The 57,671-nt window shown below is 34.6% G+C and carries 47 protein-coding genes and 1 tRNA gene (2 of these 48 cut by a window edge); 7 read left to right on the top strand and 41 right to left on the bottom strand.

The window, feature by feature from the left end; genetic code table 11:
- Positions 1–374: the final stretch of an MFS transporter gene (locus EKH84_RS06220; protein WP_127065607.1), read on the top strand. It extends 835 nt beyond the left edge of the window; the window shows 374 of its 1,209 coding nt (coding positions 836–1,209); the start codon falls outside the window, past its left edge; the stop codon is at positions 372–374.
- 75 nt (positions 375–449) lie between these two features.
- Here the strand turns inward: EKH84_RS06220 and EKH84_RS06215 are convergent, their stop codons facing one another.
- The 21 genes from EKH84_RS06215 to EKH84_RS06115 form a co-directional block, all read right to left on the bottom strand.
- The gene (locus tag EKH84_RS06215; RefSeq protein WP_127065606.1) at positions 450–1,040 is read right to left on the bottom strand and encodes an NAD(P)H-dependent oxidoreductase; all 591 of its coding nucleotides are present in this window, start codon (positions 1,038–1,040) and stop codon (positions 450–452) included.
- A gap of 117 nt (positions 1,041–1,157) precedes the next feature.
- Positions 1,158–3,212, bottom strand: coding sequence for an SPFH domain-containing protein (locus tag EKH84_RS06210; protein ID WP_127065605.1), 2,055 nt, complete (start codon positions 3,210–3,212; stop codon positions 1,158–1,160).
- Positions 3,213–3,427: 215 nt separating this feature from the next.
- Positions 3,428–4,414 carry a nucleotidyltransferase domain-containing protein gene (locus EKH84_RS06205; protein ID WP_127065604.1) on the bottom strand — a complete coding sequence of 329 codons (987 nt, stop codon included), beginning with the start codon at positions 4,412–4,414 and terminating at the stop codon, positions 3,428–3,430.
- A gap of 8 nt (positions 4,415–4,422) precedes the next feature.
- Positions 4,423–5,199 (bottom strand): nucleotidyltransferase domain-containing protein, encoded by a 777-nt coding sequence (locus tag EKH84_RS06200; protein ID WP_127065603.1) that lies wholly within the window; start codon positions 5,197–5,199, stop codon positions 4,423–4,425.
- Positions 5,200–5,263: 64 nt separating this feature from the next.
- Complete coding sequence (locus tag EKH84_RS06195) at positions 5,264–5,902, bottom strand: DUF3267 domain-containing protein (protein WP_127065602.1); 639 nt, start codon at positions 5,900–5,902, stop codon at positions 5,264–5,266.
- 120 nt (positions 5,903–6,022) lie between these two features.
- Entirely contained in the window at positions 6,023–6,316 is a 294-nt protein-coding gene (locus tag EKH84_RS06190; RefSeq protein ID WP_127065601.1) for a DUF2087 domain-containing protein, read from the bottom strand.
- 44 nt (positions 6,317–6,360) lie between these two features.
- Entirely contained in the window at positions 6,361–7,122 is a 762-nt protein-coding gene (locus EKH84_RS06185; RefSeq protein ID WP_127065600.1) for a DUF2087 domain-containing protein, read from the bottom strand.
- 325 nt (positions 7,123–7,447) lie between these two features.
- On the bottom strand, positions 7,448–8,245 hold the full coding sequence (locus tag EKH84_RS06180) for a flavodoxin family protein (RefSeq protein ID WP_127065599.1): 798 nt from the start codon (positions 8,243–8,245) through the stop codon (positions 7,448–7,450).
- 45 nt (positions 8,246–8,290) lie between these two features.
- Positions 8,291–9,745: a hypothetical protein gene (locus tag EKH84_RS06175; RefSeq protein WP_127065598.1), complete on the bottom strand. Its 1,455-nt coding sequence runs from the start codon at positions 9,743–9,745 to the stop codon at positions 8,291–8,293.
- Positions 9,746–10,132: 387 nt separating this feature from the next.
- Positions 10,133–11,611 carry an endo-1,4-beta-xylanase gene (locus tag EKH84_RS06170; RefSeq protein ID WP_127065597.1) on the bottom strand — a complete coding sequence of 493 codons (1,479 nt, stop codon included), beginning with the start codon at positions 11,609–11,611 and terminating at the stop codon, positions 10,133–10,135.
- Positions 11,612–11,868: 257 nt separating this feature from the next.
- Entirely contained in the window at positions 11,869–12,696 is an 828-nt protein-coding gene (locus tag EKH84_RS06165; protein WP_013655611.1) for a carbohydrate ABC transporter permease, read from the bottom strand.
- A gap of 14 nt (positions 12,697–12,710) precedes the next feature.
- Complete coding sequence (locus EKH84_RS06160; RefSeq protein WP_127065596.1) at positions 12,711–13,598, bottom strand: carbohydrate ABC transporter permease; 888 nt, start codon at positions 13,596–13,598, stop codon at positions 12,711–12,713.
- Positions 13,599–13,703: 105 nt separating this feature from the next.
- Complete coding sequence (locus EKH84_RS06155; RefSeq protein WP_127065595.1) at positions 13,704–15,047, bottom strand: extracellular solute-binding protein; 1,344 nt, start codon at positions 15,045–15,047, stop codon at positions 13,704–13,706.
- A 121-nt stretch (positions 15,048–15,168) separates the two neighbouring features.
- On the bottom strand, positions 15,169–15,924 hold the full coding sequence (locus EKH84_RS06150; RefSeq protein WP_243118671.1) for a response regulator transcription factor: 756 nt from the start codon (positions 15,922–15,924) through the stop codon (positions 15,169–15,171).
- Positions 15,924–17,663, bottom strand: coding sequence for a sensor histidine kinase (locus tag EKH84_RS06145; RefSeq protein ID WP_190283504.1), 1,740 nt, complete (start codon positions 17,661–17,663; stop codon positions 15,924–15,926). The genes EKH84_RS06150 and EKH84_RS06145 overlap by 1 nt, the downstream gene beginning before the upstream one ends.
- 78 nt (positions 17,664–17,741) lie before the next feature.
- Positions 17,742–19,718 carry a transketolase gene (tkt, locus tag EKH84_RS06140; RefSeq protein ID WP_127065592.1) on the bottom strand — a complete coding sequence of 659 codons (1,977 nt, stop codon included), beginning with the start codon at positions 19,716–19,718 and terminating at the stop codon, positions 17,742–17,744.
- Positions 19,719–19,847: 129 nt separating this feature from the next.
- A complete protein-coding gene (gene fsa / locus EKH84_RS06135) occupies positions 19,848–20,501 on the bottom strand; it encodes a fructose-6-phosphate aldolase (protein ID WP_127065591.1) in 654 nt (217 codons plus the stop codon).
- 314 nt (positions 20,502–20,815) lie between these two features.
- Complete coding sequence (locus EKH84_RS06130; RefSeq protein WP_013655604.1) at positions 20,816–21,550, bottom strand: GntR family transcriptional regulator; 735 nt, start codon at positions 21,548–21,550, stop codon at positions 20,816–20,818.
- A gap of 105 nt (positions 21,551–21,655) precedes the next feature.
- Positions 21,656–22,108, bottom strand: a complete 453-nt coding sequence (locus EKH84_RS06125; RefSeq protein ID WP_013655603.1) for a hypothetical protein — start codon at positions 22,106–22,108, stop codon at positions 21,656–21,658.
- On the bottom strand, positions 22,108–22,968 hold the full coding sequence (locus EKH84_RS06120; protein WP_127065590.1) for an AraC family transcriptional regulator: 861 nt from the start codon (positions 22,966–22,968) through the stop codon (positions 22,108–22,110). Before EKH84_RS06120 ends, EKH84_RS06125 begins: the two co-directional genes overlap by 1 nt.
- 166 nt (positions 22,969–23,134) lie before the next feature.
- Positions 23,135–24,940: a MutS-related protein gene (locus EKH84_RS06115; protein WP_127065589.1), complete on the bottom strand. Its 1,806-nt coding sequence runs from the start codon at positions 24,938–24,940 to the stop codon at positions 23,135–23,137.
- Positions 24,941–25,245: 305 nt separating this feature from the next.
- Between EKH84_RS06115 and EKH84_RS06110 the strand changes: the two genes are divergently transcribed.
- Positions 25,246–27,387, top strand: coding sequence for a glycoside hydrolase family 3 protein (locus EKH84_RS06110; protein WP_127065588.1), 2,142 nt, complete (start codon positions 25,246–25,248; stop codon positions 27,385–27,387).
- 117 nt (positions 27,388–27,504) lie between these two features.
- Here EKH84_RS06110 and EKH84_RS06105 read toward each other — a convergent pair whose 3' ends face one another.
- From EKH84_RS06105 to EKH84_RS06080, 6 genes are all read right to left on the bottom strand, one after another.
- Positions 27,505–28,176: an SDR family NAD(P)-dependent oxidoreductase gene (locus EKH84_RS06105; RefSeq protein WP_190283503.1), complete on the bottom strand. Its 672-nt coding sequence runs from the start codon at positions 28,174–28,176 to the stop codon at positions 27,505–27,507.
- Positions 28,177–28,373: 197 nt separating this feature from the next.
- Entirely contained in the window at positions 28,374–29,165 is a 792-nt protein-coding gene (locus EKH84_RS06100; protein ID WP_127065586.1) for a polysaccharide deacetylase family protein, read from the bottom strand.
- 33 nt (positions 29,166–29,198) lie between these two features.
- Positions 29,199–30,776, bottom strand: coding sequence for a mannitol dehydrogenase family protein (locus tag EKH84_RS06095; protein WP_127065585.1), 1,578 nt, complete (start codon positions 30,774–30,776; stop codon positions 29,199–29,201).
- Positions 30,777–30,790: 14 nt separating this feature from the next.
- The gene (uxuA, locus tag EKH84_RS06090; protein WP_127065584.1) at positions 30,791–31,858 is read right to left on the bottom strand and encodes a mannonate dehydratase; all 1,068 of its coding nucleotides are present in this window, start codon (positions 31,856–31,858) and stop codon (positions 30,791–30,793) included.
- Between the two features lie 25 nt (positions 31,859–31,883).
- Positions 31,884–33,998: a glycoside hydrolase family 3 protein gene (locus EKH84_RS06085; protein ID WP_127065583.1), complete on the bottom strand. Its 2,115-nt coding sequence runs from the start codon at positions 33,996–33,998 to the stop codon at positions 31,884–31,886.
- Between the two features lie 25 nt (positions 33,999–34,023).
- Entirely contained in the window at positions 34,024–36,051 is a 2,028-nt protein-coding gene (locus tag EKH84_RS06080) for an alpha-glucuronidase (RefSeq protein ID WP_330547591.1), read from the bottom strand.
- Between the two features lie 146 nt (positions 36,052–36,197).
- Between EKH84_RS06080 and EKH84_RS06075 the strand changes: the two genes are divergently transcribed.
- Positions 36,198–36,995, top strand: coding sequence for a helix-turn-helix domain-containing protein (locus EKH84_RS06075; protein ID WP_127065582.1), 798 nt, complete (start codon positions 36,198–36,200; stop codon positions 36,993–36,995).
- A 74-nt stretch (positions 36,996–37,069) separates the two neighbouring features.
- Here the strand turns inward: EKH84_RS06075 and EKH84_RS06070 are convergent, their stop codons facing one another.
- The 3 genes from EKH84_RS06070 to EKH84_RS21895 all read right to left on the bottom strand — a co-directional run bounded on the left by EKH84_RS06070 (position 37,070) and on the right by EKH84_RS21895 (position 39,044).
- A complete protein-coding gene (locus EKH84_RS06070; protein ID WP_013655593.1) occupies positions 37,070–37,312 on the bottom strand; it encodes a DUF6171 family protein in 243 nt (80 codons plus the stop codon).
- Positions 37,313–38,812, bottom strand: a complete 1,500-nt coding sequence (locus EKH84_RS06065) for an alpha-N-arabinofuranosidase (RefSeq protein ID WP_127065581.1) — start codon at positions 38,810–38,812, stop codon at positions 37,313–37,315.
- Positions 38,813–38,885: 73 nt separating this feature from the next.
- A complete protein-coding gene (locus EKH84_RS21895) occupies positions 38,886–39,044 on the bottom strand; it encodes a hypothetical protein (protein WP_190283502.1) in 159 nt (52 codons plus the stop codon).
- On the opposite strand from EKH84_RS21895, the gene EKH84_RS21760 reads away from it, so the two are divergent.
- Positions 39,045–39,130: transfer RNA gene (locus EKH84_RS21760), tRNA-OTHER, on the top strand. It abuts the gene before it with no gap.
- 467 nt (positions 39,131–39,597) lie between these two features.
- Here the strand turns inward: EKH84_RS21760 and EKH84_RS06055 are convergent.
- Both EKH84_RS06055 and araA read right to left on the bottom strand, forming a co-directional pair.
- Positions 39,598–41,241, bottom strand: coding sequence for a ribulokinase (locus EKH84_RS06055; protein WP_127065579.1), 1,644 nt, complete (start codon positions 41,239–41,241; stop codon positions 39,598–39,600).
- A 12-nt stretch (positions 41,242–41,253) separates the two neighbouring features.
- Positions 41,254–42,735, bottom strand: coding sequence for an L-arabinose isomerase (araA, locus tag EKH84_RS06050; protein ID WP_127065578.1), 1,482 nt, complete (start codon positions 42,733–42,735; stop codon positions 41,254–41,256).
- Between the two features lie 317 nt (positions 42,736–43,052).
- Between araA and EKH84_RS06045 the strand changes: the two genes are divergently transcribed.
- Entirely contained in the window at positions 43,053–44,072 is a 1,020-nt protein-coding gene (locus EKH84_RS06045; protein ID WP_127065577.1) for a LacI family DNA-binding transcriptional regulator, read from the top strand.
- Between the two features lie 232 nt (positions 44,073–44,304).
- Here EKH84_RS06045 and EKH84_RS06040 read toward each other — a convergent pair whose 3' ends face one another.
- The 6 genes from EKH84_RS06040 to aroD form a co-directional block, all read right to left on the bottom strand.
- Complete coding sequence (locus EKH84_RS06040; protein ID WP_127065576.1) at positions 44,305–44,838, bottom strand: hypothetical protein; 534 nt, start codon at positions 44,836–44,838, stop codon at positions 44,305–44,307.
- Positions 44,839–45,057: 219 nt separating this feature from the next.
- Positions 45,058–46,203, bottom strand: coding sequence for a toxic anion resistance protein (locus tag EKH84_RS06035; protein WP_127065575.1), 1,146 nt, complete (start codon positions 46,201–46,203; stop codon positions 45,058–45,060).
- Positions 46,204–46,290: 87 nt separating this feature from the next.
- A complete protein-coding gene (locus EKH84_RS06030; protein ID WP_127065574.1) occupies positions 46,291–47,985 on the bottom strand; it encodes a vWA domain-containing protein in 1,695 nt (564 codons plus the stop codon).
- Positions 47,986–48,011: 26 nt separating this feature from the next.
- A complete protein-coding gene (locus tag EKH84_RS06025) occupies positions 48,012–48,746 on the bottom strand; it encodes a hypothetical protein (RefSeq protein ID WP_127065573.1) in 735 nt (244 codons plus the stop codon).
- A 183-nt stretch (positions 48,747–48,929) separates the two neighbouring features.
- The gene (locus EKH84_RS06020) at positions 48,930–49,799 is read right to left on the bottom strand and encodes a shikimate dehydrogenase (RefSeq protein ID WP_127065572.1); all 870 of its coding nucleotides are present in this window, start codon (positions 49,797–49,799) and stop codon (positions 48,930–48,932) included.
- Between the two features lie 99 nt (positions 49,800–49,898).
- Positions 49,899–50,663, bottom strand: a complete 765-nt coding sequence (gene aroD / locus EKH84_RS06015; RefSeq protein ID WP_127065571.1) for a type I 3-dehydroquinate dehydratase — start codon at positions 50,661–50,663, stop codon at positions 49,899–49,901.
- A 223-nt stretch (positions 50,664–50,886) separates the two neighbouring features.
- Between aroD and EKH84_RS06010 the strand changes: the two genes are divergently transcribed.
- Entirely contained in the window at positions 50,887–51,777 is an 891-nt protein-coding gene (locus EKH84_RS06010; RefSeq protein WP_127065570.1) for a LysR family transcriptional regulator, read from the top strand.
- A gap of 228 nt (positions 51,778–52,005) precedes the next feature.
- On the opposite strand, the gene EKH84_RS06005 is transcribed toward EKH84_RS06010, so the two are convergent.
- The 3 genes from EKH84_RS06005 to EKH84_RS05995 all read right to left on the bottom strand — a co-directional run bounded on the left by EKH84_RS06005 (position 52,006) and on the right by EKH84_RS05995 (position 56,932).
- On the bottom strand, positions 52,006–53,370 hold the full coding sequence (locus EKH84_RS06005; RefSeq protein WP_243118644.1) for a dicarboxylate/amino acid:cation symporter: 1,365 nt from the start codon (positions 53,368–53,370) through the stop codon (positions 52,006–52,008).
- A 249-nt stretch (positions 53,371–53,619) separates the two neighbouring features.
- The gene (locus EKH84_RS06000; protein ID WP_127065569.1) at positions 53,620–54,825 is read right to left on the bottom strand and encodes an MFS transporter; all 1,206 of its coding nucleotides are present in this window, start codon (positions 54,823–54,825) and stop codon (positions 53,620–53,622) included.
- Between the two features lie 106 nt (positions 54,826–54,931).
- The gene (locus tag EKH84_RS05995; protein ID WP_127065568.1) at positions 54,932–56,932 is read right to left on the bottom strand and encodes an oxidoreductase; all 2,001 of its coding nucleotides are present in this window, start codon (positions 56,930–56,932) and stop codon (positions 54,932–54,934) included.
- A gap of 309 nt (positions 56,933–57,241) precedes the next feature.
- Between EKH84_RS05995 and EKH84_RS05990 the strand changes: the two genes are divergently transcribed.
- Positions 57,242–57,671, top strand: the beginning of a protein-coding gene (locus tag EKH84_RS05990; RefSeq protein ID WP_127065567.1) for a LacI family DNA-binding transcriptional regulator. It continues 635 nt past the right edge of the window; only the first 430 of its 1,065 coding nucleotides appear in the window; its start codon is at positions 57,242–57,244; the stop codon falls past the right edge of the window.

Here is a 57,671-nt window from a genome sequence, read left to right as displayed (position 1 = left end):
CAATGCTTTATAGTTGTCTTCTTTGCTTTCTAAGCTATCTTATCATTTCACTTTCACCACTACCTTTATTGAGTTTACTTGGATGTGGTCTATGTGGCTTAGCTGTTGGTATTCTTTGGCCTGGGACATTTAGCATGTCATCTGCAAAAATCAAGAGAGGTGGAACAGCTATGTTTGCGTTTTTAGCATTGGCCGGGGATGTGGGATGCTCTATTGGACCAACTGTTGTAGGGACAGTATCTAGTCTGTTTAATGACAACCTTAGAACAGGCATTATAGCCGCTATTATCTTTCCTATCCTATTGATTCTGGGTATAATCATCTGCATGATTATAAGTAATAAGCCCATACACACCTCGCAAACTATAGATTAATCTATAATTTCCTACCATAACATCTTTTTTGGGCTTTATAGGTACAGCTTCTAACAGCGTATATAAAATATGAGATTAAAAGCCTCTTCCTAATTCGTATACATCTTGTAAATGTTGATTAATCTTACTATTTCTATACGCTTCTTCATTCCAATGAGTCATTTCATCTAGAATCACCATTTTCTTTTCTTTAGCTCTGTGTCTCACTCGATCACCTAGCATAACTGTTTCCATTGCTTCTTTCTCTCCTGTTTCTTCTAAAGTCTGAAGTGTTTTGCCAGCAATAGCTATGAAAATAGCTTTTTTTAATATTTTCATTTGAGGTTCTGGATTATATGCAAAACCACAAGTCCACACTCTATCAAACCAACCTACTAGTTTTGCGGGTGCTTCTGTCCAAAATACTGGGTAAATAAAGGCAATCGCATCTGCCTCTTGCACTTTTTTCTGTTCTATTAATACATCCTCTGCAACAGGTATCTCTGATTTATAATAGGCTTCCCTAAGATATTCTTCTTCACTAAGCACCTCATTAAATGACATCTCATACAAATCTGAGATGTCATACTCATGATTTGCATATTGTAAGCCTTTTACAAATTCTTCTTTTACCTTATGTGTAAAGCTTGTTTTACTGGGATGACAATAGACTACTAATACTTTCATAGATTTCCTCCTTTTTTGTTACTTTAATTGTATTTTAACATTATGGCCTTCATTAAAAACCCCATACTAGTTTTATCTCTAGTATGGGGTTTTTAATCTTTTTATAAGTCTAATAGCTTATATCTGGGATTTGGTAGGGGCTGCTTCTAATTGGGTGTTTTTAATCTCAGCTAAAATCTGTTCTTTTATACGTTCTACTTCTTCAGATTCTTCGTGGCCTTCATTACCATTTAAAGCCGTTAATTTTTCACTCATTAAAAGCATAATAAGGGATTCAAAGGCATTAACGCCTCGGCCTTCTCCTCCTGCTTGAATAACAGTCTTAGGTACGATATCAATCTTGCCCTCTTTAACAGCTTTAGAGAATTCACTCATCACGTCACTAATTACCTTGTACTGTGGACCACCATAAGCATTAACTTGTTCTCTAGCAGCAATAGCCTTTGAGATACCTACTCTTGCTTCTTGATCTGCTTGTGCTTCTGCTGTTACTTTAATTCTAAATGCCTCACCTTCAGATTGCTTTTTAATCTTATAAGAGTCAGCTTCTGCTAGGCGCTGAATCTTTTCAGCATCTTGTTTAGCTTTCATCAGCTCGGCTTTACCTTGATTTTCTTGAATCCTAATATTAATATCAGACTCAGTTAAGGTGGTTTGTTGTTTAGCTACTGCTTCTGCTTCTCTTAATTCTTTTTCTTTCTCGGCTGCTTTTTGTTGGGTTTCGTAGGTCTCTAATTGCTCTTTAGCAATTTGTCTACTACGAAGCTGTGTAAGAATGGTTTCTATATTAGAATCTGAAGTTGAGCTACCCGGTGTACCAATAAGTACTTCTTCTAACTCTAGATTATAATGCTCAAAGCGTTCTCTCATCTCCATAGCACTTTGGCTCTGGATTTCATTTCTTTGCTGCAAGAGTTCAATGAGTGTTTTCGTTTGCCCTATATTTTTAAAGTAAGCAGAAATCATAGGATCTAAGGTTTGATCAACTAGCATCTTTACATTCCCAAAACGTTGAATAACATAAGGTGCTTTTCGATAATCAATATGGAATACAACAGATAGTGGTAAGGTTGGCTCAAAAGCATCCTTTGTGATAAGACTAACTTCTTTAAGGTTCTCATCATATTTGTGATTCCCTGTTTGATTAGAAATCCATTTTAAAATAACATTGGTTGTAGGCACTTTTACAATGCTTCCTGCATAGGTATTAAAAGCATATTTACCTGGCATTAATGGTTCATTCCATACCCCCCTATACCCTTTTCCAACAAGTTCTCCGTGCTTATAATCATTACCAGAAGAATCTTCACCCTTTGCGCCAGTATAAGAAACAACTACTCCTACAAAACCTACTTCAATGATTACTTTAGGAATATATTCAATAGTTGCAAAAAGTCTATTAATAAAATAAGTACCATCTGCTAAAACCTGATATTGTCTACCTCTATAACCACCAGCCTTTAAAAAGGCATCAATATCTTGGAAATTGTTATGATAATGTGGATCAGTTGCTACATCTCCTACTGTTGGACAAATAATATTGCCACTGCCTAAAGATGGTCCATCGTGGACCGTTACAATACCAATTTCATCTTTTTCCCCTTGAATGACAACTGGCCTAAAACCATTTCTATTTTTAATAAGCTCTGACATTTGCATAAGCGTGTCTTGCTCTGCCCTATTACCTATTTTTAAGCAGTGCGTCTTATCTTCAGTAATAATCACAAATTGTGCTAGGTTAAACGCATAAGTTCCCTCACGAATAATACCTTGTTGTGGTCCTTTTTGTCCTTTATTTTGTAAAAAGGCCCTTACATTTTGAAAATTATTAGACTCTTTAACAATCCTGCCTAAAGTTTGTGTAGCTTCTAAAGACTCTCCGTCTCTTGCAAATACATAAGCTATTTTTCCTTGTGGTACTGTTACAAGAGGTACCGTATGTACCTTGTAGAGAAGTGGTGATTTAAAATGAATACCTCCTCTTAAAAGGTCAGGCTGATAACCGGCTTCTCCATTCAAAGCAATGATTTGCTCCTTTAGAGAACCTTTAGGAGACCACCATTTTTCAACGATTCCTACTCTATCATTAGGGATAATTTTAAAACCAACGAGCCAAAAGAATAAAATAACTGCTATGATTCCTACTCCGCAACCTACAATTATACTAATCATTCCTTATCCTCCTTAATTTAACAACTGGATTGAATCATCTTAGTATAGTACAGATTGTGTGCCACTTCTATATAATAATAAAAATATTATAAATAATTTATATTTTCTTAACACAAAGTCTTTCTACTTGATAATGTTGTAAAACAAATTTATTTTCCCCATTACAAAAGCTCTATAACTAACTAAAATGTTACTTCTAGCTAGCTATAGAGCTTTCATTTGTAATAATAACTTTCGTAAATAGATTCTATTAATTTTTGAACTTTATCTTGTTGTGGTCTCTCTGGTAACTTAGTAAGCTGAGCTGCTTTATTAAAATGTTTTTCACAGCTATCTACAATCTTAAATATCTGATCCCAACTATACTCTCCATGTCTAATACTTAATAATGTAGGTAAGTGTTCCTCTAATCTTGTGCGAATGCCCTTGCCTTCTAATATATATGTGCCTGTTATCAGTATTCTTACTAAATGCATGGCATGCTTATATAATTTACTTTCTTCTTTCTTATGATTACGATGTGTAAGCTTCTCATAGCTTTTAATAGTATTAGTCATATTGGCATAAATACTTGTGAAATCTCTTAAAGGGTAATCTTCTAAGTGAATGGTCGTTCTTAGATCTTGGCTCTCTTCATCCACATAAACGACTATACTGCCTTTATCAAAAGAAGTATAATCATCATTAAATTGTTTAATTTGTCTTGAAAGTGTAGCTGCTATATGCTGCTCCTTTAATACTTGGCTGGCACTATTTTGTGCTAGCGCATTTTGAAGTCTTCTAAGCTGAGCCATTGCATAACCACCAAAAGTATCTGCAACTTTTTGAGATAAGAAAAGCTCTGTATTGTCTCTTAGAAGCTTTCCTTGTGGTGTCATTTGATAAATGCAATCTTCATCTATGCCTAATAATTCCAAGGTTTGGGGATTGGCATTCAATCCTAATCTTACAAATTTCTTTAGGCCAAAGATAACTGTGTCTGTATGAAGGTCTTCGTACTGTTCAAAGCTTTCTAATCCAAATAGTACTTCCTTTCCTTCTATGGTACAGCCACGTAAATCTATATCGCTATTTTCATATTGGGTTCCATAACCGTATGAGCCACTCACCACTAAATATAAAATTCTATCGCCTAGCGCCTTTTCGTTTTTTAAAAACTCATAGGCTTTACTTTCTAATCGCTCTGTAACTTCTATTTTCATCACTTCTCTCACCTAATTAACCAATTTCTAAAACACTCATCTAATAACTTTGCCTCTTTAAGTGCTGTAGTTGGTTTAGCTTCCTGTAAATAGTTATCACAGACTAATAAAACTTTTTCTATATAACCAAGCAACTTAGTATGAGGTCCTATGACATAAGCTTCATCTACAGTTACTTTTAATTCTATTAAATGTTTAATCTCTGATATTAACTCTAGTTCTAGATTTAAGCTTTCCATAAGCTGATTTATTTCCATCGGTGGAATAGTGTGATGGTTTAATACATAGTCACACGCCAATGCACTTCGTAAAGCATAAAAATAAGCTTTTAACTTGCCTAATGATGTTTCCTTGATTTGCTGTACTTTGTTATAAGCTAAGCTTTTATAGTGATAAAGTGCTGTTTTTTCATTAAAATAAAGTACTGCTAATGCCATACACTGGTCCCTAAACTCTTTCTCCTCCCTATAAGCAATTGGAGACTGCAACCATTCCCATACTGTTGGGTTAGATTTTCTAATATGAATGAGTAGCTTTTTCAAATCCCAACCATCTACATCATATACCTCATCTACAGGAAGACTTATATGGTCTATTACTTCTCCTATGGTTAAATAATTCTCCAAAGGTTGAGTATATACAAAACGACAATCATAATCTGAGTCAATTGAAGGAAATCCCCATCCTCTACTTCCTGATTCTATGGCCATTAAAATATGAATACGTTTTTCCGCTTCTAATTCGTTTAAGGTTTGTTTGATATTATCGACAATCGTTGGATTCATTTTTCCCCTTTACCTTTCCTATAACTTTTCTTTATTATAGCTTATGTATCAAATCTTTTAGGGTTTATTTATTCTCTTCTCTATACCAATAACTATGAAATCCGTAATTTTGTATGATGCTATCTTTTGGTGTTTGTGTAATCGTAGAATAGATATTTAAGTAATCACCTATTCCAGTAAATATATTAAGCACCGCCAATGAAATAAGGATTTGCGAAACTGACCTATTGCCATCAAACATACCCATGATCCATAATACATATGGTATAAAACCTAATACTAAATTAGGACATAAGGACATCCATATAAATCTCCTGCGAGAAATAGGTGCATTACAATACACAAATGCTGCAGGCTCTTCTTTTTTATACCAAATTTCCTTAATACTTTCTTTTGGATAACAAATAGCATGTAGCCCTTCATGAATAGGAACAAGAGGTAAACTTATTATACTAGCAATTAGGATGCCTCCTGCCAACTGCTTTATATTAATCTCCGAAAACTGCATCTGCCATACTTGGATTTTTACCAGAATACCAATAATCATTATTATAAATATTGGTACACTAATAAGTGTTCCTTTTATAAACACTTCTTTCATCGTATCTGGTTCTTCATACTTAATAGCTGCTTCAGGTAATCTTCCTGTTTTTAGTTGTTCTTCATCTTGATATCTGCCCATGTACTTAATATTTTTAAACATCCCCAAACTCCTATAATAAGATTATTTTTCTTTGCTTTATCTTATCATTTCTTCTTAGATATCAATCTATCTTTATTTATTTTTTATTATTCCTAATGAATACCTATATGCCTCATTCTTCTAGCTTAATCCATATTCTTCAGGAGATGGCTGATTTTCTTCTAACGTATATACCTTTCCATCCTCAGTCCTATTAATAAAGTGATAGTTGTACATTTCTCTTCTAAGTAGTGCTGCATCATTAAAAGTACATATCTCATTAATGGCTTCATTCATTTCCTTTTCTGTATATGTCTTATGAGCTTCTAATTGATTAGCTATATAAAACATAACAGCAATCTTTAGTTTTCTTTTAGATGGATACATCGATAATTTACCACTTGAATCCAGATAATTTTTCAACCATTTTTCCATCATCATCATCTCCCTTTATATACTTCTATTATTTTTCCCTCGTACTATTTTACACGATATATACCACAATCATCTGAACGTTCTAAAAAGCCATACTCAATTAAAGCTCTTCTAATCGTTGGATAATCCTCATAAATTCTTTTTAGAATGTGATTAATCTCTTTTTCTTGATACTCATAATCAACTTTGAATTGTTTCATAATTTCTCTAAGAAGAATAATTTTTTTCTTTTCCTTCGCCGGGAATTGTTTAATACATCCCTCGGTGTCTAGATAAGTTTGAATCGTTTTTTCTCTTTCTAGGTCAGTTATGCTATATCTATCATCAATCATATTAGCTGATAAGTGCACCTCTTCTAGAACCCCTATATCTGATTCATTTATTTTTCTACTTATTTTTTCTTCTAGTGACTGCATCGTTGCTAAATACAACTTAGCTTGTTTTTCTTTTTCTCTTAGCTTAAAACGATGATTTCTAACAGTTGAATGTGCAATCCCTAGATCCTTGGCAATACTTCTATCATCTTTTCCTTCTGCCATAAGCCTTAAAATTTGTTGCTGTACTTCTGATATACCTATAGCAGTTGATTTACCCTTTAAGAAATACGTAGCTGCACATTCATGTGTACTAATAATATGGTTTCTTATGGCACCATAAGCATCATATAATTCCGTTTCTATTTGATAAATTCTTCCCTTTTTAAATACTTTTCCACAGAATAAGCAAATATACTCTTCTTTACTTTCTTTATAACCTACTGTAATTTCATCTACTGAAGCTTCCCATACCAAATCTAAATTTTCCATGCCAATCTCCCATCAAATTTTATTGATTGATATGATTTTATATTAGTTTTTGATTTTTGTCTATAATATAGTAAACATTTTTATTTTTTGTTTATATTTTTATATATGCATTTATTTTTATCAACCTCTTCCTCCTGTACAAATCCATCTATATATAAAAAGTACATAACTATTTAATTACTATCATAAACAGAACTTCACTAACGCACCATTTTAATATGACCGAATAGCTAAAAGAGCACTATATAAACTAGAGGTTATAAACATTCCTAGCTTATACAGTGCTCTTTTAGCATTTTATACTTTCACAAATTGAATTATTTACTTACTTCTTATATGTCACCATGACTTTTTTCCCTAACTTTTTGCCTAAGAAGTAAAAGAAATACCCTATAGGCCTTTTATAAATAGGAACTGGAACAACCCTATCATATACAGTGTCTTTTCTAATAGGATCTGTCCAATAGCTACCATCCTCTGTTTCATATTCACTCCCTTTTACATAATACAGAGACATTCCCCTAAATAAGTTATAGGGAATCATAACTAAGACACTTGGACTATGTAATTTTTCAAAACTAGTATCTTGATAAAACTTTTTAGTTACCTGCTCACACTTCATTTTTGTTTTATTATTAATCCTATAATCATTCCAGCTATAAGCTGGGACTGGCAAAAGATAACACTTGTTAAAGCCTATTCCCTTCAAAAAGGATGCAATACTTTCAGCTGCTGATTTAGCCCCTACACCTCCTGTTGTCGTTATAACTAATGCTTTTTTAGTAAAGAAGTGTGGACGATGAAGGAGGTAACACAAATGATCGAAAAAGTTTTTAAGCAAGGTAGTTTCCCTTCTATTATAACTAGTCGAGGCTACTATGATTCCATCAGCTTCTTCCATGGCATTTAACACTTGCTGAATCTTTTCATTATGAGGGCAATTACTTTCTCCTGTTCTAAAGCAAAGAGAACAACCTGTGCAAAATGGTAATTTCAGATTTAATAAATGAATTTCTTCTATAATACTACTTGGTTCTATGGTTTTTAGTATACCTTGAACCTCTTCTGCTAATTTCCACGTGTTTCCCTTATGTGGGCTTCCATTAATGAATAGATATTTCATCTTCTTGTCTCCTCTCATTAATGCTTATTCTATCTTAGTTCTTTCCTATTTATGAAGTATACTAAGCCATGTCCATTCACCATAATCTTCTTCTTTTAATAATAATCGACTTATATTAACCCCTAAAAATACTAATGTAGAAATGACTACAAAAATAAAGTTCCTTGCTTCAGAAGTCATATCTGGTTGAAAAAAGATTGAGTTTAAAGGTAACATGCTCTCAAAGTGACTTGCATAAAACACGAACCCAATACCAAAGTTAGTCATACCTGCTAAGAACTGAACAATAAAAATAGCTATACTTAACCTCATTATAAAATTCTTATTTAGAATACCCTCTTTACTTTTTCTTTCTCTAAGTATCCATGTTATAGCAAAAAGGGTTACCATGTTTATACTTATTGCAAATACAGTACTTACTATGCCTTTACCAAACAATAGCCACGAACTAATGAATACTGAGTTTATTGGCGAGGTAGTAACAGAACTACTGATTAAAACTAATAATCCAATCCCAATCAACCCTATTCTTGAGTGCTTCATCTGTACTATTATGCTTCCTATCCCTACATTTAAAATGGTAGCTATTATACCTACTAATAAACTAATAAAAAAACCTGCTCCTAAACTCTTTAGCCCTATACTTTCTATACTCATACCACTTTTTAAAATAGGAGTGACTATCATTAATAATCCTAGTCCACTTCCTACTAGTACTGCTAAAGAACCTCTAGATACATATTCCTCGTTTTTCTCCTCAGATTTTGGAATAAATAAGCTCCTACCAATCATATATAATGGTACACTTAAGACTACAAATAAAATGACTATACTTATGTTAATAAACCTAGATATACCTAAATTTCCATGTAACCATATGTATTGCTCTGTAAAAAATAGCCCCCATTGTTCTAGCATTGCATATCCAAATGAATAGTTCTGATCCATGCCAAAACTAAACTGAGACATTGTCATAAAATTAATCAACGCCAGAAAGATTGCAGAAGTCCATACTATTTTAAAATTGACATCTCTTTTTCTTTCTATATATTTTAGTAAAATAAGTATAAGAAGCCCTACCTTAAATGCAGCAATCCCCAATATCACCCATCTAAAATTTCTACTTAGCCCTATATCACTTGGTACCAACTTTTGAAGCCACAGGCTTAACACACTCATGGGCAATACAAATAAAAATCCCCAGAAACCTATAAGTCCATTCCTAATACTGTTATTCTTAATAATCTTAAATACAGTTCCAATTACACCTAAGATAATGAATAGGATTATTGATATCTCAGAATTAATTTTTAGAACATCTAATAAACTATCCTTTGCATATTCAAAAGAATAATTTAGTCCTGGTATTGGCTTAACCACGCATCCCACAACTACCAATCCTATAGTGATCAATGCATAAATTCCTAAAATAACTACTGCTAAGATTCCCCACATACTTTTTCTTGTTTTTACTGGCCCACTTAAAATCTCCTGTTCCATTATAACACTCTCCCCTTCTTATTTTTAATAAAACCCCATTTTTATTTATAATCATTCAGTTGCTATATCGATTGAATTTTGAAGAGCTGTTAAAAATTAATACTGAGCAGTACCAAACTTCTTTTAATACAACTGAATACCTGGATTAATTTTATAATATTTAGATTTTTTATTCAACTATAGATAACCCATTTGAGAGGTGTAATTATATTGTTATAATCCAGAAAATAAGTAGGCCTCAAAAACCTTCTTAAATCCTAGATTTGAAATAGTAATTTCTAGGATTAACAATATGACCTGATGTCATAAAGGAGCGTTTGTACAGAGCTAAGGTACACAATAAAAAAGTAGCTAAGATTTTTAATCCTCCTAGCTACTTGCAAATCATTATTTAACTAATGTTCCATTATAATAAACTTCATACCCTTTATCCACTAAGTTTTCATAAGCAGACCAATCACTTTGGGCAAGACGAATTCCTAAATTAAGTGACCCAGAGTTTGGCGCCATACTATAGGTAGTATCAAAGGTTATTTCAAGATAGCCATCTTTAAAAGTACCTTTTACGCCTGAAGCAAGATTCACATACCATGGAGATACATTGAGCTGAAGGCCTGCATTATCACACCAAAAGCTTTGACTCTTTGTACTTGTTTTAGTGTAATAGTAGCGGATAGTGAGCTTAGAAAGATCAAGGTTTTGACTACCTACAGATGTAATAGTATATTGTTGATTGACAGAGCTACCTAACTGGGTAGTAACGCTCACCTTAGGGATAGCACCTTCTGTTGGTGTTGGCGTAGGTGTAGGTGTTGGGGTAGGTGTTGGGGTAGGTGTTGGGGTAGGCGTAGGCGTTGGTGTTGGTGTTGGCGTAGGCGTTGGTGTTGGCGTCGGTGTTGGCGTCAAACTATCTTTTAAATAACTCTTCAACCATTGCAATGCTGGACGTTCTGTTCCAGAAGTATTTCTAAGATGTGTGTTACTCTTCCATGTTTGACCTTCGATATATCCCCACAATGTAATTCCTTTTACACCTGAGTGCTCCCATAATACAGGGAATTTTTCTTTATAAAGTGCTAGCTGTGTACTATCATCACCTGACATATCAAGCTCTGATACATAGATAGGTAATCCTGTTGCTGCTAATTTATCTAGATTAGTCTTCATGGTACTTACAGACACATAATTCATATTAAACTCATGACATTGAATACCAATTCCGTCAACCAAATTTCTTTCTTTTAATAAGTTAATAATTTGAATGTATTGATTAGTAGCGTTAGTATCACTAATAATACCATACTCATTAATGAGTAACTTACCTTGACAATATTTTCTAGCTTGGGTGAAAGACCAAATAACCCAATCCCATCCTGTTTCACCATCTCCACCAATTGCATCTTTATAAGATGGTTTAGCATGCAGCGGCTCATTAACAACATCTATTATATCCACTGTACTATACCTTGATCCAACTGCCTTAATCCATTCCAAAACTTCTTCTTGTTGTTCTGCCTTAGAAAGATTTTTAATCCAGTTAGGTTCTTGACTCCCCCATACTAGTGTATGAAATTTAAATGGATAGTTATTCTGCTTCGCATAATTAAAATAGCTATCTACTGCAGTCCAATTCATACTATCTCTAGTACCCTCAACTGCATCCCACTTACTCGCATTTTCTGGCGTAACTTGGTTCCAATAGGTTCCAAAATCACTTGGAATACTATTTCCAATGACATTGCCTAAAAATTTACTACCACTCGTCATACTTGCATAGGCATCTTGTTTGGGTATGATGGTTGCTGCCATCATGAGTCCTGCTACTAAAAGAGCCGTGCATTTTTTACTTAACTTCATTAATTTCATACCTATTCCTCCTTAATAAAATTTCAAATCAAACCTTTGATTTGTGATGTGTAGTTTATCCTAACATCTAATGAAATCTTAATATATATTCGGAATATTTTAAATATTTTTGTTTATTATGTATATTTTTATGTGTTATTTTGTTATTTTTTTGTTTGTTTTTACCAGTTTTAGGTTATTTATTAAGTCTTTTATCCTCTACTTGTAGCACTCTATAAGTGGGAAAGTCCTTTTATAAATCCCTAAATGATTAATAGTTATCCTTTAACAGCCCCCATTACTAGACTGTCTTGTACTTGTCTATTAAGTAATAAGTAAATCATTATCGTTGGTATGGTTGCTACGACCAATGCCGCTCCAATAGGTCCCCATTGAGTTAAAAACTGACCTGACATAGATTGAATACCTACTGTTAGCGTTTTCTTTGCATTATTGCTAATGAATACTGTTGCAAACATCAGCTCATTCCATGCTTGTATAAATGTAAAAATGGATACTGTAGCTATAGCCGGTTTCAATAAAGGTAGAATGACTGATATAAAAATCTTATAGATACTGGCACCATCTATACTTGCTGATTCCTCTAATTCTCTCGGAATACCTGCTACAAAGCCAGTCATAATCATAATTGCCACTGGCATAGCAAAGGCTACATATGGAATAATCAATGACCATGCGGTATTTAGTATATGCAAGGTTTGCATCATATAAAATACAGGTAATAAAGCTGCATGAATAGGAATCATAATACCTATCATAAAAATAGTCATAGCTGTTTTTCTAAGCTTCCATACCATTCGTTCTAATGCATAGCTGGCTGTTACCGCTACTATAATGGTTAATAAGATGGTCATACCTGTAACAATCACACTATTTAATAGGTAGATACCTACATTGCCTCCCATAAATGCTGATTGATAGTTGGAAAAGATCCAATGCCTTGGAAGTCCTGCTATATTCTCACCAAATATTTCTGTGTTATCTTTAAGAGAAAAACACACTAACCAATAAATAGGAAACAGGCATATTACAGTCCATATGCTCAGTAATAAATATTTTAAACCTACCACTATCCTTTTACCCATGTGCTTTTCCTCCTTTAATAACGTTTCTCTATTTGACTAAAAATGCCTCTAGCTAAAGCTGTAAAAATAAAACACTCAATAATAATAAATACTGCCATAGCACTTCCATAGCCGTATCGATAGCTGTTAAAAATACTCTTAACCATAAGTGTACTTGGCACTTCACTTGCACCTGCTGGGCCTCCATTAGTTAGTACAAATACTAAATCAAATACTTTAAGTGATCCCGTTACTGATAAAATAGTACTTACCTTAAGCATAGGAATAATAAGTGGTATGGTTATCTTAGTTGCCATTTTCCTACTACTTGCTCCATCTATTTGAGCTGCCTCATAAATATCAGGTGATATCGTCTTGATTGCAGCATATAGTAAAAGCATATGATAACCTACATACTGCCACAAAATAGGTACAAAAGAAGCCCCTAAAGCTGTATTCGTTTCTCCTAGCCAAGCCTTTGCCCATCTCCCTAAACCTATTGCTCTTAAAAACGTATTAAGTAGTCCATAGTCAGGATTATAAATTTTCATCCATAGCTGTCCAATAACAACTGTGGCTAGTACAACTGGGATAAAAAACACTGTTCTAAAAAAGCCCTCTCCCTTAATACCATTAGCCAAAACAAGTGCTAGTATTAAAGAAATGGGTATTTGAATCACTAATGAAACTACTAAGAAAAACAAGGAGTTCATAACAGCTTTAGGGAACCCATCCTTGTTATTTATAAAGAGTTCTTTAAAGTTATCTATTCCAATAAATTTAGCTATGCCAAAGCCATTCCAATCTAATGTTGAGTAATATCCTGATAAAATAACAGGTAATACGATAATTAGCAAAAAGAATAATGTTGCTGGTAGCATAAACAGAAAAATAGCTTTCTTATCAGCGAAAATATTCTTCATCTCATCTCTCCCCCTCTATCACAAAGTTCTCTATCATCAAGTCCTGTTTAGAAAAGCCACTGTTAGCTTAAGTTCTGCTTAAACAACAGTGGCTTTTGTATTTAACTATTCATTCATTGTTTGTAACTGTTTTACAAATTCTTCTGGTGTAATTTGTTTTGCAAATAATTCTGCTGATTTATTCATATAGGTTTCGGAATCTTCACCTTCAAGTAATGTATTCCACCATAAAGTAAATGAATTAGAGTCCTGAATCAAATCAACTAATTGTAATGTCAGTGGATCAATTTGAGATTCATCTACATCTACTTTCCATGTTGGGATACCAGCCCCACTTAAGTATAAGTTCTTAGAGAATTTTTCAGAAATTGTTCTTAATGCATATACTGCTTCTTTAGGATGTTTTGTAGCAGCATTAACGACAAAGGTTTCAGCTACACCACCAGTAAAGTCATTCACATTGCTCTTTTCGTTAATCGTTGGGAATTTAGCAATTGAGATTTTACCTTTTACAGGACAATCATCTGCATTGATATTTCCAATTGTCCAGCTACCATTAACGTACATCGGTATTTGACCATTATAGAAAGGTACTTCTGATTCATCTCTTGATACTCCCAAAGCACCATTTGTAAATGCACCCATGTCTACAAGTTCTTGTAATTTAGCAGCACCTTCAATAATACCCTCATCTACGAAAGAGCCTTTTTTAGTTAAAGCATTATAACATGTTTCATAGCCTGCTGCTCTTGTTTCTATAATATCTAAATACATATCGATACACCATCTATCTTTAGCACCTACTGCCATTGGTGTAATACCATTATCTTTAAATGTTTTACAAGCTGTTACTAATTCATCCCATGTTTCAGGAATTTTAACACTATATTTATTAAATAACTCTGTATTTACAAAGAATGTGCCAACTGACATTGAGTGTCCTATACCATAAATCTTTCCGTCAAATGTCATATTGGTAAGCGTACCATTTAATATTTTATCTTTCGTAGCATCATCAAGGTACTCATCTAATGCAAGGACTTTACCTGCATCTACGATATTCTTCATATAACCGCCGCTCCAGTAGAAATAAATGTCTGGTGCTTCATTAGCTGCAATTGTTGCTGTCATCTTCGTTTTATAAGTTTCATTTTCAGTTGCATCTAATACTACCTGAATATTAGGATTTTCTTCATTAAACTCTTTTACTGCTGCTTCAAATGGTGCTTTACTAGATTCACTTTCCGCTGCCCAAATATGCCACAAATTCAAGGTCACCACTTCATCTGAGGTAGTTTCTGCTTCTTGTTTTGCTTCTGTACTTGTACTAGCAGTATTCTCAGTTTTAGTTCCATCCCCTGTTGTAGTAGTACCGCCTGTACATCCTATCATTGAAAATGCCATCATGCTTGAGATTAAGAATGTTATTGCCTTTTTAAATTTCCCCATCTTATCCCCTCCTGGATATATTGTAGTTTTTTACAACCAAATCCTTGATATGCTTTTATTTTATAGGCATTTTGCATCTATGTACACGTATTTAGATGTTTAAAAATAGTAATTTTTTTACCTATTCTAAGTTATACTTATGATTTTTTATCACTTTTTTATAATCATGAATGGACATTCCCCTATTTTTCTTAAAACATTTACTAAAATAAGTAGCATCTACTACACCTACTAATTCAGCTATCTCATAAGCTTTCTTATCTGTATTTTCAAGGTACCATATAGCTCTCTCGATTCTTGCCTTTGTAAGATATTCTATGAAAGGTTCGCCTACCTCTCTCTTGAATAATCTACTTAAATAAGATGAATTCAAAAAAAAATGGGCGGCCACTGTTGATAAAGATAGATCTTGATCACTTAAATGCTCTCTCACATACTCTAATACCTGTTGAATGACTGGCCTCGATGCACTTTCCTTTTCACTAATGCCGTACTTAAGCCTTCTTTCCTTTACCCTCATAATAGCTTTTTCTAAAGCTTCATTTAATTCACTTTTTCTAATAGGTTTTAAAAGATAGTCAGACACCCCTAATTTGATAGCTCTTTGGGCATACTCAAATTCTTCATAAGCACTAATCATAATAATAATCAAATCGGGGTTATAAGCTAACGCTTTTTGAGTCAACTCTAAACCATCTACAATAGGCATCTTTATATCCGTAATCACTATATCTGGATATTTTTGCTTAATCACTGCTATACCCTCTTCTCCATTAGTAGCTTCACAAATCATATTTATCCCTAGTTCCTTATTAATAAGCAGCTTAATAAGTCCCCTGGTTTTCTCTTCATCATCAATTACGAGCACTTTAATCATCACTCTCTACTCCCCCCTATTGGTATATAAAGCGTTATCTTCGTCCCCCTATCTTCCTCACTTTCTATCCTATATAAATCTCTTCTTTCGAAAAAAATGTTCAATCGTTCAAAAGTCCCCCTTAACCCAAAGCTTGCCTTATTATTCATAATGGTTGCTATTTTTTCTCCTGCCATACCAACCCCATCATCTTCTACTTCAAGTAAAATATAGTTTTCCTCTAATCTCGAACGAATGGCGATATGCCCTGGTTGTTGTTTTGGTTTAATACCATGGTAAATAGCATTTTCCACTAATGGTTGCAGTATAAGTTTTGGTACTGTATAGGGCAGTACACAAGCTTCTATTTCAAAGGTAAACTGTATGGTCTCTCCATATCTCATTTTTTGCAGGTATAAATAATCTTTTACAATATTTATTTCCTCTTCAAGTGAAATAATTTCACTTCCCTTACTTAAGCTAGTACGATAGTAATTTCCAAAGGCCTCCAGCGCTTCACAAAGTTCGTCATTTCTTCCTGAATAAGCTAAAAACCGCATGGCATCAATAGTATTGTATAAAAAGTGGGGCTTTACTTGTTCTTGCAGCATCCTAAGTTCAGCAGTTCTCTTAAACTGCTGTTCTGCATAAATTCTTTTAATGAGTTTTTCAATCTCATCTACCATATCATTATAATGATTTTTAAGTTCACCAACCTCATCGCCTCCTGTCTTTATATCTACCTTTACAAACTTTCCAGTTTCCATCTGTTTCATTGAATGAACCAATCTTTCAATAGGTTTTGTAATAGTGTGGGACATAATTAAACAGCTCACCATAACAAAAATACCACTCATAATAATAATAACAACAATGGCTACTTGATAAGGTTCCCTCTCTAATTCCTTTATTGGAATACTCATAATAGCCATCCAGCCATATTTAGATAACACTTTGTATGAAAATAAATACCTACTATCATTTACACTTACAATGCGTGACCCCTTCTCATCCTTTAATCCTTTAGGAAAAATCTCATTAATTATTTTTTTAGAGATATCCCCTTCTGTAGCAATTACTTTTTGATTTTCATTCAGCAGTAAAATATTAGGACTATATCCACTTGAAATTTCATCATAATTACTTTTAAAGGCCTCCTCTGAGATGTTAATCATCAATGTTCCTATAGGTTTCATTGTCACTGTGCTATTAATAATACGAATCAAAGAAATGGTATTTTCTGCTTCTCCATTCCAAAAAATATCATCTGCATTAATCTCAATAATATAATAACCTTTTTCATCCTTTGCTCTCTCGTACCAAGAAGCCTCTTCAATAGATTCAAATTTTAAAGACTTCAAAGAATGCTTATCTGAGCCATATCGATGCCCATAATGATCAAATACATAAATAGACTGAACATACGGTATGGAGTGAACCATCTCCGCTAGAGCTGTCGACACCCGATTTTGATTGGCTACTAATTCCGTATTACTCTTTTCTTTAATAACTTGTTGAATTTCATTATTGGCTATTATAATTCTAGAATTATTGCTAACATTAGTAATGACATTATCAATATTCGTTTCAAGTGAGTTTAATGATTGTGTTATTAGACTTACTTGTTTTTCAATAGTAATTTGATTGCTTATATAAGCGTAGATGGTAAGCGATATACTTAAGGAAAAAACCAAAAAACACATATACATAATAGACAACTTAATTGAAATCTTCCAATCTGAATATGCTAGCTTTCTCATAGTCATTCTCCTTAATAACTTAAAACAAAAAGGTGCTGTACAACTTACTCTTTAGTTGTGCAACACCTTTTTTAGTCTCTATTTACGTAACATTTGCTTAGCTTGATTTACTACATTCTCTACTGCAAATCCCTGCTTTTTAAATATAATACCTGCCGGAGCTGACTCACCAAAGGTATCTATTGAAATCACTTGTCCTTCAAATCCTGTGTACTTATGCCAACCGAAGCTAGTAGCTGCTTCTATTGCAATTCTCTTTACCTTATTACTTGGCAGGATAGATTCTTTATACTCGTCAGATTGCTTTTCAAAAACATCTACAGATGCCATGCTAATAGCACTTGCTTTAATACCTTCTTCAGCTAATACTTTTGTTGCTTGTTCAACTAAATGTACCTCTGAACCTGTTGCAATTAATAATATCTCCGCCTCTTCTGGCGCTACACCACCTACGACATAGGCACCTTTCTTAGCTTCTTCTCCTGATTTTTCAAGGAAAGGTAGGTCTTGTCTTGAAAGAACAATAGCTACTGGTTCTGTTTTACTATTTAGTGCATACTCCCATGCTGCCACTGTTTCTTTCGCATCAGCTGGCCTAAAAGTTATAAGGTTTGGCGTACTACGAAGCATTGCTAGCTGCTCTATAGGTTGATGTGTTGGACCATCTTCTCCTACTCCTATGCTATCATGAGTTAATACATAAGTTACTGGCAATTTCATAAGTGCTGCTAATCGCATTGGATTCTTCATATAATCACTAAATACAAAAAAGGTTGAACAGAAGGTTCTAAGTCCCCCGTGTAAAGTGATACCATTTGCTATAGCACCCATAGCATGTTCACGAATGCCAAAGTGAAGATTCCGTCCTGAGTAGTCTTCGCTACTAAAATCCCCCTTACCATTCATATAAGTTTTAGTGGAAGGAGCAAGGTCTGCAGATCCTCCTATTATGTAATCAACTACGTCTGCCATATGATTAATGACTTCGTAAGAAGCTACACGTGTAGCCATTTTCTTACTTGTATCTTGATACTTATCATAAATATCTAATTTTACTTCTCCTAGGTTATGCCACTGCTCCCACTTCTCAACATATTCTGGATAAGTTTTGGCATAGCTTTCAAATAGCTTCTGCCACTCAGCTTCTTTCTTAGCACCCTCTTGATTAAGTTCTTTAATATGTGTTTTCACTTCATCTTCTACAAAGAATGCTTGATCATGGTGTTCTAAAAAGCTTCTCATTTCTGCTAAATTCTCCTGTCCTAAAGGCTCACCATGTGCTGCTGCTTTTCCTTGTTTCTTTGGACAACCATATCCAATTTGTGTTTTTATTTCTATAAAGCTTGGTTTTGATAGATTAGCTTTAGCCGCATCTAGTGCTTTTTTAATAGCCGCTATATCATTACCGTCTTCTACAAGGAAGGTTTCAAAACCTTGTGCCTCAAAACGTGCTCTTACGTTTTCTTTAAAAGCAATATTGGTACTACCTTCAATAGTAATATTATTTGAATCATAGAGTACAATAAGCTTACCTAATTTTAATGTGCCTGCTAGAGACGCTGCTTCATAGGAAATACCTTCCATCAAACAGCCATCTCCAACTAATGTATAGGTATAATGATCTACAATAGGATAGCCCTCTTTATTGAATTCAGCACTCAAATGTTTTTCTGCTATGGCCATACCTACTGCCATGGCAATCCCTTGTCCTAAAGGACCTGTAGTTGCTTCTACTCCAACAGTATGTCCATACTCTGGATGACCTGGTGTTAGGCTTCCTTCTTGGCGGAAATTCTTGAGGTCTTCTGCTGTGAGTCCATAATTAAATACATGTAATAAAGCATATAATAGGGCTGAACCATGTCCTGCTGAAAGAACAAAGCGGTCTCTATTTTCCCATTTTGGATTTTTAGGATTATGTGCCATATTAGCCCATAAAGTATATGCCATAGGCGCAGAACCTAAAGGCAATCCTGGATGTCCTGAATTAGCCTCTTGAACAGCTTCTGCTGCTAATACACGAATAGTATTAATTGTTTTTTGCTCTACTTTCATTTTCTACTCCCTTTCTCCTATTAAAATCTTCTAAATACCTCGTTCTGTAATTATGACAGTTATTAGTTCTTTAAAATATATGCATATGACCTTAAAAGAAGGGCCATATGCAAAATAAGGGGGTTATTGTTAGTTAAGCTTTTGTTCTAAACCTTCCCAATCCTTGAGGAATCTTTGAATACCATTATCTGTAAGAGGATGTTTAGTCATTTGAATAATGACGTTATAAGGGACAGTTGCAATATGAGCTCCTGCTTTAGCTGCATCTACTACATGAAGAGGACTACGTACACTAGCTGCGATAATCTCTGTTTCAATGCCGTGGATATCAAATATTTCTGCAATATCTCTTACTAATTGCATACCTTCTGCTCCGACATCATCAAGCCTTCCCAAGAATGGACTAACATAAGTAGCTCCAGCTCTAGCTGCAAGTAAAGCTTGTGCAGCTGAAAAAATTAAAGTTACATTGGTTTTAATCCCTTTGGCAGTTAGCTGTTTCGTTGCTTTTAACCCTTCTTCTGTCATAGGTAATTTAATAACAATATTTTTGTGTATTTTAGCAAGTTCTAAAGCTTCCTCTACCATTTTAGGTGCTTCAAGTGAAATAACTTCTGCACTAATAGGACCATCTACAATCTCTGTAATTTCTTTAATAACGGATTTAAACTCAAGTCCTTCACGAGCAATAAGAGAAGGGTTAGTAGTTACCCCACAGATTACTCCTAGGTCATTTGCCTTACGAATTTCTTCAGTATTAGCTGTGTCCACAAATAATTTCATTTTAATTCCTCCTAAATAGTTGTATATAAAGTTTTATTGAATCTATTATCACGTTGTTTTTCATCATGTCGTTATGTTGTCCGTACAAGTTAAATATACTACTATATTTTTAATTTTTCAATAGTATCTGATTATAAAGTCTAAATATTTTTATCAAAGTGTATTTAAATCTTATTAAAAAAGTTTTCTCAATTACTTTCTCCGCTGAAACTTGCCTTTATTCATCACTTGATATTTCCTATTTAACAAAAAAATCACACATTAATTACTGTAACCTTTACAGTTTCAATTAATGTGTGTTCCTTATAACTTTATCATCTATGTTGCTCAATATAAAATTGAAATTGATCTGAACGATAAATCGCTTCAAAATACTCTATTATAACCTCTTTACCTTTCATATCTGCATAAACTTGTCCCTTAAATAGCATGACAGGTGCCCCTTCTTTAATTTTAAGCTGAAGTGCTATTTCTTCATTAGCTAAAATGGCTTCTACTGTACGAATAGCTCTAGTAATGACTATGCCATAGTCCTTTTCAATCACCTTATATAAGGATTCTTTGTTAAAATCCACCTTTTCAATGCCTGGTACAAGATGATAAGGAATATGACTCTTGTTTTTATTAATAGGGATTTCATCCCCATAAATAACACGTTCCATGTAAAAGGTTTCTTGCTCTTGGTCGATTTCTAACATCTTGGCTACTCGTTTTGAGGGCTTTTCTATAGTAGCTTTTAATACAAAAGGTTTTGGTTCTAGACCATAACGTCTAATATCTTCACTACAACCAGATAGCTTAATAAGTCCTTGCTCAAAACCACGCCCTTTCACAAAGGTTCCTTTGCCTTGCTTTTTATATAAATAACCCTCATTAACCAGTTCATCAATAGCTTTTCTAACTGTAGTACGACTTAAGTTATAGGTCTGCATAAGCTTAGGTTCTGAAGGTATACATTCGTCTACGCCGATCTCTTCATTTTCAATCATATCAATAATTATATTTTTTAATTGATAGTACATAGGTAAAAAGTTGTTTTGAATTTGCATACGGCACCTTTTCCTTGTCCTTAATATTAAATCATCTCATTTATTATAACATATTGTAACAATTCAGGTGAAATAATTTAAAAAGCAACGAACGATTAAAATGAATTAAAATCTTGACTTTTCATAATTATAAGGAATGCTTGTTCCTACAACGACATCTTCAATCTTCTCAATAATTAGCCAATCATCCATATTCCCTTGATGGTCAAATGCTAAAGGTTCTATTTCTCGGGTACCTGTAAATGCCACTAAACACATACATTTTTTGTGCCATCGTTCTTGTTGTTTTTTGGATAAATTGAGCTGGGGCTGATTGTTTTCAAGTGTACTATTAATCTCTTCTTCTGTTAGCTTAATATAGTTTTGTACAGATTCTACAGTTGCCATTGCCGTGATTTTACCTGTTCCCTTTTTCATGAAGTAAAGTTTTTCTCCTTCAAACACTCTACTATGGGGTATTTTTCGTCCTGCTGCTGCTCTTATAATCATTGTCTTTGAACCTTCTACTATTTTTTCTAATACCTTTTCCTTATCATCGCAGTATACTAAATGAACCACTAGTTATCCTCCTTTTTCATGACTGGAATCCAAACTTCAAACTTTGTATTTTGTGGGTCTGGTGAAAGGTAAACTTCTATATCTGGTGCGTTTCCATATTCATAGCCTGAAGTAGGTAGCCACTCTGTCACAATCCTTCTTTCTAATTCCTGCACTGCCTCTGGCATAGTCCCTTCTCCATAAAAAATGGCCCAGGTTGCTGGAGGCACTGTGAATTCTTCTAGTGATTCATCTAAAGGCTCATGACTTGCTGCTGCAATAAAATACTTCCACTGTTCTCTTTCATTACATGCACTTACCCCTAGTATGCCTTTAGGTTCTCCATTCATCATTGCTGCTAACTTTTCTATAGTGCCGCTCATTGCGGCCTTTTGCCACATCATCGGTACTACTTCGAAATTCTTTTCTATGTCTTGATGTAATGGAGCAGAAATCCCTATAATTCTAAAAGCTTCTTTCTTTTCGATTCTGTAATTCATTGCTACATCTCCCTTAATAGATAAACTAAAGCTGATAGGAGGATAAGCCTTTAAACTAATGCCCTCTTGTCTTGCCTTAGAGGGTGTCACATCATGGATGCTTTGAAAAGCACGATTAAAAGCTGTAGGAGATTCATAGCCATAAATAAGAGCAAGATCCACAATCTTTATATCTGTACTTTGCAATCTTACTGCTGCCATAGTCATTCGCCTACGTCGTATGTATTCTGAAAGTGGCACATTTGCCATATAAGTAAACATTCTTTGAAAATGGTAAGTTGAACAGCAAGCTAACTTAGCCACCTCTTCATACTTTATTTCATCTTCTAAATGCTCTTCAATATACTTCATAGCACGGTTTAAGCATTGTATCCATTCCATTTTTTCAGCTCCTTTTTATCATATATTAAGGTGAGTCACTTAGCCTCTCTTCTAATGCCTAAAAATGAGAGTTTTCTTACTTTTATTATACCTATCCAACTCCTTATAAACAATGGAACCCTAGTTAAATACCAAATTAGCATTATTAACTAGGGTTCTTATTTACCTATTTTATAATTCCTACCATTCTCAGTAAATACTTGGCGTTAGTGGTCTTACAACGACCCTTTTGAAGTTGATAGTCAAACTGTATCTCATTGTCTTTATAATGCTCTGTAAAGTGATAGTTATAAGATTCTCTTTTGCTACTATTTTCAAGTTCACATAGTTCAAAATCATGAGTGCTTACCATGACCGTAATCCATGGTTTTTCTAAAGCATGAATGGTTTCTGTAGCACCTAATATACGATCAGCTGAATTCGTTCCCTTAAAAATCTCATCTATTAATACAAGCATCGGCTGCTTTAATTCTGCTAATGTGATCATTTGTTTAATGCGTAAGAGTTCAGCATAAAAAGTTGAAATACCTTCATTGACATTATCTTCAATACGCATTGAAGTGAGTACCTCCATGCGTGCGGCTTCAAAGCTAGTTGCTAATACAGGTGCCCCTGCATAAGCTAAAGCTAGGTTAACACCTATTGTCCTTAGAAAAGTAGTTTTCCCTGACATATTGGAACCTGTAATAATACAGGTAGCATTTTTTAACTCTAATGCATTGCCTACCGCTGTTTGTTCTTGTATCAATGGGTGTTTTAACTGTGAAAAATTTACAAAAGGCTCTTTGGTTTCTTCTACCTGTGGGAAAACATAATCTTCTTTTACTTCACCAATGACAGCTAGACTTAGGAGGGCTTCCATTTCCCCCATCACCTTTAACCAACGACGGACTGATTTACCATATTGTTTATGCCACATATAGTAAATATCCATACAATGAAAATCCCACATTAAAGTACTTGCTACAATCATATAACCTAGTCCATTAAACCTTACTTTTAAGGCTTCTGTTAATTGTTTAAGTCCCTTTAAGGCCTTCTTTGGACCACCTTGGTCACGTAAGCTTTTTTGCAGGTCTTTTAAATAATCACACTTAAACTCTTTGTTTTCTATAGCATAGAGAAAGGCTTCATAGGCCTTTATGTTTTGGCTAAACTTAATAATGGGCTCAAATACCATATGATGCTTCCTATAGTAAAAGGCACCTAATCCTATCTGAACCAGTATACCAAGACTTCCTAACAAATTAGTAATTGGTGTTTGTCTATGAATCCCAATTAAAACACTAGAGAAAAGTACAATAAAGGGGAGTACTAGCGCTAAGCCCTTCATTACTATACTCTGCTTCTTGTCTTCCCCTTCAGCTAGCTCTACAAAAGCTTCCATTGTTTGAATTTCTATCCCCTCTTCGTTCTTCCCAATCATCTGGCTTAAAGTCTGAAGATGCAAGGCAAATGCTTCATCATTAAGTAGCTCTTTAATAGCTTCTTGCCTTCTAGAGGTTTGTTCATGTTGAGCGCCCTCAACTAATGCTTTTGCTAGCGCTTCTTTCCCATAAGGTGTATGTCCAACACAAATATACTGAAATAAAGAACCTTTACCTAATAAATCTAAATCCTTGGTTCTAGGAATATCTTGAGTAATATAATCTTTTCCCTCCTCTTTAAAATCTAACCACTCTTGTCCTAGACGTTTTACATAACCTTCTACCACTTCTTTTTTAGCTGTTTCATATTGCTTTTGGTTTTTTAACTTATTATAATGTTTTACCAAACCTATAAAACCTAATATAAGTAAAATCCCAATCATATAATAAAAATTATTTTTAAGTTCAAAACCTGCTATAATGCTAACTATCCCTAGTAAAAAAGTAGCTATTCTAAGCCATCCTACTTTGTCTAACCTATGCTCTAAAATACTTAATACTGTGTTTATCTGTTCTATATGAGATAAATACTTTTGTTTTTTCATCCGATTCTCCTATTCATGGTTCATTTAGACTACCGACAGTTCAACACTACAAAACCTTAGCATTTAATATCTGATTATATTTTAAATACTTTCTTTTACTTTGTATAGTAATTATTTGTAAAATATAATCACAACCATTGCCCTTAAATACCTATATATTCTAATAATAAAAATCTTTTTATATTTCTTTTAAAAAGTTTTTTATTATTTCATTGACGACTTCCACAAACTGTATTAACATTTATATATAATTAAAAATTTAGTTTACTTATTATTTTATTTATTTAAAGGAGGCCATACCCATCATGATTCATAATACCTTATTGCATGCACAAAAATTAGTTTCACAAATGACTATACAAGAAAAAATAACACAAATGCTTTATCAATCTCCAGCTATAGAACGCCTTGGCATTCCTGCTTATAATTGGTGGAATGAATCTCTACATGGTGTAGCACGTGCAGGCATTGCTACTATGTTTCCCCAAGCTATTGGTATGGCTGCAACCTTTGATGAAAACTTACTTCACCAAGTAGCAGATATCGTGTCTACTGAAGGACGTGCCAAATTTAATGCTTTTTCTAAAAAAGGAGATCGTGATATTTACAAAGGCATTACTTTCTGGGCCCCAAATATTAATATTTTTAGAGACCCAAGATGGGGACGTGGCCATGAAACCTTTGGTGAAGATCCTTATTTAACCTCTAGACTTGGTATTGCTTATATTAAAGGGCTTCAAGGCGAGGATAGAGAACATCTTAAAACAACAGCTTGCGCTAAACATTTTGCTGTACATAGCGGTCCTGAAGGTATTCGCCATAGCTTTGATGCTGTTGTAAACAAAAAAGATTTATATGATACCTACCTTTATGCTTTTAAAAGATGTGTTCAAGAAGGCCAAGTAGAAGCTGTTATGGGTGCTTATAATAGAGTTAATGGAGAACCTGCTTGTGGTAGTAAAACGCTTCTCCAAGATATTTTGCGTGATGATTGGGACTTTAAAGGACATGTTGTCTCTGACTGTTGGGCAATTCTAGACTTCCATGAGCATCATCATGTTACTTCTACTGTAGTTGAATCTGCTGCTATGGCTGTTAATAATGGATGTGATTTAAACTGTGGTAGTGCTTTTCTGCATTTATATGCTGCTTATGAGCAAGGCTTAGTAACTGAAGAAGCTATTGACCAAGCCGTTATTAGACTTTTAGATACACGCATTCGATTAGGTATGCTTGAAGATTATCCTTCCCCATATGAAGATACACCTTATGAGCTTGTGGAATGCAAAGAACATATTAATCTTTCCTTAGAGGTAGCTAAACGAAGTGTTGTTCTTCTCAAAAATGATGGCCTACTTCCTTTAAAGAAAGAAAACCTTAAGTCTATTGCTGTTATTGGCCCTAATGCCAATTCAAGAGATGGCCTTATTGGAAACTATGTAGGTACTTCTTCTGAATATATTACCCCACTTGAAGGTATTAAAAATTATGTAGGTGATGATGTAAGAGTATATTATGCTCAAGGTACTCACCTTTATAAAGATAAAGTAGAGTCCTTAGCAGAAAGTAAAGACCGTTTTGCTGAAGCTATCTTAGCAGCAGAAATGGCTGATGTCGTTGTCATGTGCTTAGGTTTAGACGCTACTATCGAAGGTGAACAAGGTGATGCTGGTAATGAATATGCAAGTGGTGATAAATTTGACCTTAACCTACCTGGTAATCAGCAAGAATTACTAGAAGCTGTACATGCTGTAGGCAAGCCAGTTATTCTCCTTCTTTCCTCCGGCAGTGCTTTAGCTGTTAAGTGGGCTGATGAAAATGTTAATGCTATTTTACAGACTTGGTACATAGGTGCTCGTGGTGGTAAAGTCATTGCAGAATTACTATTTGGTGAGTCTTCTCCTTCTGGAAAATTACCTATTACATTTTATAACTCAACAGATGAACTTCCTGCATTTGAAGATTATTCTATGACCAATAGAACTTATCGCTATATGAATTCTCCTGCTTTATATCCATTTGGATACGGCTTAACTTATACTCATATCAATTATAGTAATAGTCACTTAAGTAAAACTAAATTAGCTACGAATGAAGAGCTCACTGTTACGACCACGGTTACTAATGCAGGAAACTATCCAATTCATGAAAGCATTCAAATTTATATCAAAGATTTAAACGCAAGTACAACAGTTCCTCATTATGCTCTTAAGGGAATGGGCATCGCTAGATTAGCACCTGGTGAATCAAAAGAATTCTCCTATGTGATTAAACCTAGAGATTTAGCACTTATTAATGATGATGGTGAATGTTGGATAGAACCTGGTAAATTTACACTTTACATTGGTGGTGGACAGCCTGATACTCGTACTAAGGCTCTTACTGGACATACTATTGATGCTTTAGACTTTGAAGTAATAGGTACTGCCTGTCAATTAGAATATTAATCTTGTTTGTATCATTAATATCATTATATAAAATAAATATTTCTTATATAATAAAGGAAGCTTGTCATTAATGACAAGCTTCCTTTATTATATAAGTCTTTATTTGATCTTATCCTATCAATAACCTTTATAGTCTTCTATCTTATGAGTAGAAATAACTTTATTATTAATTTCTAACTCATAAGTCTCAAACTTTCCTTGTTTTATTGCTTTAAATGCATCTATGTATATCTTACACATATCATTCACATGAATATCATTTTGAGTATAAACATGATCTTCTTCTTTTAGATATCTAATAATTTTGATTCCCCAATCAGCATCAACTTTATAAATTTCTTGGAGTATTCTTTCTATCATTTTCTTTGCACTTCCAAAGGTAGTCGTGTTTCTTCCATTGTCTTCATAAAATCCTTCTGAAGAGCTAAACAACATTTTTTTTACATTATGTTCTGCCATCACCTGACATAATACTAAAGTACTAGTTAGATTGGTATAATAATAATCTATCGGTTTATTTGTATATTCTCCTGTACATTTAATACCCGCAAAATGAATAATGCCTTCTATTTCATTTTCTCTAAAAATACGTTCTACTAATTCCTTATTGCCTAAGTCCATTGCATAAAACTTTATCTTATCTTGTGCCTGTTCCTGAATATGATATAATCGATTAACATCAGATGTTAAGAAATTATCTACTACAATAACTTCATACCCTTGCTTTAAAAGTTCTATACATACATGAGAACCAGTATATCCTGCCCCTCCAGTCACTAAAATCGTCATATTCATTCTCCTCTATTTTATATAATTTTAAGGATAATAAACTAGTTAAAACCAATAGTTGTTAATATGATATAAATGCTCTTATCCTTCTTTAATTTTATTAACAAATCCTGGTTTCCTCAACCTCACAAATTGTATAATAAATACCTACTAATTATTAGTAATATACTACAACTCCTCTTCTATACAGCCTTTTTTCAAAGTTTAGTATATCCCGGTTTTAGTTCTATCACTTGTCCTTCATACTCTGCCCAGATGGAAATATCCGCATTGTTGATGTACATCTTTTCATCTGTACTTACTGTAACATGGCGCATAGCATTAATATAGTGTTCAATTTCTAGGTTGGTAGCATACCATACATCTTCCTTAAAACTTATTCTCTCACAGAATTTTTCTATGACACTCCAATTGTTTTCTCTAGCAAACTCAAAACTATGTCCCCATATATAAAAAAGTGGCATTTTCATATACTCTGGCATATTTAGAAAGACATCTGCTTTCTCCATAATAGAGTCATTATGATGACATGTAGGATGCCAGCACATGAAATCACCTGGAATGCCAAAACCCTGTGTAGACTCAACTGTTCTAGAATACTTAATTCCTAATTGTGCTAACGTTTGCTTAATGCCCATTGAATACTCACCAAAGGCATAAGACATTCCTACTACTGGCTGTTCTATATAGCCTTCAAGATTCTTTCTATCTTCCCAAATTTCATTAATGAGTTGTTCTTTTGTTAACTGTCCTAAATATTTATGATTCTTTCCATGACATGCTACTTCATGCCCCTTATATAGTTCTTTTAAAGCATTACTTTTCACATAACCTTCTTTATTTAAGGTTCCTGAATTTAAATGAAAGGTTGCTTTCATATGATACTTGTTAAAAATGTCAATTAGTCGCTCATCATATACTCGACCATCGTCATAGCTAAAAGTTATTGCTTTCTTTTTTGCCTCAGGGTATAAAAATTCTAAGCACATCTCTATCTCTCCTTTTAAAAGTGATCTATTTAATTATTGCATTAAATATTTATCTAGTACTTTTTGTATGACATTTTTATCTGCTGTAAGCTCTGCAAAATAATGTTCTACTTTAGTACCTAATCCTACCTCATATAAATTCACCCCAAATAAACTTTCATCTGACAAAATAGGTGCTAGTTTTAAACTTATATTTTCATTCTTACCTAAGTATAAACCTTCTAATGCCTTCTGTAAAATAGCCCCTCTTGGGTCAGGACCTACTTCATATGCTTTTCCAGCATCATTAATGCCTAATAAGTAGCGACACCAACCAGCAATGACTAGAGGAATGTATGTTAATTGTTCTATCTTATTCTCCCCCTGCCTTTTATAAGCCTTAAGTGTCTCCCCAAACCGTATAGGCATTTTCAGCGAAGTATCTGCAATAATACGCCATGGACTATCTAAAATAAACGGATTAGGTAGTCTGATTTCTATGACTTCCTTGATAAAATGATAGGGATTAACCATGGCTGGACTCGTTACAACTGGTAACCCTTCTTCATAACCAATCTTTTCAATCAGTTGGAGGAGTAATGGATTACCTACTGCTTCATCAATAGTTTTATAGTCTAATAAGCATCCAAATATAGCTAATGCTGTATGTAATGGATTCAAGCAAGTACATACTTTCATCTTTTCAGTGCGTTCTACTTCTTCTCTTGTTGTAAAAATAACACCTGCATCTTCTAGGCATGGTCTACCATTTGGGAAACTATCTTCTATCACTAAATACTGAATTTCTTCTGCATTCACAAAGGGAGCAACCCATGTATTTTTACTCGTTTTAATAATGGGCATTTCTTCAAAACCCGCTTTTATAAGCATTTCTTGAACCTTTTTGTTAGGTTGAGGCGTAATTTTATCTATCATAGACCAAGGAAATGACACCCTCTTAGGATCTTGCAAATAAGTTTTAAATGCTGCATCCATCTTGCCTCTTTTAATCCATTCTTCTGCAAATTTGCAAACTGCCTCTTGTAACTTCTTCCCATTCTGTGAACAATTATCTAAGCTCACTACCGCAATCGGCTTACCTCCTTTCTTATATCTGCAGTAGCACAAATAAGTTAATTGGCCCATTAAACTCTCACTTGCTTCTGGCTCTCTTTCAAAATCTGTTTCATAACTAGAGACACTATATCCTTTTTCTGTAATAGTAAAAGTCACCATTTGCAAAGAGTCTTCCTCAAAAAAGTGTATTAGGCGTTGCCATCCTTCTTTATCTGACTTTACTGACTCTATAACACTTCCTATAATCTCCTTATTAACACTTCCATCTCTTTTGAGAGTTACTGAAACATTTAAATCATCATAAGGTTTATAAGCAAGATCAATAATCCCTGTGTCATACGTTTCAACGACTATAATACCTTTGTCACTTTTTCCGTCTTCTAAAAGCTGATTTTGCAGTGTTGCTATAAAGCCTCTAAAAATATTGCCTGCCCCAAAATGCAGCCATATAGGTGCTGCTAAAGTAGCTGTTTTTATCTTTTTTCTATCATAATTAAAACATCTTATCTCTTTTTGTGATTTTAGTGTTGTGACTAATTCTTGATTCAGTTTCACCCTTCTCGCCTCCTTTAGCTCACTGATTTTGTAATAGCTTCCCATAAACCATTCAAGTAGCATGCTCCTAATGCACGGTCATACAAACCATACCCCGGCATAGCAACTTCTCCCCATATCATTCTTCCATGATCCGGTCTGATGGGTCCATCAAACCCTGTATCATATAAGGCTTTCATCACTTCATACATATCCATAGAACCATCCTTAGATAAATGGGCAGCTTCTTCAAATACACCTGGACTCTCATGCTTTAAGTTTCTAACATGGGCAAAATGTATTCTACCTTTAATACTTCTAATAATGTCAGGTATATCATTTTGAGGATTAGAACCTAGTGAACCAGTACATAAAGTAAGTCCATTATAAGGATTATCAACCGCTTTTAAGAACCGTAGAATTTGTTCTTTATTCGTAATAATGCGTGGCAAGTTAAATACTGGCCATGCTGGGTCATCTGGATGTATAGCCATCTTAATCTCATATTTTTCACAAGTAGGCATGATGGCTTTTAAGAAGTAAACAAAGTTATCAAATAGTTTTTTTTCATCAATCTCTGCATATAAAGTAAAGAGCTCTTTAATTTGAGCTAAACGTTCTGGTTCCCAACCTGGCATAATAAAACCATTGGATTTATGCTCCATACTACTAAACATTTTATCTGGATCAATGGCATCAATTATTTTTTGATTATACGCTAGTACAGTAGAACCATCTAATCTTCTTTTAGCTAAGTCTGATCGTGTCCAGTCAAATACAGGCATAAAGTTATAACATACCATATGGATATCTGCTTCACCTAATGCGGACAAAGATTGAATATAGTTATCTATGTATTCGTCTCTTTCTTTACTCCCGGCTTTAATAGCGTCGTGAATATTGACACTTTCTATTCCCGAAAGGTTAAGACCTTCTGCTTCAATCTCTGCTTTTAGTTTTTTTATACGATCTAGCTGCCATACTTCTCCAGGCTTTGTATCGTATAAAGTAGAGATAATCCCTGTAACACCTGGAATCTGTTTAATTTGCTTTAGTGATACACTGTCAAATCCATTGCCAAACCATCTTAATGTCATTTCCATCTTGCAAATTCCTCCTTAATCTCTCTTACAAATAAATCTCCTTAATAATAGGCCTTCTTCCTGTTAATTCAACACTTCTCTTATCTGGTCCACTTGTGCCAATAAATAGCTTAAAATGATGACTATCTATATAACGTTTACCCTCTTCATCAACGATTTCAAAGGCTCTTTGTTTTATTTGAAGCGTTATTTGAGGTTCATCATATGCAGCTAAATAAATAGATTTGTAAGCACATAAGCTGTAATTAGGAACGGCCCATCTAGATTCCATATCTTTAATATAAACCTGCACTACATCATAAGTACAAACTTCTGATTGATTAGTGACTTGAAGCTGTATTTCATAGATGATTTCATTTTCTATATTTCTCTCTTTTATGACTGCATCTTTCACTTCTACCTTGGCATAGTTAAGACCATAACCAAAAGGATATAGCGCCTCATTTTTCATATAACGATACGTCCGCCCAGCCATACTGTAGTCTCTAAAATCCGGTAATTCTTCTGTGGTTTTATAAAAGGTTATTGGTAATTTGCCACTAGGAGAATACTCTCCAAATAAAAGCTGTGCTAGTGCCTTACCACCTGATTGACCTGGGTACCAAGTTTCTAGAATTGCCTCACAGTATTCTTGGGCTGTATGAATAGCCATGGCACTACCACTACTTAAAATAAGAATAGTTGGTTTACCTATTTTTAGTACTTCTTCTAAAAGCAATTGTTGTCTTCCAATTAGGTTCAAATCACTTTTGTCGCCTGCGGCAAAGGCATTTCCCGTATCGCCTTGTTCTCCTTCTATACTTGCATCTAAACCAAGACAGAGAATAATAACATCACTTTGTTCTGCTACTATAAGGGCTTCTGATAATCTATCATTTTCCCAGGACAAACCAGATATGCTGTTTTTAAATAAATGACATCCCTCTGCATAATAAACTCTTGCTGCATCTCCAACATAATCTTGAATCCCCTCTAAAAAAGTAGTATATCTAGAAGCTGTCCCAAAATAATTACCTTGTAAAACCGTACGACTATTGGCTGTAGGGCCAATAACACCAATAGCTTTTGTTTGTTTTAAATTAAGTGGTAAAATACCATTATTTTTAAGCAGTACCATACTCCTTCTAGCTACATCTAAGGCAATGTCACGATGAACTTTACAATCATTGACTTCATATGGAATTTTATTATACTCACAGTTTTCATCAAACAATCCTAATTTCATACGAATTGCCATAAGCTTCTGCGCTGATTTTGTAACGTTTTCTTCTGTTACAAGTCCTTCTTTATAAGCTTGTAGCATATGTAAATAGGTATTACCACAATTTAACTGGCAGCCATTATTAATAGCTAATGCTGCAGATTCTGTAGCCGTATGTGTTACCATATGTTCTGTATGAAAATCACGAATAGCCCAGCAATCTGAGACAACATAACCATCAAAGCCCCATTCTTCCTTTAAAATATCTTGTAGTAAAACCTTACTTCCACAGGCAGGCTCTCCATTGACACGGTTATAAGCTCCCATCATTCCTGCTACTTTCCCCTTAGTAACTGCTGCTTCAAAAGCAGGTAAATAAGTTTCATACAAATCTTTTTTAGAAACAACTGCATCAAAGTGATGTCTCTCTTCTTCTGGCCCTGAGTGAACTGCAAAGTGCTTAGCACATGCTGCAGCTTTCCAATAGTGATGATTTTCATCTCCTTGTAAGCCATGAATAAAAGCAACCCCTAAGCGTGATGTTAAATAAGGGTCTTCACCATACGTTTCATGTCCTCTTCCCCATCTTGGATCTCTAAATATATTAATGTTAGGTGCCCATAAGGTCATTCCCTTATAAATATCTCTATCTTCTTTTTTAGCAAATTCATTATACTTAGCTCTAGCCTCTGTCGCGATAATATCTGCTATTTCATAGAGATATTCTTCATCAAACATAGCTGCCATACCTATAGCTTGTGGAAACACTGTTGCTACACCTGCTCTAGCAACTCCATGCAAAGCCTCACTCCACCAATTATAAGCTGGCACTCCCAATCTTTTAATGGCAGGAGAATCATATCTGAGCATAGAGGCTTTTTCTAATAAATCCATTTGTGCTACTAGCTGCCCTGCTTTGTTCATAAATACTTCTTCCATCTTTACACCTCCTTACAAGCTTCTACTACTCATAAATTTTTCTATTTTTACTATCCCCTATACCTGTTCTTCTGTAAAAGTAAGTATTGACCACATCCCGCCATTCTTTAGCGTCCTTTAGCTGAACTTCTAAGCCTTTGCTCACTGCATTATAAAAATCTCGGTCTATACTTCCATCTAGGCTTTCCCATGCTTTTTGATAACTTCTTACTTGCTCTACACCTTCAAAGTGAACATCATATATATATTGTAATAGTGTCCTTCCATCTTTTAGCTGATAGTCATAAGACACATGATGGAAAAATAAAAGAAGCTCTTCTGGGCAAGTTTTAATATCTTCGTACAAACTCCTATTGGGTTCTAGATACTGATTGACATAACCTGTTCCTGTTTTCAAAGTACGATCAACACCTATACCTTTGTAGTCTGCATAATGATAAGTTCCCCAAGGTGAATATTCATAGCCTTCAATATTAGGACCATAGTGATGGCCTACATTAACCATCCAGCCTATACCTAAAGGTACAGTATAATCTTCATAAGTTTTTCTAGACGTTAAAAGTATTTTACTGACTACCTCATGAACTTTTTTATCTAATCCTAATGTAAGACTAATCCATTCATCCGCAATTTCTTTGGAGGATAAATGAGGATTCCAACATAGTCTACCAAAACCATATAAATTAGCAGCTGCCATAGGATTTCCGCTCCAGCACTCACTGTCTCCAATATTCACAACACCTGCTATGCCTGTTTCTTTATTACCAAATAAATTGCCACTTACAATATCTTTAATCCTGCTATTTTCTCCTTTTGCATAAGTATCAAAATCCAGGCATTCTTTCCACATAGGTACCAAAAAGCAAATATGCTTTTGTTGTCCTGTATATTCTTGTGTGATTTGAAATTCTAAAATTTGATTAGTATTTTTAAGTCCTCCAAATAATGGCGATAATGGTTCTCTAATTTGGAAATCCATAGGACCATTCTTAATTTGCAAAATTACATTATCATTAAATTGGCCATCTAAATCTATGAAATGATCATATGCCGCTCTAGCTCTATCTGTTGTCCTATCTCGCCAATCCACATGGCAGTTATAAACAAAGCATCGCCATATAACAAGCCCTCCATAAGGTCTTACAGCATCTGCTAGCATATTGGCTCCTTCTGCATGAGTACGTCCATAAGTAAACGGTCCAGGCCTATTTTCTGAGTCTGCTTTCACTAAAAATCCACCTAGATTGGGAATTACCTTATAAATGTGCTCGGCTGTTTTTCTCCACCACTCTCTGACCTCTGTATTTAAAGGATCTGCATTTTCTAAATGATCAAGACTAATAGGCGCTGCAAAATTAATACTCAGGAACAGACGAATACCATAAGCTTCAAACACCTTAGCAATACGTGCAATATCCTTTAAATAAATGTCTGTAATAAATTGAGTCTCATAATGATGAACGTTTACATTATTGATACAAATACTATTAATACCTACAGAAGCTAATAACCTAGCATAGTCTTTAATCCTACCCATGTCTTGTATGATTTCATTGTTATGATAAAAGATAGACTTTCCTGCATAACCTCTTTCAATACTACCGTCACTATTATCCCAGTGGTTAATCATTCTTATTTTATTAGTGGGTTCTTCTTTAATCTTTAGTCCTTGAACAGGTATTTGCCTTTTAATAACTTGTATCAATCCAAATGCACCATATAAAATCCCGTTACAACTACTTGCATGGATAAGAAGCTGATTGTCTTCTGCGACCATTTCATAAGCGCCTTCCTTTAATCCATAAGTCTCTGCAACGTCTAAGGCGATATGTGCTTGTACTGGCTTTTTGGTTACTACGTCCATACTTAAGTCAAAGTGTTGCAGAAAAAACAATTTTAGTTCATCAATGGCTGATTGAATTACCCCTTCCTTTAATAGGTCCTCTGCGCAGTAAATTTGATTGCCATAAATCCATTCTTTTGATTGCTTTTTATGTAGTTGATAGTCCAGCCAGCAGTGATACATTTTACTTTTCTCGTTACCATTCATCATACGCTTCCTCTTTCTTATTGATTATTAAATTTCGAAAAATGTATTTGTATTTTTTATATGCTCATTTTATAATACGAGTAGTATAAACGCCATGTATAAACTACATAGCATTTGTAATTTTTCAAGTTTTATTAAAGGAGAATCTAATGAATCAGAGTTTACCTAATTATGATAATCTTATCGTTACCATTTGCTATTTCATTTCTAGGCAATGTAATCCTGACTGGATTATAGAAGAGAGCCGTATTGATTTCATCGACATGACTTATATTTATAGTGGAGAAGCCGATTATGTTATTAATCATAAGACCTATCATGTCAAAGCTGGAGATTTACTTTGTATTCCTCAACATAGTCTGCGTTCTGCTACCACTAATCCTCATAATCCCATGATGTGTTATCCTGTTAATTTTCTACTTCATGACTTTGAACATAACGAAGTCTCTTTGCCATTCCCCATTGTTTCGCATATTGGCATTCTTGACTCTCTTATTCACTTTTATCAGGAGCTTAATGTAGCTTGGTTAGAGAAAAAGCCTGGATACATACTTCATTCACGTACGCTCTTTACTGGCATTTTATATAGACTACTTTCTCTCCTTTATTATCGCAATGATTTAACCTTTATAGACCCCCGTATCAGGAAGGTTATCTCTTATATTGCTCAGCATTATACTGATAAACTGTCAGTAGAACTACTGGCTGAATTAGTCGGACTTAATCCCGTTTACTTTGGTAACTTATTTAAGCAATGTACCGGCTACTGTGTCAAAAGATATATCAATCAAATCAAAATTAACCATGCTGAAAATCTACTCTTAAGTGGTGAGTTTACTATTACAGCTACTGCCTTAAAGTGTGGTTTTGATGATATCTACTACTTCAGCAAACTCTTTAAGGATATTAAAGGATACTCTCCTTCACAAGTTGGTCAGTTTCATTAAAAAGTCATGCCCTTTCATCCATACCAAAATAGCTTATGCCCCATACATATGAGACATAAGCTATTTTTCTAATCTTACCATTTTTTATAAGGACAATAATTACTTTGCACAGCTGCTCGCATTTCAACAAAGCAACCACAATGCTTGCACATACCATTGATGAGAGACTGACATTGTTTACATATTGCAAGCCTGCTTTCATAAAGAATCTCTTCTGTTTTAATTTCTTTATCTAACTGTTTAATATAGGTAAACATATTTTCATAGTCCAACCTTTCATCTAGGTCTCTTATCAAACAACGTTTACACTCTCTCATCTATTTAATCTCAAAATGTAATACACTACATGCTGGTATTGTAAACTTGAGCTTTTGATCTACCACACTAAAATCTTTAAATTCAGTAGGTTGCACCTTCTCTGGCTGGTCAAAACTATTATAGTCATCCATTCTTGCTGTTAAGACTGTAGCTTTGACTTGTTGTATATTCCAATCTGTAAAATGGCTTTCTACTTCATAAGACTCATTAACAGATAAATTATTAATAGTTATATTAACTACGCCATTTTTATCTACGGAAACAGATTCATGTAAATTAGGAACTTGGTGATCTTCCTTTCCAATCATAGTTGTCTCTATATAACTATCTACAAGTGTGGCCTCTTGATGATTCTTGTATAAATAAAATACATAATAAGTTGGTGTTAATAACATCTTTTCTCCTTCTGTTAAAATAGCAGATTGAAGTACATTCACTATTTGAGCAATATTAGCCATTTTAATACGATCACAGTGCTTATTAAAAATATTTAAATTAATTCCTGCTACCAAGGCATCTCTCATTGTATTTTGTTGATATAAAAAGCCTGGATTTGTACCTGGTTCTACATCAAACCATGTGCCCCATTCATCTACTATAAGCCCAATTTTTTTCTGTGGATCATATTCATCCATTATCGTGCTATGGCGTTTCACTAGCTCTTCCATATATAGCGTTTTATTAAGTGTTTTATACCATTCTTCCTCATCAAACTTAGTAGCACTTCCTTTATGTTCCCATGAACCTGGTACTGTATAGTAATGTAAGGATAAACCATTCATGTGCCCATTTAAGTGCTCTGGCGTATTCTCAAAGCAAGTTTTTAACACCGTTTTAGTCCATGCATAATCATCACTGTTGGGACCACAACAGATTTTATTAATTTTCTGTTCATTATTATAATCTCTTATGTAAGTCTGATAGCGCCTATACATATTGGCATAGCCTTCTGGTGTCATATTGCCACCACAGCCCCAGTTCTCATTTCCTACACCAAAATACTTAACTCGCCATGGTTTTGAATGGCCATTTTCTGCTCTTAGATTAGCCATAGGTGATACCCCGTCGAAAGTGAGATATTCTATCCATTCACTCATTTCTTGAACAGTGCCACTTCCCAGATTGCCACTAATATATGCCTCACAACCAAGTTGCTCACATAACTCCATAAACTCGTGTGTTCCAAAACTATTGTCTTCTACTACGCCACCCCAATGAGTGTTAATCATCTTTTTCCTATTTTCTTTAGGACCTATTCCATCTTTCCAGTGATATTCATCTGCAAAGCATCCACCTGGCCAACGCAGTACTGGAATACCCATTTCCTTTAATGCTTCAACTACATCTTTTCGCATGCCATTGATATGAGGTATCGTAGAGTCCTCACCTACATAAATACCTTCGTAAATACATCTTCCCAAATGCTCTGAAAAATGCCCATAAATTTCTTTATTAATATGTCCCTTCTTAATATTAGGATTAATATACAACTTAAACATACTGCACATCCTCTCTTCGTTAATTGGTCACTCTATAAGTCTCTATTCTAAATAGCACGCTGAATGTAATCCATTAGTTTTGGCCATAATAAGCCTGTGCGCCATGCTTTCTCAGAAAATGCTTATCTAATAAATCGTGCTGCATCCCAACGCTTGTATGATTTAGCAAAGTAGTTTGCCAAGCCATCTTACATACTTCTTCTAGTACTACTGAATGATAGACAGCTTCCATAGCATTTTTCCCCCAGGTAAAGGGGCCATGTTCTTTGACTAATACTGCTGGAATATGCAAGGGTTCAATTCCCTTAAAGGTTTCCACAATCACCTTTCCTGTTTGCGCTTCATAGGATGCTTCAATTTCCTCCTTGGTCAAATCTCTTGTACAAGGAATCGTTCCATAAAAATAATCAGCATGTGTAGTTCCCATAGCTACCACACTACGTCCTGCTTGAGCAAAGCTTACTGCCATAGATGAATGTGTATGTACAATCCCTCCCACCTCTGCAAAAGCTTTATAAAGCTCTATATGTGTAGGTGTATCTGAGGATGGTTTATAGCTTCCTTCTACTACTTTTCCTTGTAAATCTACTATGACCATATCCTCTACCTTTAGGTCTTCATATGCTACTCCACTGGGTTTAATAACAACAAGTCCTGACTCTCTATCAATGCCACTCACATTTCCCCATGTATAAACAACAAGCCCTCTTTTAGGTAATTCCATGTTTGCTTCCCATACTTCCTGCTTTAATGCTTCTAACATAATAGGCCTCCTTCCTTCTATGCTAATTCCATTGGTTAGCTTCAAGCATTTTTCCTACTTTAAGGTATTTTTTATAAAGTTCTTGATAGAGATCTACTTTTTCTGCTTCTGGCATATATACCTTTTCTATCTCACTTGCCATATTTGCCTGGGCTTCTTCCACCGTTTCATAAACTCCACCAACAACTGCAGCAAAAATAGCTGCACCAACTGCTACTGATTGCTCTGACTTAGCTACCTTAATAGGCATATCAAGTACATTTGCTACAATTTGCATATTAAGAGGTGATTTTTTAGCAACACCCCCAATTGCTATCACCTCGTTAATTTCTATGCCGCTTGCTCTAAAACATTCTACAATTGCTTTTGCACCATAAGCTGTTGCTTCAATCAGACTTCGGTAAAGCATAGGGGCATTACTTCCTAGACTAATACCCGTAATAGCACCCTTTAAACTTTGATTGGCATAAGGCGTTCTGCGGCCATTCATCCAGTCAACTGCAAGTACACCACTAGTTAATGGATCAACTTGCTCTGCTTCTTGCTCTAGTTCATAAAGTATCTTAGCTTCTACTTCTTGCTTATAAGCCTCTGGTATCCATTTTAATGGCCAAGTCAGTATGTTTTTATACCAAGCATAAATATCCCCAAAAGCTGATTGACCTGCTTCCATTCCTATCATACCTTTAATAACAGAACCATCTACTTGCCCGCAGATGCCTTCAACAAGTTTTTCTCCTACTATTTGGGCATCCTCTATTAAAATGTCACATGTAGAAGTACCCATTACTTTTACTAATGCTTTAGGTTTTATACCTCCTCCTACAGCTCCCATATGGCAATCAAATGCTCCTATCCCTACCTTTACTGCTTCTGATAATCCAAGTGCACTTGCCCACTCAGCCGTTAAAGTACCCGCCACTTCATCTGCTGTATAGGTTTCCTCAAATAATCTTTCCCTTAATCCACTTAAAAGAGGATCTATGCTTACTAGAAATGCTTCACTTGGAAGCCCGCCAAATTCTTTGTGCCACATAGCCTTATGCCCTGCTGCACACCTAGACCTTTTAATTTCTTTAGCTGATTTAACACCGGTTAAAAGTGCAGGAATCCAATCACAATGCTCTACCCAGCTATAAGCAGCTTTCCTTACAGCTTCATCCACTCTTAACGTTCTGAGAATTTTAGCAAAAAACCACTCTGAAGAATATACGCCTCCTATATACTTGGTATAAGAGGTTCCTTCCCAAGTCTTAGCTACTTCATTAATTTGGGCTGCTTCTTTTACGGCTGTATGGTCTTTCCACAAGATGAACATGGCATTAGGATTATCTGCATACTCTGGTAAAAGTGCTAAAGGTACACCTGCTTCATTAATAGGACAAGGTGTTGAACCTGTTGTATCAATACTGATACCTACAATATCATTAGCTATTTCTTTTCCTACTCTATCTACAGTTGTTCTAACCACATGTTTAAGTCCTTCTATGTAATCTAATGGATGCTGTCTAAATTGATTTTTAGTGGCATCACAGTATCTACCTTGCTTCCACCTAGGATAATAAAACACTTCACTAGTTAACTCATACCCATTATCTGTATCTATAATGACACCTCGACAAGAATCACTGCCATAATCTATCCCTATAACATACTTCTTATGCATATGTTTATCCCCTTACCTTAATTTCCAAATTAACTCATTCGTACGCAAATCTTGTTTCAATCTAAGAATATCAGTAGACTCATTAATAATGACATACTCAATATCCATTATCTCTGCCCAATCTACTAAATCCTCTACTGTCACCTCATGGGAGAAAACTGTATGATGTGCGCCACCAGCTAAAATCCATGCCTGTGCCCCTATCTCTAAAGAAGGCTTAAGCTTCCAAGTCGTTCTTGCTACTGGTAACTGTGGCAGTTTATGAGGTACTTCAACAGCTTCTACCTCTGCAATAATAAGTCTCATCCTACCACCCATATCAATAAGAGAAGCACATACTGCTTCTCCAGCTTTTCCATCAAACACTAATCTTGCCGGTGCTTCCTTTCCACCGATGCCAAGTGGATGTACCTCAATACGAGGCTTTTCATTGGCTATAGTTGGACATACTTCTAACATATGAGCACCTAATACCATTTTGTTTTCTGGATTAAAATGATACGTGTAATCCTCCATGAATGATGTTGCTTTATTATCTGCTATTATTTTCATGGTACGTGTAAGTGCTGCTGTTTTCCAGTCTCCTTCACCTCCATAGCCATAACCTTTTTCCATTAACCTTTGTGTTGCAAGACCTGGAAGTTGTTTCATACCATATAAATCTTCAAAAGTATTTGTAAATGCTTGGAACTTGCCCTCTGTCAAAAATTGCTCCAAGGCAATTTCCATTTTCGCCTGTTCTCTAACATGCTCATATAATTCTGTTCCCTTGTCACATTCAGGTGCAAAATTATATTTCTGTTCATACTCCTCCATAAGGCCATTTATTTGATCATCTGTCACTTCATTTATTCTAGTTACTAGATCTCCTACCCCATAGCTATTAATAGACCAACCAAATTTGATTTGAGCTTCTACCTTATCGCCTTCAGTAACAGCCACTTCTCTCATATTATCTCCAAACCTTACCACCTTCAGCTCCTTAGCAGTTGCTGCTGCTAGTGCAACTCTCGCCCATCTTCCAATCTTTTCTTGTACTATTGTATCTTCGTAATAGCCTACTACTACTTTACGTCCTATTCCCATTCTAGTATAAATAAATCCATGTTCCCTATCTCCATGTGCTGCTTGATTAAGGTTCATAAAATCCATATTCATTGTTTCCCATGGGATATCTCTATTAGCTTGTGTATGTAAATGTAAAATAGGCTTTCTTAAAATTTTAAGTCCATTAATCCACATTTTTGAAGGAGAAAAAGTATGCATCCATGTGATTATGCCTATACATTTATCCTCATTATTGGCTGCTTTACAAACTTCAAATATTTCATCTGAAGTAGTGACTGTTTCCATACACACTATTTTTAAGGATATTTTTGCAGTATTATTTAGTGCGTCTACTATTTTTCTAGAATTTACTGCTACTTGCTTTAATGTTTCTTCTCCGTAAAGATGTTGGCTTCCTGTTACAAACCATATTTCTTGCTGACTCATTTACATCCCTCCATTCGTTTGTTTACTAAACACTTCATCTGTTAATTAGAATTTACCATATGTTTTTAATTTAAACAATATTATTTTACTAAATTTTATGCATTATGTTATTAATAACTATATCTTGGTCAATATTATGTTTATTTTTGCTTATTATTGATTTTTATTCTGTATTGCACTGTGCTTTTTGTTTAGTAAACATATTTTATAATTGATTGACTTACCTCTCTTTTTTTTTTACAATAAAGCTAGTCTTGAAACGCGTTTTTTAGCTTTCCTATAAATAATAATTTTGATATACATAATGAGGTGTTAGTATGGCAACTATTAGACAAATTGCTGCTTTGGCAGGTGTCTCTGCAGCAACGGTCTCCAGAGTCCTTAATCATGATGATACAATTAGTGTCACCAATGAAACTAAGAAAAAAATCTTTGAGACAGCAGAACTCCTTTCTTATCAGAAACCAGCCAAAGCAAAAAAAAGTGTAGAATCAACCACTAAGTCTCCTTCAATATGCATTGGACTCATCCATTGGTTTGATGAGCTTCAGGAGCTTAATGATCCCTATTTTATCTCTATTCGTATGGGAATTGAGGAAGAATGTAATAACCAAGGCATCATGCTTCAAAAATTTTTTAATACTGATATATCACCTTCTGCTCTTTCTCAATATACTTTCGATGGGTTAATCATACTTGGAAAATTTACAAAAGAACATTTAAAATTAATCGAGCCCTATTCATCAACTATTGTTCTTATTCATTCTCTGCCTGAAAATACTAACTATGATTGTGTGCATGCAGACTTCACCAAAATAACAACTGATATACTCAACCATATTATTTCCAAAGGCCATACAAAAATTGGGTTTATTGGCGGACGAGAAATTCTATCCGATCATACTACCCCATTAGTAGATGAACGTGAAACTACTTTTAAAAATTATCTACAGCTTAACGATCTCTATAATGAAAATTACGTTCGCATAGGCCAATTTAATTTTCAAGAGGGCTATGCTCTAATGAAGGATCTCCTTAAACAAAATGAAAACAATCTCCCTACCTGTATATTTGCTGCAAGTGATACTTTAGCCATCGGTGCACTCCGAGCTATTACAGAAGCAGGTTTATCCATTCCAAATGACATAGCTTTAATTGGATGTAACGATATTCCAACCTCTCAGTATACATTTCCTCAACTTTCTACTGTAAAAATTTATACAGAACTTATGGGGCAAACAGGAGTAAAGCTTTTAATGGATCAAATTAATACAAAACGAACTGTACCATTAGAAGTTACAGTTCCTCATAAGATTATTTTGAGACAAAGTTGCTAATTTGAATATCCTTCTTTCTTGATTTCCATAGTGACTCAAATGGATCCTTACTATTTATATAGAGGGAGATTATATAGCTTTGCAAATGAAAAATAAAAAGATTATCAAAAATAAAGAAGCCTTTCAGAGTCCTAACACCCTAAAAAGCTTCTTTATTTTTCTATATATCATGTGCTTATTCTACTACAACTAGCTTATGCTTCAGCACCTAACTGTATTACCATAATAAATCTCATTGGCAGCATCCTAAGGACCTTATTTCATTATTGCCACTCACTACGATTTCCCACATATGTCCTCCTAAAAGATTTTCTCTAGCTGTAAAGAACATACTTATTTCCATTTTTACCTCATCATCCGTAGCACTTATGCCAAACCCTATTTCATCACAATGTAAAACGTATGCTAAGAAATCTTCTAAAGAAATAGGTAGTTTTAGTCGTACACCATTCTCCATTTGAATATATTCTTGTTTGTGATGATTTCCCATATAATTTCTCACTGTGGTTAGAACATTTCCTTCTGACAACAAGCATTCTATTAGTTTATCTTGATTAGCTTCGATCCATTCTAGGCGTTCTTGAATCTCTGGCAGATTTTCTTCTATGACCTGAGTCAGTTTGTTCATGTATACTTCTTCATTTCCTTCATCTTCATCAATCTCAATGTTAAATACTATATTGACACTATGCTTCCACATTTCTGTTAAATATGTAATCTCATCAATTGCTTTTATTATAAAATCTTTCGTTTCTAATCTTCGCATTGCGACCTCCTTATACTTTTTTCTAAATATTATAACAACTTTTTCTCTGAAATTCTACACTTATTATTTGAATAAAACTTCAATCTACAGCTAATATCCTTATGCTTATTAAAACTCAGCAATATAAAACCCCACTAAAGAGAAATTTATCTCATCTAGTGGGGCAAAATTAAATTTTATTCCTAACCTTATTTATTACTTTATATTCATACTTATATGTTATTGCACGCTCTCTAGCTGAACATTCTTTTCTAATTTTTGTATCTCCTTCTCTCCCTTTTCTGCTAGTTCTCTAAACTCTGCTATGGTCTCTTTCATCTTAGGTAAGGCTTCTTGTTTATACGTACTAATCGCTTCTAAGGCCGCCATTGTATCTGAAAAAGCACTTTTTAAAGTTTCTACAGAAACATTAGCTTCCATAGATTGTTTATGAATATCTGCTCCTTGCTGCTTCAACATATTAGCAGTGCCACTAATTAATTGATTGGTGGTTTCATTAAGCATTTCTATTTTCTTAAGTACAATCTTTTGATTATAAAGGGCACTAGCTACCATGGTGGCAATTCTAAGCGCTGAAATCGTTACATTCTTCGCACGCTCTACCCCTCTAATAAGCTCCTTATTATTTCTTCGAATCACTTCTATGGCCATAATCCCCTGCTGATTAACAATAATCATTTGTTGCATATCCATAATCCGTTGTCTCAGTGGGAACAGCACCTCTTCTGAAATAAATCTTATTTTATCAGCATCCTCATTAGCCGCCCTAGCCTTATCCACTTCCTGTGAAATAGCTTCATCCATAAAGCTTCCCATCTCTATTTCTTTAGCTAGCTTCTTGGTTAAATCCCGAAGGGCTACTTCTTCTATTTCTAGCGTGGTATTATCATTCTTCAAAGTATTTTTCCCTCGTTCTAGAGAAGCAACGATATCATTAATCACACTATCTGCTTTTTGATATTTTTCAAAATAAGTCCTAATAGGGTTAAAAAACTTACCTAAAAACCCGGTTTTACTAAAATCAATTAAGCTAGGATCTAAATTCTTCATTTCATGTTGCAAAGCTACTAACCCTTCAGCAACTTCACTGCCTTCTCCACCAAGCTTAGATAAATCCTTAATAGGCACTTGTAATAAGCTATTTTTCTCGGAGGACTTTCTAATGGTCTCTAGTCCAAACTCCTCTATGCCTTTTAAAACAGTACTTCTCTCCTCTAATGAAGTCATGTCTATCTTCACAAGATTAGCTACATTTTGGTTTGCTATATTCTTTAGAGCCACAACCTCTTGAGGCTCAGGCTTAATCTGCTCTATAATCTCCTCTTCAACTGCCTTACCATCCACTACTTCCATAGAAAAATCCATCTCATTTTCCTCCCAGCTGGCTTATACTAATCTTATTTCTATTACTTTTTACTAAAAGCGTTCTTTACCACATTGCTCCTGACTGCTCTACATCTGCGCATTAAATAAACTAGCCAGCTTGTAAATGACGTCATCTGACTCTGCATTAATACTTGCCGCTTCATTAATACTGGAAATATTGTTAAGTGCTGATATATTGGCATTATAACCAATGGTATATACAGGGATTTTAAGGGTTCTTAAAATCCCCTCTATGTCATTAAGTGAATGTCCTCTGTTAGTTTCTCCATCACTTAAAACAAACAACATCAGCTTGGCATCGGGATTCGCTGCTTTTTCTTCCATTAACATTTTTAGTGCTACAATCATGCCATCAAAGGTAGCTGTACCGCCACTTGCTTCAAGATCCATGACTGCACCAGTAAATAAAGAACGTTGATTAAGGTCAAATTTTCCTATTGGCAAATTAATATTCACATCGTCCGAGTAAGTCACTAAACCAATTGAATTGTCTTTTCCTATATATTCAGCGCCTGTTATAAGTGATTTCTTTAAATTATTAAGTGGCTCCCCATCCATGCTGCCAGAGATGTCCGCTACAAATACAGCTGATATTTTCTTAGTACCGTTCTTCTTTTCCTTCCATAGCTTTTGTGCCTTTGTAATCTGCTGCTTAGCTACACTCTGCATTTCTGATTTATACTCATCTAACCCATTAAAGCCGTATTCAACTGCTTTTGCTGCATAAGTTTCGGAACTTGCAAAATGAACAAACTCCCTTAAAATAGCTTGTTTTTCTGTACTCAAATCACCTATAGCATAAATAGGGCTATCGTGTCTTATCCCAAACGGCGTAAACACATAATCATCTTTTAGTTCTGCATCATTGATATAAGTTTGATATTCCATAATAAAACCATCTAGTGCCCCTGTCTTAGCAGATTCTCTCATTTGTAAGGTTGTATAAGCTACAAAAGGAATGTTTTCCTGGAATTTTTCAAATCCACTAATAGCCGTTTCACTAAGAGGATTCTGACCATCAAAAGTACTTAGGGTAGATAGTAAAAAGTTAAGTCCCGTAGAGCTCGCAAAGGGATTCGTATATCCCATAGCTATTTCATTATTAGCTACTGCATCTGTTATAGTTTTTAAGTTAATAGCTCCATATTTCTTAGTTAACTCATCATTTTTACTTTTAGCTAAAACAATACCTGCCACATTTCCTACTAATCTTTCTTTAAACAAGGTAACCTTACTTCCTTGGTCACTTAGCATATCCCCCCATAACTCATTAGAAGGTGTATACGCATCCGGCACATATTTACCAGAGAGAATATAATCTTTGCCTAGACCTGAGGCTACATTACGTACTTTTACTGATACAGTATTTCCATTAATTTGTATGCCTGCATGATTAAAATCCTCTGCTACTTCATTTAACCAGCCATCTTTATCACTACCTGCTTTCTCTGGTGAAGCGAAAATTTCTATGTAATTATCTGTTGCATTCTCTACTGTTATAGGACTTTTATCAATAGCCGGTAAAGTATCTTCTAAAGCTGTTTCCTCTAAAGCCACGGGTTCTTTCCTAGCTTCTACGTTTTGAACTGATACTCTCTTATAAAGTGAATCTAATCTTTCTGTAGCATTTTCCGTACTGATCACTCGTTGGTCCTTGCCTCTATCTTGAGTAAACGAAATTCCTAGATAAATCATTCCAAACATGACGGCGGCTAACACCGCTAATAAAATGACTGGTTTCTTGCTATTTCTCTGCTGCATGTCCTTTCCTCCTTACTCCTTAAATGCTATTGATAAAATTTAGCTTTACTAATTAATTCATCTATTTCTAACATTGCAGGCATTGCTTCTATCTCACCATCTTCCAGGCTATTAAATTTAGAAAGCTCTAGTAGTAGTTGATCTAACTTTAATAAAATCTGCTCATTATCTTCTATGCTATGTTCAATAAAGGTGATATACTCCTCATAAACCTTTCTTTTTTCTTCCTCAATACGATTAGAGACCTTAGTTTTTTTCCCAGTAATTTGGTCATACTCCTCTTGATCAAAAACATTTAGCTTATTGACCATACTTCTTAGATTCAGATAAAAGAGTTCTTCTATTTGTTTTAAAATGCCCTTAAATTTTATATAACTTAATTCCTCTAAGGTGAATTTTTGAAGTAACACATCATGTATGATGGCATTCTTTTTATCTAACCGTTCTATTTGCTTAAGTATGTAAAAAATGCTTTTAGTAAACGTCTTCTTAACTGCATTTTGCCGTATAGCTATCTTGTAGTCCTCTTTACTTTTAAGTTCTGTTCCTAATATTACCTTTTCTTGAACAATAAAATAATGTACATTCCCCCATATAAAAATAATAATACTCATTAAAATAAGCGTTCCTCCTAGTGCCCCTTCAAATGCACTTTCTCCTCGTAGCTGTAACCCTATAAAGCCTTGAGAAAAAAAGATAATATTAGTAATAATAATCCCCAGATTTAATGCTACTGCCTTTATCACTTTATAAATTGGCATTTTCCATCCCCTCATTTATCAATCATATAACCTTAAATTATACCTTTTATCTAGTTTATGAATAACTTGCCCTAAACATTACAATAATAAAGAAGCTATTAGCAGATGACTTATTCATCACCTGCTAATAGCTTCTTTGATTAATAGTTTTTGTTCATTTACTCGATTAACTCTCAAATTTAATTATTCTAATCCTAATACTTGTTTTACATGGTCAACTGGCATCTCTTCACCCGTCCACATTTTAAAGCCTGCTGCTCCTTGATAAATCATCATACCAATACCATTGATTGTTTTACATCCAACTTCTCTAGCCATTTTTAATAAAGCTGTCTCAGCTGGTGAATAAACAACATCTGATACAATAAGCTCTGGTCTAAGGAAAGAAGCATCTGGAATATAAGTTTGTCCTTCAAGAGGTTTCATACCCATACCTGTTGCATTAGTGAAGAGTGCACTTGTTGCAATCTCAGCTTTTAAAGCATCAAGGTCTGCTAAGTCAAATAATTTTGCTTTACAAGCTGTTTTTTCATTAATTGTTTTTACTGTGTTCTCTGCTTTTGCAAAAAAGTCATCTTTGATATTAAAAATGCTTATTTCAGTAACACCATCTAAAGCTGCTTGAATAGCAATGGCTGTAGCTGCCCCACCAGCACCAACTAATGTCATTTTTTTGCCGATAATATCTACACCAGCTTCCTTGATTGATCTCATGTAACCAGTACCGTCTGTAATATGTCCTGTAAGTACACCATTATCATTCACAACTGTATTTACTGCACCACACATTTCTGCTGCTGGTGATAGTTTGTCTAGGTACTGCATAATAGCTACTTTATTAGGCATAGAGACGTTCCACCCTCTTACGTTCATGGCTCTAAAACCATTCACAGTAGCTTCTAACTCCTTGTTACCTACTTCAAATGCAAGATAAGCATAGTCTAAACCTAATTTAGCAAAGGACTCATTATGCATAGTAGGTGATTTTGAATGTCTAATAGGTGTTGCAATTAATCCAATCAGTTCTGTATGTCCTGTAATTCTTTCTGCCATCGTTCAAGTCTCCTTAGTTGTCTTCTGTTATTATGATATTTCTCTTATCTATTCATAAGACTCTTGCGGTTAATGTCAATTTAAATTGACTTAGCCCGTCTACTTACTTTCATGTAAAATTTCAAGTACTTGTGCTAATTTTTCTACTGGTACTTGTCCTGGTGCTGATGCCGCTTTAGCTGCTCCAAAGGTGAGAGCACTTCCAAAAGCTTCTCCTGCTAAACGACTTATAACGCCAAGTCCTGCCATAGATATTGTAATAATAGGTCTGTCTGCATGTTTTGTTACCATTTCGTTAGTTGCACTTAAAAGCGTTAGTACATCTTCTGTAGTTTGTGGCATAACTGCAATTTTAGGAAGGTCAGCATTCATTTCTTGCATTTTACAAAGACGACTAATAATCTCTTCTTTAGCTGGTGTCTTAAAGAAGTCATGATTTGACATAACTACCTTTACATTTTTACTATGAGCAAAATCTACGATTTCTTTTACTATCTCATCACCTGTGAAAAGCTCAACATCAATCATATCCGCCATGCCTGTTTCAGCCATAGCTTTATTTAGCTCTGCATAGTAATCTATACTAACCTCCCTTTCACCACCTTCTTTTTTGCTTCTGAAAGTTACAAGAAGAGGTAAATCTCCAAGCGCTTCTCTAAGTACTTTTAAGGATTCTTTCATTTGATCAATGTCTTCTACTTCTTGGTGATGATCAATACGCCATTCTACTACATCAAGATTCAGTGTTTTTAAGAAATTGGCTTCTTCAATAAGTTCTTTATTATTTTTCCCAATAAGAGGCACACAAATTTTTGGCATACCTTCTCCAAATTTAACATTTCTCACTTCTACGATTTGCTTCATAATCTTGTCTCCTTTAGGAATACTATTTATATAAATCAATTTATTAATATTTTATAGTAATTTCTTGCAACTTGCACTGTTAGTTAATTTTTTAACACGTTTGTTTATGTTCTCATTATACCTTTTCTATTTTGATAAATCTAATACTTATTTTTATAATTTTTAATAGATATATTCTATCAATTATGGTAAACTATGTAAAACACAAAGGAGTATGTCTTACATGAATTTAAACCAGCTTTATTACTTCAAAACAGTAGCTAAGGTAGAGCATTTTCGCTATGCTGCTGAACTGTTAAATATATCACAGCCTAGTTTGAGCTATGCCATTTCCAGCTTAGAAACAGAACTGGGTGCAGAACTTTTTGAAAAGCAAGGACGCAATGTTACTTTAACAAAATACGGTAAAATCTTCCTGGCTTATGTGACAACAGCCCTGGATACTTTAGATGAAGGAAAAAAACAAATTGAAGCCTTAACCAATGAAAACTCTGGTCATATTGATATTGCTTATGTAGCTCCCTTAGCTTTTCACTATATTCCAGAGACAGTACGAAACTTTCTAGATCAACCGCATCTTCAGCAACATGAAATCACCTTTACTTTTAAACAAGCTTTTACAGCTTATATTTTAGAAGGTTTAAAATCTGGGACTTATGATTTAGGCTTTTGTTCTTATGTAGAAGATGAACCCTTAATTCACTTTGAGCCAATCTGTAAGCAAGAACTAGTTGCCATTGTACCACCTCATCATCCACTTGCTAGTTTTGAGCGAATTAACCTTAAACAACTTGAACCCTATCCTTTTGTCGGATATGCCAAAGGAAGTGGTCTTGGCAAGATTACACGTCGTCTTTTTAAAGAAGCTAAGCTTCATCTTCATATCATCTGTGAAGGCGAAGATGAAACAGCCCTCTTAGGCTTAGTTGCCCAAAGCTTTGGTGTCTCTGTCATTGCTAAAACAGAAGCGCTTGAACATATTAATGTGAAAGCTATTCCGCTCAATCATCCTGACCCTACACGTACGATTTATTTAGCATATGTGAAAAATAAATATTTGACCCCCATAACCGAAAGCTTTATCAGCTATATCAAAAAACATACTCACCTTTAATATCAATAATGTTTTATCAATATCGGCAAGTTCTATAAGACATGAGCCATAAAAAAACTCCCGCCCTCTTGTTTATTTTCAAAAGGACGAGAGCATTCTCTCGTGTTACCACCTTAAGTTTATAGATTACTCACGTAACCTACCTCTTCGAGTACACCTTACCTGTGCAGGCTATATATTAAGTTATTTACTGTTATATAGATGCTCATTTTGTTGTCAATAGCTATTTTACTCATTATAATATACTTTTTTATCAAGACTACCTTCTGAGGCCGCTACTACAACTGCTGTAGCTGCATCTCCCGTTACATTAAGACTAGTAGTAACCATATCTACTGGTCTATTAATGGCAATAATTAAACTATAAGCAATAATCGTTGCAGGGTTATTATAACCCATTGAATTAAGTACCGAGAATAATATAATGGCTGAAGCCCCAGGTGCGGCTGGTGTACCCACAGAAGCAATTAAAGCTAATACTGCAATAACCACAATATTTTTATACTCTAAACTATAGCCGGAACTTGCTGCAATAAAAATAGTAGCAATGACTTGAGTAATAGCAGTTCCATTCATATTAATGGTCATTCCTAATGGCAGGATAAATGAGGCAATATCCTTATCAACACCTAAGTCTCCTACAGTTGTTCTTTCATTTAATGAAAGTGCTGCTGCTGACGAGTTAGCAGAAAAAGCTAAAAGCGCTACCTTGGCAATCTTTTTCATAAAAATAAATGGATTTAATCTTGCTACTAAAAAGACATATAAAGGATATGCAATAATTAAATAAAGAATTGCTGTGCCACAAGTCGTCAAAATATAAACTAATGCTGGCTTTAAATGTTCAATCCCATATACTGCAAAGGTACGTGTAATTAAGATAAATACTGCTACAGGACTAAATTTAATAATCACAAAGTTTAAAAAAACATTAACGACCTTATTAATATCTAGTAAGATTTTCTTTAAAACAACAATCTCTTCTCCTCCAGTATTGATACAAAGTCCTATTACAACAGCTAAAAATACAACAGCCAACACACGCCCATTACTTGTGAATACACTAAAAATATTATTAGGCACCGCATCTAATATGACCATTAGAGGATTTTGCCTTGAAGCTACTTCTACACTTGCATTTCCTTCTAATGCTACATTAAATAAACCCATCTTATAAACAAGATAGCCGATGGTTCCTGCTGTAATTAACGCAAAAATAGAGGTCGTTAAAAAACCCAATAACGTTTTATATGAAATTCTCCCTAATTTCTTAGTATCACTAATTCTGCACATAGCCAGTGCAATAGATGAAAACACCATAGGTACAATAATAAATTGCAAAGCATTAATAAATAATTGCCCTAAAATATAAAAAATCCCAAAGCCATTTGTCCCTTCTTCTGTACTAATATCTACGAAGAAGATCCTATTAATTTGTGCCCATAAGCTGGCATTTCCACTCTCAATTAAATACTCTCTTAAAAAAATCAGTACTGTCCCTACTGCAAGTGCAAGTATTAAGGATATTGTCATTCTAATAGCTAACTTGTTAGAACTATCCTTCGTTCCCCTTAAGTCATCTCTTGTGTTCATTATGGACTCTCCTTTACTTAATCTATTTTTCATCCCATACTATCACCTTTGCTATTTTCATTACTTTCCCTCAGACTTGATTTAGATTACTATTATGTAACATATCTTATTTTTAAGTCTGATTAAAGCTTATCCCCGAGCTCTCATAGTAGAAGTGTTAAATATCTTAAAAATTAAAGGGATAGCTTATAGTCCTTTTGACTTATGATAAGCTACCCCCAATCATATTATTCACTTTTGCTTTAAATACTACGCTTTTTTCATAACTCTGTTATAACGGAAGTTAACAACAAGTGCAAGGATTACTCCCACTGCTGTTATCACAATATCTAAAAGAATGATATGACCTACATTAATATCTGCAAGCTTACCACAAACTGCCGGAATAATGAAGGATGAAATACTTGATGCGCTATATACAAGACCTGTAATGGTTCCTTTATTAACTGGGAACAGTTCCGCCATTGATGTAAGTGCTAATTGAAGTACACCACCTGCTGCTGTGAATCCAATGACTACTGCTGCAATTTTACACACTAATACACTTGGGAACATCCAGAGAATAACAAGCATGATTAAAGAAATAAGAGGGTATACAAATACAAAGCGTACTTGTTTAATCCACTTTGCAACTAATGCTGATGTAACGAATACAGAAAGTAATGATCCTGTACTATAAAGACTTATAAGCATATTTGCTGATGCTTCTTGCATTCCTGCTGCTCCTTGCGCATAAGTTGGAAGCCATGAAGCAATAATCTGGAATGTTGATGTTGCAGTGAAGCCAATAACGATAAGAGCAATTCCTTCAATCCACATATTAGATTTTGGTACATCTTTTATTTCTACTACTTCTTTAGCTCCTTCAGCTTCTACTGCCTTAAATGCTGGAAATGGTACTTTTAAAAGAACAAGTCCACATAATACTAATACTGCAATACAGAAAAAGAATGAATAACCGTAATACATATTATTGGCGATTAAGAAACTAATAATGATTGGAAGTAATGAAGAACCTCCTGAAATAAAGGCCTTAATCATAACACTTGCTGAACCTTGTGCTTCTTCAAAACACTCCATAAGTGCTGGATAAGTTCCTGCATCTAAAAAAGAATTTGCCATACCAGCAAGAAGACCAAAGATAAATGCCACTGTTACGTTTTTAGAGAATAAGATTCCTACAAAGAATGTTATATAAGTAACAATCCCTATTAAAATAAAAGGTTTTCTACCATATTTATCTGAGAGTTTCCCAGAGATGAAAAGTACGATAAAACGTCCTAACCCAAGTGCTGAAATAACCATACCAATCCCAGCTGCATCTGTTGCCCATTGTGCCATTAAAGCTGTTTTATTTTGAGCAAGAATGATTCCACCCATACCATGTACAAAGTAAACTAAGTACATTGCGAGGGCTGTAAGTAAATACTTGTTTTTGAAAATATTCTTTTCCATTTGAGTTAAATGCTCCTTTGATGTCATTTTACGTTAATTTTTTATCAATTCAAAGCAAATGACAAGGGCAATTTGATTGCCCTAAATCATTTACTCTGCTGAATCACTATTTTAATAAGCCTTGTTTTTCAAGTTGAAGGAGAATATTTCTTCCTTCCTCAATCCCTGCAAGAATTTTTCTAGCTCTTAAGCTGTCTCCTATATTAAGGACTTTAACGCCTTTTGTTCTAAAGTACGCTGTCATCTCTTGTACATGAGCATTTTCTGCTCTCATACCAAGACAGATGCACGCAAGATCAAATTCAAGGGTAATATCGTTTCCTTCACTATCTTGGCAAAGCATAGCCTTATCTGTAAGTTCCATAAGTGATGTACTTGTAAGTGTTTGTACATCATGGCTTTTAATAACTTCAAGCATACCTTTTCGAGATACTGGGTCAAGATCTTGACCTACTACTGGAAGTCTTTCAAGAATTGTTACAATAGCACCTTGTTGTGAGAAATATTCCACACAATCAAGTCCTACTGCTCCTGCACCAGCAATTACAACACGTTTCCCTTTCATATTAGGTACTTTGTCTAAGTTAGCAAGTAGTTTAGTAATTGTGTAAACATTTTCATTGTTTAAGTTTTTATCGAATCCTTTTATTGGTGGAAGAAGAGGTACTGACCCAGTTGCATTCACAACAATATCTGGTTTAAATTGCTCTACTTTCTCAATAGTTGCTTCAGTATTTGTACATACATAAAGATTCTTAAGATCCTTCGCACGTTCTTCTAAATAATCAACAAAGAATTGTACTTTTTTCTTATCTGGGAATTTAGCAATCTCCCGTGCTAAGCCGCCTGTTTGTTCTCTCTTTTCAAGAAGTACAGTACTGCATCCTACTTCTGCTGCTGTGCAAGCAGCCTCAAGTCCAGCTGTACCACCACCAATAACAACCACGTTAGTTGGCTCTGTTACTTTACGGTTTCTGTACTCATTTTCATTAATAAGGTCTGGGCTTACTGTACAAGTAATTGGTCTGTTCATGTAAACACGATTTGTGACACATCCAATGTTACATGAAATACATTTACGAAGTAATCTTTCGTTACCTGTAGCTACTTTGTTAACCCATTCTGGTTCTGCAATTAAACCACGACCCATACCGATAAAGTCTGCCATTCCTTCAGCAAGTACTTTTTCAGCAATCTCTGGAGATCTAAATGATCCTACCGTCATTGTTGGTTTGCCAAACTTTTCTTTAACAGCTTGTGCTTGATTTGCTCTCCAACCTTCTTCAAGCCCCATAATATCTACTTGCATATGAAGTGTATCATTGACACCTGCTGAAATATCATACATATCTACATACTCATCAAGGTAAGTAAGCATTTCAAGTGTTTCATTAAGGTCACGACCTTTTTCCATAAACTCATCACCAGATACTCTAAGGATGATTGGGAAATGTGGACCTACTACTGCTCTAATTTCTTCAAGTACAAGTTTTGTAAAACGCGCTCTATTTTCTACACTACCACCAAATTCATCTGTTCTATCATTTGTAAGTGATGACATAAATTGTGCTAATAAATAAGAGTGCCCTCCGTGTACTTCTACTGCATCAAACCCAGCAATCTGTGCTCTTCTTGCAGCACTTCCAAACTTTTTAGCAATTCCGTAAATTTCCTCCACTGTTAATGGTCTGGGGATTGCCCCCCCTTCCTTAGAAGGAATATGAGATGCTGATACTGGTTGTAACCCTTCAATACGCTCAGCAATAGCAGATGCCCCAGCATGATTGATTTGAAGAGCAATCTTTGAGCCATGTCTGTGCACACGGTCAGTAAGTCTCACTAATTTTGGAATATATCTGTCATGATCAATACGGATTTGTGTTGTTCCGTTTGAACCAAGTGGATAGTCAATATTAATATTTTCTACGATAATCAGACCTGTACCACCTTTAGCCCTTTGTTCGTAGTATTTTATATGTTCATCTGTGAATTCACCTGTTGCTGCTGCAAAATTTGTACCCATTGGTGTCATCACAACTCTATTTTCAATTGTTAAGTTCTTAATAGTAATGGGACTTAAGAGATGATTATAATGTGTGTTCGCCATTTTCTTCTCCTCATTTAGTTGAATGTATTATAAACAGTTATTGTTAAAATTTAAACTAACAGATATGAGTATAAGAAAATTTTCAAATTATGTCAACCTATTTTATTGAAATTTCATCTGTTTTCCTAAAATTACATGAAACAAAACTGAAACAATTTTAGATTCAGCTATTTGTTTCAGTTCCATTTTCATTTTTATTTCTTTCTCCCCTATTCATCGAAGCTATTTCTAGATAGACTTGACATAAGAGATAGTGTATACTATAAACACTAAAAATCAGCTAAAATAGATGTACAAGAGGTTATAAAAATGCGCAAAGTAACAGTACAAGATGTAGCTGCACTTGCAGGAGTGTCTCCAGCTACTGTTTCAAGAGTCTTAAATGGTGGAAGTGTTAAAGAAGATTTGGCTAGCAGAACTTATGCCGCTATTGAAACCTTAGGTTATGAAATTAAAACCAAGAAAAAGCATAATATAAGCCGAGAACATGCTTTTATAGGTGTGATTGTGCCTGATATTAGTAGTCCTTTTTATTCAGAAATTGTTTCAGGAATTTTAAAAGAAGCCTTACTTTATCAGTATGAAGTTATTATCAAATCTAGCGAAGGCTCTCAGTATAAGGAAAAAGAGTGCTTGGAGCAGCTTTCTCATTTACCGCTTCATGCACTCATTTATTATCCTATGGCTACTATTGACTATCTCTATGAAATAGATATTTATAAACAAATTGCTATCGTTA

Source organism: Cellulosilyticum sp. WCF-2, from assembly GCF_003990395.1.
GTDB lineage: Bacteria > Bacillota > Clostridia > Lachnospirales > Cellulosilyticaceae > Cellulosilyticum > Cellulosilyticum lentocellum.
This window is presented reverse-complemented; position numbering and strand designations above follow the sequence as displayed.

Coding starts and splice junctions, on each gene's coding strand:
- EKH84_RS06055 (WP_127065579.1), bottom strand. CDS start 41,241: ATGCATAAGAAGTATGTTATAGGGATAGATTATGGCAGTGATTCTTGT.
- EKH84_RS06190 (WP_127065601.1), bottom strand. CDS start 6,316: ATGGAAAAATGGTTGAAAAATTATCTGGATTCAAGTGGTAAATTATCG.
- EKH84_RS21895 (WP_190283502.1), bottom strand. CDS start 39,044: ATGGAAGCTGTCTATCATTCAGTAGTACTAGAAGAAGTATGTAAGATG.
- EKH84_RS06210 (WP_127065605.1), bottom strand. CDS start 3,212: ATGATTAGTATAATTGTAGGTTGCGGAGTAGGAATCATAGCAGTTATT.
- EKH84_RS06100 (WP_127065586.1), bottom strand. CDS start 29,165: ATGTGCTTAGAATTTTTATACCCTGAGGCAAAAAAGAAAGCAATAACT.
- tkt (WP_127065592.1), bottom strand. CDS start 19,718: ATGAAAGTAGAGCAAAAAACAATTAATACTATTCGTGTATTAGCAGCA.
- EKH84_RS06010 (WP_127065570.1), top strand. CDS start 50,887: ATGAATTTAAACCAGCTTTATTACTTCAAAACAGTAGCTAAGGTAGAG.
- fsa (WP_127065591.1), bottom strand. CDS start 20,501: ATGAAATTATTTGTGGACACAGCTAATACTGAAGAAATTCGTAAGGCA.
- EKH84_RS06160 (WP_127065596.1), bottom strand. CDS start 13,598: ATGAAGAATATTTTCGCTGATAAGAAAGCTATTTTTCTGTTTATGCTA.
- EKH84_RS06005 (WP_243118644.1), bottom strand. CDS start 53,370: ATGAACACAAGAGATGACTTAAGGGGAACGAAGGATAGTTCTAACAAG.
- EKH84_RS06195 (WP_127065602.1), bottom strand. CDS start 5,902: ATGTTTAAAAATATTAAGTACATGGGCAGATATCAAGATGAAGAACAA.
- EKH84_RS06045 (WP_127065577.1), top strand. CDS start 43,053: ATGGCAACTATTAGACAAATTGCTGCTTTGGCAGGTGTCTCTGCAGCA.
- EKH84_RS06170 (WP_127065597.1), bottom strand. CDS start 11,611: ATGAAATTAATGAAGTTAAGTAAAAAATGCACGGCTCTTTTAGTAGCA.
- EKH84_RS06205 (WP_127065604.1), bottom strand. CDS start 4,414: ATGAAAATAGAAGTTACAGAGCGATTAGAAAGTAAAGCCTATGAGTTT.
- uxuA (WP_127065584.1), bottom strand. CDS start 31,858: ATGGAAATGACATTAAGATGGTTTGGCAATGGATTTGACAGTGTATCA.
- EKH84_RS06035 (WP_127065575.1), bottom strand. CDS start 46,203: ATGGATTTTTCTATGGAAGTAGTGGATGGTAAGGCAGTTGAAGAGGAG.
- araA (WP_127065578.1), bottom strand. CDS start 42,735: ATGAGTCAGCAAGAAATATGGTTTGTAACAGGAAGCCAACATCTTTAC.
- EKH84_RS06200 (WP_127065603.1), bottom strand. CDS start 5,199: ATGAATCCAACGATTGTCGATAATATCAAACAAACCTTAAACGAATTA.
- EKH84_RS06080 (WP_330547591.1), bottom strand. CDS start 36,051: ATGATGAATGGTAACGAGAAAAGTAAAATGTATCACTGCTGGCTGGAC.
- EKH84_RS06165 (WP_013655611.1), bottom strand. CDS start 12,696: ATGGGTAAAAGGATAGTGGTAGGTTTAAAATATTTATTACTGAGCATA.
- EKH84_RS06030 (WP_127065574.1), bottom strand. CDS start 47,985: ATGCAGCAGAGAAATAGCAAGAAACCAGTCATTTTATTAGCGGTGTTA.
- aroD (WP_127065571.1), bottom strand. CDS start 50,663: ATGAAGCAAATCGTAGAAGTGAGAAATGTTAAATTTGGAGAAGGTATG.
- EKH84_RS06025 (WP_127065573.1), bottom strand. CDS start 48,746: ATGCCAATTTATAAAGTGATAAAGGCAGTAGCATTAAATCTGGGGATT.
- EKH84_RS06145 (WP_190283504.1), bottom strand. CDS start 17,663: ATGAGAAAGCTAGCATATTCAGATTGGAAGATTTCAATTAAGTTGTCT.
- EKH84_RS05995 (WP_127065568.1), bottom strand. CDS start 56,932: ATGGCGAACACACATTATAATCATCTCTTAAGTCCCATTACTATTAAG.
- EKH84_RS06065 (WP_127065581.1), bottom strand. CDS start 38,812: ATGTTTAAGTTGTATATTAATCCTAATATTAAGAAGGGACATATTAAT.
- EKH84_RS06115 (WP_127065589.1), bottom strand. CDS start 24,940: ATGAAAAAACAAAAGTATTTATCTCATATAGAACAGATAAACACAGTA.
- EKH84_RS06070 (WP_013655593.1), bottom strand. CDS start 37,312: ATGAGAGAGTGTAAACGTTGTTTGATAAGAGACCTAGATGAAAGGTTG.
- EKH84_RS06040 (WP_127065576.1), bottom strand. CDS start 44,838: ATGCGAAGATTAGAAACGAAAGATTTTATAATAAAAGCAATTGATGAG.
- EKH84_RS06075 (WP_127065582.1), top strand. CDS start 36,198: ATGAATCAGAGTTTACCTAATTATGATAATCTTATCGTTACCATTTGC.
- EKH84_RS06155 (WP_127065595.1), bottom strand. CDS start 15,047: ATGGGGAAATTTAAAAAGGCAATAACATTCTTAATCTCAAGCATGATG.
- EKH84_RS06020 (WP_127065572.1), bottom strand. CDS start 49,799: ATGGCAGAAAGAATTACAGGACATACAGAACTGATTGGATTAATTGCA.
- EKH84_RS06130 (WP_013655604.1), bottom strand. CDS start 21,550: ATGCAAATTCAAAACAACTTTTTACCTATGTACTATCAATTAAAAAAT.
- EKH84_RS06110 (WP_127065588.1), top strand. CDS start 25,246: ATGATTCATAATACCTTATTGCATGCACAAAAATTAGTTTCACAAATG.
- EKH84_RS06000 (WP_127065569.1), bottom strand. CDS start 54,825: ATGGAAAAGAATATTTTCAAAAACAAGTATTTACTTACAGCCCTCGCA.
- EKH84_RS06105 (WP_190283503.1), bottom strand. CDS start 28,176: ATGACGATTTTAGTGACTGGAGGGGCAGGATATACTGGTTCTCATGTA.
- EKH84_RS06085 (WP_127065583.1), bottom strand. CDS start 33,998: ATGGAAGAAGTATTTATGAACAAAGCAGGGCAGCTAGTAGCACAAATG.
- EKH84_RS06215 (WP_127065606.1), bottom strand. CDS start 1,040: ATGAAAGTATTAGTAGTCTATTGTCATCCCAGTAAAACAAGCTTTACA.
- EKH84_RS06120 (WP_127065590.1), bottom strand. CDS start 22,968: ATGGAATGGATACAATGCTTAAACCGTGCTATGAAGTATATTGAAGAG.
- EKH84_RS06185 (WP_127065600.1), bottom strand. CDS start 7,122: ATGGAAAATTTAGATTTGGTATGGGAAGCTTCAGTAGATGAAATTACA.
- EKH84_RS06180 (WP_127065599.1), bottom strand. CDS start 8,245: ATGAAATATCTATTCATTAATGGAAGCCCACATAAGGGAAACACGTGG.
- EKH84_RS06150 (WP_243118671.1), bottom strand. CDS start 15,924: ATGATTAAAGTGCTCGTAATTGATGATGAAGAGAAAACCAGGGGACTT.
- EKH84_RS06175 (WP_127065598.1), bottom strand. CDS start 9,745: ATGGAACAGGAGATTTTAAGTGGGCCAGTAAAAACAAGAAAAAGTATG.